The organism is Pseudoalteromonas sp. SR45-6 (assembly GCF_014163545.1).
GTDB classification, from domain to species: Bacteria; Pseudomonadota; Gammaproteobacteria; order Enterobacterales; family Alteromonadaceae; genus Pseudoalteromonas; species Pseudoalteromonas rhizosphaerae.
On the sequence record NZ_JACJDM010000016.1, the window covers coordinates 1 to 57,671 of the forward strand.

Annotated in this window: 49 protein-coding genes and 1 tRNA gene (1 of these 50 running past the window's edge); 12 read left to right on the plus strand and 38 right to left on the minus strand. The window is 40.6% G+C overall.

What is annotated here, in order from left to right:
* Positions 1–282: 282 nt before the first annotated feature.
* The 16 genes from H5158_RS09185 to rppH all read right to left on the minus strand — a co-directional run bounded on the left by H5158_RS09185 (position 283) and on the right by rppH (position 15,342).
* A tRNA-Arg gene (locus tag H5158_RS09185) sits at positions 283–357 on the minus strand.
* A 104-nt stretch (positions 358–461) separates the two neighbouring features.
* A complete protein-coding gene (locus H5158_RS09190) occupies positions 462–1,127 on the minus strand; it encodes a FlgO family outer membrane protein (protein ID WP_182739913.1) in 666 nt (221 codons plus the stop codon).
* A gap of 8 nt (positions 1,128–1,135) precedes the next feature.
* Positions 1,136–1,816 (minus strand): FlgO family outer membrane protein, encoded by a 681-nt coding sequence (locus tag H5158_RS09195; protein WP_149981648.1) that lies wholly within the window; start codon positions 1,814–1,816, stop codon positions 1,136–1,138.
* 12 nt (positions 1,817–1,828) lie between these two features.
* The gene (locus tag H5158_RS09200) at positions 1,829–2,422 is read right to left on the minus strand and encodes a FlgO family outer membrane protein (RefSeq protein ID WP_145240937.1); all 594 of its coding nucleotides are present in this window, start codon (positions 2,420–2,422) and stop codon (positions 1,829–1,831) included.
* A gap of 51 nt (positions 2,423–2,473) precedes the next feature.
* Complete coding sequence (locus tag H5158_RS09205) at positions 2,474–3,139, minus strand: SPOR domain-containing protein (RefSeq protein ID WP_182739889.1); 666 nt, start codon at positions 3,137–3,139, stop codon at positions 2,474–2,476.
* A 10-nt stretch (positions 3,140–3,149) separates the two neighbouring features.
* A complete protein-coding gene (locus tag H5158_RS09210) occupies positions 3,150–6,023 on the minus strand; it encodes a hypothetical protein (protein WP_182739914.1) in 2,874 nt (957 codons plus the stop codon).
* A 93-nt stretch (positions 6,024–6,116) separates the two neighbouring features.
* A complete protein-coding gene (locus H5158_RS09215) occupies positions 6,117–6,929 on the minus strand; it encodes a molecular chaperone (RefSeq protein ID WP_182739890.1) in 813 nt (270 codons plus the stop codon).
* Between the two features lie 8 nt (positions 6,930–6,937).
* Positions 6,938–7,405 (minus strand): DUF4402 domain-containing protein, encoded by a 468-nt coding sequence (locus tag H5158_RS09220; protein WP_182739891.1) that lies wholly within the window; start codon positions 7,403–7,405, stop codon positions 6,938–6,940.
* 7 nt (positions 7,406–7,412) lie between these two features.
* Complete coding sequence (locus H5158_RS09225) at positions 7,413–8,006, minus strand: DUF4402 domain-containing protein (protein ID WP_182739892.1); 594 nt, start codon at positions 8,004–8,006, stop codon at positions 7,413–7,415.
* A gap of 120 nt (positions 8,007–8,126) precedes the next feature.
* Complete coding sequence (locus H5158_RS09230) at positions 8,127–8,759, minus strand: SPOR domain-containing protein (protein ID WP_259398479.1); 633 nt, start codon at positions 8,757–8,759, stop codon at positions 8,127–8,129.
* 122 nt (positions 8,760–8,881) lie between these two features.
* Positions 8,882–9,760: a UTP--glucose-1-phosphate uridylyltransferase GalU gene (gene galU / locus H5158_RS09235; protein WP_182739893.1), complete on the minus strand. Its 879-nt coding sequence runs from the start codon at positions 9,758–9,760 to the stop codon at positions 8,882–8,884.
* A gap of 35 nt (positions 9,761–9,795) precedes the next feature.
* On the minus strand, positions 9,796–10,647 hold the full coding sequence (locus tag H5158_RS09240) for a thymidylate synthase (RefSeq protein WP_182718032.1): 852 nt from the start codon (positions 10,645–10,647) through the stop codon (positions 9,796–9,798).
* Positions 10,648–10,661: 14 nt separating this feature from the next.
* Positions 10,662–11,465 (minus strand): prolipoprotein diacylglyceryl transferase, encoded by an 804-nt coding sequence (lgt, locus tag H5158_RS09245; RefSeq protein ID WP_149981669.1) that lies wholly within the window; start codon positions 11,463–11,465, stop codon positions 10,662–10,664.
* Between the two features lie 11 nt (positions 11,466–11,476).
* Positions 11,477–12,286, minus strand: coding sequence for a sulfite exporter TauE/SafE family protein (locus H5158_RS09250; protein WP_149981671.1), 810 nt, complete (start codon positions 12,284–12,286; stop codon positions 11,477–11,479).
* Positions 12,287–12,529: 243 nt separating this feature from the next.
* Positions 12,530–14,803, minus strand: a complete 2,274-nt coding sequence (ptsP, locus tag H5158_RS09255; protein WP_182739894.1) for a phosphoenolpyruvate--protein phosphotransferase — start codon at positions 14,801–14,803, stop codon at positions 12,530–12,532.
* A gap of 17 nt (positions 14,804–14,820) precedes the next feature.
* Positions 14,821–15,342 carry an RNA pyrophosphohydrolase gene (rppH, locus tag H5158_RS09260; protein WP_145240920.1) on the minus strand — a complete coding sequence of 174 codons (522 nt, stop codon included), beginning with the start codon at positions 15,340–15,342 and terminating at the stop codon, positions 14,821–14,823.
* 427 nt (positions 15,343–15,769) lie between these two features.
* Between rppH and mutH the strand changes: the two genes are divergently transcribed.
* Complete coding sequence (mutH, locus tag H5158_RS09265; protein WP_149981676.1) at positions 15,770–16,441, plus strand: DNA mismatch repair endonuclease MutH; 672 nt, start codon at positions 15,770–15,772, stop codon at positions 16,439–16,441.
* 106 nt (positions 16,442–16,547) lie between these two features.
* On the opposite strand, the gene eno is transcribed toward mutH, so the two are convergent.
* From eno to rlmD, 5 genes are all read right to left on the minus strand, one after another.
* The gene (eno, locus tag H5158_RS09270) at positions 16,548–17,846 is read right to left on the minus strand and encodes a phosphopyruvate hydratase (protein WP_145240917.1); all 1,299 of its coding nucleotides are present in this window, start codon (positions 17,844–17,846) and stop codon (positions 16,548–16,550) included.
* Between the two features lie 111 nt (positions 17,847–17,957).
* A complete protein-coding gene (locus H5158_RS09275) occupies positions 17,958–19,592 on the minus strand; it encodes a CTP synthase (RefSeq protein WP_145240916.1) in 1,635 nt (544 codons plus the stop codon).
* 138 nt (positions 19,593–19,730) lie between these two features.
* Positions 19,731–20,543, minus strand: coding sequence for a nucleoside triphosphate pyrophosphohydrolase (gene mazG / locus H5158_RS09280; protein WP_145240915.1), 813 nt, complete (start codon positions 20,541–20,543; stop codon positions 19,731–19,733).
* 8 nt (positions 20,544–20,551) lie between these two features.
* A complete protein-coding gene (gene relA, locus H5158_RS09285; protein ID WP_145240914.1) occupies positions 20,552–22,708 on the minus strand; it encodes a GTP diphosphokinase in 2,157 nt (718 codons plus the stop codon).
* Between the two features lie 8 nt (positions 22,709–22,716).
* Complete coding sequence (rlmD, locus tag H5158_RS09290) at positions 22,717–24,042, minus strand: 23S rRNA (uracil(1939)-C(5))-methyltransferase RlmD (protein WP_182739895.1); 1,326 nt, start codon at positions 24,040–24,042, stop codon at positions 22,717–22,719.
* A gap of 98 nt (positions 24,043–24,140) precedes the next feature.
* Between rlmD and barA the strand changes: the two genes are divergently transcribed.
* The gene (barA, locus tag H5158_RS09295; protein WP_149981683.1) at positions 24,141–26,906 is read left to right on the plus strand and encodes a two-component sensor histidine kinase BarA; all 2,766 of its coding nucleotides are present in this window, start codon (positions 24,141–24,143) and stop codon (positions 26,904–26,906) included.
* Here the strand turns inward: barA and H5158_RS09300 are convergent.
* Positions 26,903–27,832 carry a hypothetical protein gene (locus tag H5158_RS09300; RefSeq protein WP_182718026.1) on the minus strand — a complete coding sequence of 310 codons (930 nt, stop codon included), beginning with the start codon at positions 27,830–27,832 and terminating at the stop codon, positions 26,903–26,905. The two genes, barA and H5158_RS09300, sit on opposite strands and share 4 nt — an antisense overlap.
* 127 nt (positions 27,833–27,959) lie before the next feature.
* Here H5158_RS09300 and H5158_RS09305 point away from each other — a divergent pair, with 127 nt between their 5' ends.
* Entirely contained in the window at positions 27,960–28,427 is a 468-nt protein-coding gene (locus tag H5158_RS09305; protein WP_145240906.1) for a YcxB family protein, read from the plus strand.
* Positions 28,428–28,453: 26 nt separating this feature from the next.
* On the opposite strand, the gene csrA is transcribed toward H5158_RS09305, so the two are convergent.
* The 5 genes from csrA to ribA all read right to left on the minus strand — a co-directional run bounded on the left by csrA (position 28,454) and on the right by ribA (position 33,909).
* A complete protein-coding gene (gene csrA, locus H5158_RS09310) occupies positions 28,454–28,645 on the minus strand; it encodes a carbon storage regulator CsrA (RefSeq protein ID WP_004587515.1) in 192 nt (63 codons plus the stop codon).
* 689 nt (positions 28,646–29,334) lie between these two features.
* A complete protein-coding gene (gene alaS / locus H5158_RS09315; protein ID WP_145240904.1) occupies positions 29,335–31,935 on the minus strand; it encodes an alanine--tRNA ligase in 2,601 nt (866 codons plus the stop codon).
* A gap of 19 nt (positions 31,936–31,954) precedes the next feature.
* Positions 31,955–32,407, minus strand: a complete 453-nt coding sequence (locus tag H5158_RS09320) for a regulatory protein RecX (RefSeq protein ID WP_182718042.1) — start codon at positions 32,405–32,407, stop codon at positions 31,955–31,957.
* Positions 32,408–32,418: 11 nt separating this feature from the next.
* Positions 32,419–33,207, minus strand: a complete 789-nt coding sequence (locus tag H5158_RS09325) for a BPSS1780 family membrane protein (RefSeq protein ID WP_149981689.1) — start codon at positions 33,205–33,207, stop codon at positions 32,419–32,421.
* 78 nt (positions 33,208–33,285) lie between these two features.
* Positions 33,286–33,909, minus strand: coding sequence for a GTP cyclohydrolase II (ribA, locus tag H5158_RS09330; RefSeq protein ID WP_145240900.1), 624 nt, complete (start codon positions 33,907–33,909; stop codon positions 33,286–33,288).
* Between the two features lie 255 nt (positions 33,910–34,164).
* On the opposite strand from ribA, the gene H5158_RS09335 reads away from it, so the two are divergent.
* Positions 34,165–35,247 (plus strand): energy transducer TonB, encoded by a 1,083-nt coding sequence (locus tag H5158_RS09335; protein ID WP_182739896.1) that lies wholly within the window; start codon positions 34,165–34,167, stop codon positions 35,245–35,247.
* Between the two features lie 74 nt (positions 35,248–35,321).
* Here the strand turns inward: H5158_RS09335 and H5158_RS09340 are convergent, their stop codons facing one another.
* From H5158_RS09340 to H5158_RS09355, 4 genes are all read right to left on the minus strand, one after another.
* On the minus strand, positions 35,322–35,774 hold the full coding sequence (locus tag H5158_RS09340) for a low molecular weight protein-tyrosine-phosphatase (RefSeq protein ID WP_145240896.1): 453 nt from the start codon (positions 35,772–35,774) through the stop codon (positions 35,322–35,324).
* A 72-nt stretch (positions 35,775–35,846) separates the two neighbouring features.
* On the minus strand, positions 35,847–36,062 hold the full coding sequence (locus H5158_RS09345) for a TIGR02450 family Trp-rich protein (protein WP_149981694.1): 216 nt from the start codon (positions 36,060–36,062) through the stop codon (positions 35,847–35,849).
* Positions 36,063–36,368: 306 nt separating this feature from the next.
* The gene (locus H5158_RS09350) at positions 36,369–36,887 is read right to left on the minus strand and encodes a hypothetical protein (protein ID WP_182718024.1); all 519 of its coding nucleotides are present in this window, start codon (positions 36,885–36,887) and stop codon (positions 36,369–36,371) included.
* 69 nt (positions 36,888–36,956) lie between these two features.
* Positions 36,957–37,463, minus strand: coding sequence for a DUF3087 domain-containing protein (locus H5158_RS09355; protein ID WP_182739897.1), 507 nt, complete (start codon positions 37,461–37,463; stop codon positions 36,957–36,959).
* A gap of 152 nt (positions 37,464–37,615) precedes the next feature.
* Between H5158_RS09355 and H5158_RS09360 the strand changes: the two genes are divergently transcribed.
* From H5158_RS09360 to H5158_RS09370, 3 genes are read left to right on the plus strand one after another with little or no spacing between them, the layout of a single operon-like run.
* Complete coding sequence (locus H5158_RS09360) at positions 37,616–38,254, plus strand: energy transducer TonB (RefSeq protein ID WP_145240888.1); 639 nt, start codon at positions 37,616–37,618, stop codon at positions 38,252–38,254.
* A 26-nt stretch (positions 38,255–38,280) separates the two neighbouring features.
* Positions 38,281–38,832: an RNA polymerase sigma factor gene (locus tag H5158_RS09365; protein ID WP_182739898.1), complete on the plus strand. Its 552-nt coding sequence runs from the start codon at positions 38,281–38,283 to the stop codon at positions 38,830–38,832.
* Positions 38,819–39,445 carry a hypothetical protein gene (locus tag H5158_RS09370; protein ID WP_182739899.1) on the plus strand — a complete coding sequence of 209 codons (627 nt, stop codon included), beginning with the start codon at positions 38,819–38,821 and terminating at the stop codon, positions 39,443–39,445. The genes H5158_RS09365 and H5158_RS09370 overlap by 14 nt, the downstream gene beginning before the upstream one ends.
* A gap of 61 nt (positions 39,446–39,506) precedes the next feature.
* On the opposite strand, the gene H5158_RS09375 is transcribed toward H5158_RS09370, so the two are convergent.
* The 3 genes from H5158_RS09375 to H5158_RS09385 all read right to left on the minus strand — a co-directional run bounded on the left by H5158_RS09375 (position 39,507) and on the right by H5158_RS09385 (position 42,996).
* Positions 39,507–41,306 (minus strand): P-loop NTPase fold protein, encoded by a 1,800-nt coding sequence (locus tag H5158_RS09375; RefSeq protein WP_310736697.1) that lies wholly within the window; start codon positions 41,304–41,306, stop codon positions 39,507–39,509.
* 392 nt (positions 41,307–41,698) lie between these two features.
* On the minus strand, positions 41,699–41,839 hold the full coding sequence (locus tag H5158_RS09380; protein WP_182739900.1) for a hypothetical protein: 141 nt from the start codon (positions 41,837–41,839) through the stop codon (positions 41,699–41,701).
* A gap of 74 nt (positions 41,840–41,913) precedes the next feature.
* Positions 41,914–42,996 carry a hypothetical protein gene (locus H5158_RS09385; RefSeq protein WP_182739901.1) on the minus strand — a complete coding sequence of 361 codons (1,083 nt, stop codon included), beginning with the start codon at positions 42,994–42,996 and terminating at the stop codon, positions 41,914–41,916.
* A gap of 222 nt (positions 42,997–43,218) precedes the next feature.
* Between H5158_RS09385 and H5158_RS09390 the strand changes: the two genes are divergently transcribed.
* Positions 43,219–44,364, plus strand: coding sequence for a PQQ-dependent sugar dehydrogenase (locus tag H5158_RS09390; RefSeq protein WP_182739902.1), 1,146 nt, complete (start codon positions 43,219–43,221; stop codon positions 44,362–44,364).
* A gap of 72 nt (positions 44,365–44,436) precedes the next feature.
* Here the strand turns inward: H5158_RS09390 and H5158_RS09395 are convergent, their stop codons facing one another.
* Complete coding sequence (locus tag H5158_RS09395) at positions 44,437–46,026, minus strand: RICIN domain-containing protein (RefSeq protein ID WP_259399433.1); 1,590 nt, start codon at positions 46,024–46,026, stop codon at positions 44,437–44,439.
* 404 nt (positions 46,027–46,430) lie between these two features.
* Between H5158_RS09395 and H5158_RS09400 the strand changes: the two genes are divergently transcribed.
* The gene (locus H5158_RS09400) at positions 46,431–46,880 is read left to right on the plus strand and encodes a carboxymuconolactone decarboxylase family protein (protein ID WP_145240875.1); all 450 of its coding nucleotides are present in this window, start codon (positions 46,431–46,433) and stop codon (positions 46,878–46,880) included.
* Between the two features lie 437 nt (positions 46,881–47,317).
* Positions 47,318–47,596: a helix-turn-helix domain-containing protein gene (locus tag H5158_RS23740; protein ID WP_404699684.1), complete on the plus strand. Its 279-nt coding sequence runs from the start codon at positions 47,318–47,320 to the stop codon at positions 47,594–47,596.
* An 82-nt stretch (positions 47,597–47,678) separates the two neighbouring features.
* Here H5158_RS23740 and H5158_RS09410 read toward each other — a convergent pair whose 3' ends face one another.
* Positions 47,679–49,055 carry a Na+/H+ antiporter NhaC family protein gene (locus H5158_RS09410; RefSeq protein WP_182718013.1) on the minus strand — a complete coding sequence of 459 codons (1,377 nt, stop codon included), beginning with the start codon at positions 49,053–49,055 and terminating at the stop codon, positions 47,679–47,681.
* 150 nt (positions 49,056–49,205) lie between these two features.
* Positions 49,206–51,653, minus strand: a complete 2,448-nt coding sequence (gene pbp4b, locus H5158_RS09415) for a penicillin binding protein PBP4B (RefSeq protein ID WP_182739904.1) — start codon at positions 51,651–51,653, stop codon at positions 49,206–49,208.
* Between the two features lie 486 nt (positions 51,654–52,139).
* Between pbp4b and H5158_RS09420 the strand changes: the two genes are divergently transcribed.
* Complete coding sequence (locus tag H5158_RS09420) at positions 52,140–52,985, plus strand: MurR/RpiR family transcriptional regulator (RefSeq protein WP_145240869.1); 846 nt, start codon at positions 52,140–52,142, stop codon at positions 52,983–52,985.
* A 511-nt stretch (positions 52,986–53,496) separates the two neighbouring features.
* Entirely contained in the window at positions 53,497–56,538 is a 3,042-nt protein-coding gene (locus tag H5158_RS09425; RefSeq protein ID WP_182739905.1) for a TonB-dependent receptor, read from the plus strand.
* Between the two features lie 381 nt (positions 56,539–56,919).
* Here H5158_RS09425 and H5158_RS09430 read toward each other — a convergent pair whose 3' ends face one another.
* Positions 56,920–57,671: the 3' portion of an exo-beta-N-acetylmuramidase NamZ domain-containing protein gene (locus tag H5158_RS09430; RefSeq protein WP_182739906.1), read on the minus strand. Its footprint extends 439 nt past the window's final position; the window shows 752 of its 1,191 coding nt (coding positions 440–1,191); its start codon lies beyond the right edge, outside the window — the gene reads right to left on this strand; the stop codon is at positions 56,920–56,922.

Sequence of the window (57,671 nt, forward strand, 5' to 3'; positions counted from 1 at the left end):
CAAGTCAATTCCACCATATAGTTTCATACCAAGCTCCTCGGATTCAGTTTATGTTTTGGTCAACACAACTGTATCGAAAAACTCGAGGAGCTTTCTATATGATTATCAAATCTTGACTTCAGACAACATATTACTTACCAACGAGCTATTAACACAAAATTGGCCGATAATTGCTATAGAAGAGATGCTTAAGTTGAATAGTGACAAATAGCTATTAAGGTTATAAAACTGCAATTTAACGTTCTATACAGAAATAAAAAATCAATAAATTGTTGATTTTATTGGTAGCCCCTACAGGAATCGAACCTGTAACTGCCCCTTAGGAGGGGGCCGTTATATCCATTTAACTAAGAGGCCACATTCGAGCTTCGAGCTTCGAGCTTCGAGCTTCGAGCTGATAGCAAAATTATAACGGTTTATCCTATTTACAATCAAGCAGTTAAATGAATTTTATAACGATACTAGTTAATACTTGCGCGTTGTAGGTGAATATCGGCGTTGTTGAGTACGTAATAAGGCAGTATTTTGTTGCTGCTGGCAACTACGCGTTTGCTGGTGATATCAATAATACGGGCGTTTACTTCAACACCGTTGCTGCGGTAGATCAAGGTGCCTGATAACACATGGCTGGCGATGCGTTGATCCGCTAACTGCTCTATATCGCGTGAAAATACAAAGTCACCACGTGGGTTCATAGTTATTTGGTCGGTGGTTTTAAAGTCAACAATACCATAACCAAATTTTTGCAGTTGATGAATAAAACTCTCTGATAACTGGTTGCCTAATTGGCTGCTGTTATTAAGGCTGGCATCTAAATCTACAAATGAAGTAACGGCAATCGAGGTATCAAGCTCTGTTTGCATTGTGTCGACTAAGTCTAACGCCATTTGCTCTACATAATTAACCAGTGTTTTATGATGCTTGTTAGGACTAAACTGCGCTGAGTTATCGAGTGGCTCGGCACTATTCATTTGTACTTGTTTTAGCATTTGAGTAAGGTCATATCGGCTAGTCGTGCTTTGGACTGGCTCAACTGGCGCTGCATCATTAGTCATACTGCATGCGCTGAGGATGCTGATCACACCCCCTACGGTTAATAACTTAGCGCTGTGGATTAGCTTACTCATCATTGGCCTCACTTACTCGCTTGTTTTAGCATTACGCCATCAGTGCGATAGCTGCTGTCGAGTGCATCAACAACGGATTGCGGAATAAACCCTTGTGCAGAGCCAACCACAGCCTTACTAGCTAAACCAATAATTCGGGCATTGACTAATACACCACCTTGGTGATTTACCATAGTGCCCGCCAGTACATAGTTAAAGTTTTGATCTTGGCTTAGCTCTAAATAGTCGCGACTAAATACAAAGTCGCCAGAAGGAGTAACACGCATGTAGTCGGTGGTTTTAAAGTCGATCACCGGTACACCAAAACTGTGTAGCTCGTGCATAAAACTTTCGGCGATTTGATTACCTAACAATGTGCCGTCGTTGTAATCATCATCTAAAAAGATAAAGCTTGATACGGCCAGCGGCGTTTTGGTATTTACGTATTGTAAATTTTCAGCCATATCTTGCATTATGCCACGTACATAATGATTAATATTTTTACGTGTTGGGACTGTGACTTGGCTGCTATCGTTCATCACTGGAATATTGTTTTGATAAAATGTATTATTTTGCCCAGGAGCAGCAACCATTCTTTGATCACCCTCTAACTGCGCAGAGTTATCAGTTTGTGCTGTTTTGCCCGGTTCCATCATTTGCGCGCAACCAAAACCCAGTGGCAAACATAAAGTTAATATTAAGCGTTTCATGAGAGCTCCTAATTAGTATTCGCTGCGGTAAATATAACCGTCGCGCTGTTGTATTTTTTCATCGCCCCACATCACATTTATGGGGATCTCTGTACTGGCGGCAGATACAACGCGGCTATCTTGCGTATTTACCATACGGGCGTTAACTATATAGGCATGTTGTTGCCGTGTTAAGGTACCCGTGATAACAAAGTCAATATTCTGACGTTGGCGTAATTTGCTAATGTCGCGACTTAATATACCATCTGCGTTGCTGGCTAAATTAAGGTGTTTTTCAAGGCGATATTCAATAGTGTTATAGCCAAGTTGGGTAAACTGAGTAAGTAAGCTTTCTTGAATTTGCTGACTCAACCCTGCGCCCTGCCCTTGTGCCAGCTCACTGTCTAGCGCGTTGGCTAAGTAAAAGCTAGTAACGGCAATCCGTGCAGAGCTTTTAAACGGCCCTTGCACATGGCTCAATTGACTACTCAAGTCGCTGACATACTGATGCACAGTATAAGGTGCCATTGTTGCTTTTGGGGCATTGGTACTTGGTGCTGGCGGTTTTTCTTGCGTTAAACTACACGCAGTTAGACTCAGCAATAATAAACATAACAAAAGGCGCATAATTGCCATCCTCACTAAACATGGCAATAACAAAGCAAGTATTATGCCTATTTATAATTTTATTGGGTTATCGGTGTAGTGAGTCACCATGCAGTTGAGCTGTTGTAGCTTTAATTTATCACAATCAGCTTGGGCGTTTTTTTGATATTGGTATGCCCCGATTTTTAAGCGGTAATAAGTCATGCCTTTTACCTGAGCAGTTTCGACATTGGTGGTAAATTTATCTGACAATAAACTCGGTACTTTTTGTTGAATTGTTTGCCAGCTTGGAGCTAATTGCGATTGTTGAGTGACCGCAATAATTTGCAGCGCAAAAAGCGCGTTGTTAGTTATGTTTGACTGTGTTGCTATAGATTGCGCAGGCCTATCTAACGGTACTTGCTGTGATGCCAAGGCAGCAGATGAATGGCTCTTATTACCTGTGTTCTCGTCATCATTTGCTATCGCGGTTAACTGTGCTATCAATAAATTCAAATCACTTTCAATCAGTAATAATCGTTCAAGATCGGGTTTAATTGCTTGCCACTGTGCAGAGCTAGTTTGTAACTGTTGTAGCTCTTGTTGCGTGATCTGCACATAGGTTTCATGATTAGTTTCAGCTGTGCTGCTGGTACTTTTTTGCGCGCTATCCGTCGTACTGGTACAGCCAGATAATATAATTAAACTCATTATTAATACGGCTGATTGCATTACACTAAACGATTGTTTGATATTCATTGCTATTCCTTTAATGAAGTATTGTTCGTTGTTCAATATCACACTTCAATCTTTGTTTTATTAATGACTGACAAAGATCCGTAAATTCAGGCTGTGCTTGCTTAGCGTATGCTAAGGCGAGTATGTACTTACTTTGCTGTTGATCATGAATATAAAACACGTCTTGCTGTTGTAATTTTAAGCGTGGGCTTATCAAACGTAAGTATGCCTTTAACATCATTAACGATGAAAAATTCCCCGCATTAACAATAGTCCCCGACACTTCTTCGAGTGATTTTAAAGTAAAATCAACCCCAACCAACACATCCCCTTTTGCTGATAAATCAACTGTTACTTGCTGGGTGTTTTTTAATGCTTTACGTTCTTTAAAGCTATCGTCAACCACAGCCCGATACTGCCCTGGCCGTAGGTCGGTAAACAAATAATAGCCATCATAAGCCGCTTGGGTGTTGGCAACTTCTTTATCATTTTGATCTAATAAGGTTATTTTTGCATAAGGCTGCACATAAGTGTGCTCCCCTTGCTGCTGATACACCACCCCTTCAATTTCGCTGGCGTTATTTAGCGGGTAATCCATGTATTCAATAAATCCTGCTCTTGGCGTGATTGAAAAGCCCTCATTGGCAGGCACAAAAAACGGATCGGGGAAGCTGTCTCTATCGAGCACAATATCTGTGGTGCGATTAGCTGGCATTGAGGTTAACAATGCAATGCCATTTTCATCAGTTATTGCTTGGCGATAATTTTGCAGCCCTTTTACTTTTATACCTGCAACACCTTGCTCGTCAGGATCCATAATGCCGTTGTTATTTTGATCTAAAAATACCCGTAACATTAATGTACCTGTCGTTGTTAAGCTTTGCTTAGACACAAAATAGTGATTGTTTTGTGTGTCATAACCAAGGCTGAATCTGCTATATACGCCAAGCTGCCAGTTATCTTCACTGTCGTAGTTTAGATTACTAGTGAGACTAAACTTATTGCTTTGCCAACTTAAGCCTAAATCAGCCGATTGAATATCATTAATACGAGAATCACGTAAGGTGACTTCTGCTTGCAGTTGACTGGTAATACTACGGTTAAACTCAGCCTCGTAGCTGGTGACTTCATTGATAGGAGATAATGTGTAATCAACACTAAAACGACTATAAATACGACCCAAACGCCCTTGCAAACGTGTTGAGCCATACACTGATTCAACATTATTACTTTGTTGCCATTGTAATTGGTTGCTCAAAGCTAGGCCTGCAATCGCATAATTCAAACGGTTCTGTGCTTGCTTATAGATGCCTCGGTTATCTGATGTTTGATACAATAAATTGTTTTGGTAGTTTAGCCGCCCGTAACTGTTTTGCATCAACTCGCCAGCCATATCAAACTGATAGCTGTCGTATTTTTGTTTTAATTCATCGGTTCGATTCGTTGCGCTAAAAAGTAAAGATTGATCAGCAAATTGCGTGCGTGCTGTAAGTTCAAGCTCTTGTTCATGTTGATTATTTTTCTGGTAGTCTAAGTTTAATAGCAGAGCGCTAAATAAGCTAAGGTTAGTCCCCAGTGACATGTGTTGTAGGTCGTCATGTGTTCTTTTTTGTGCCAATGCAGCGGTATATATCGAGAAGTCGTCTGTAATACCTTGCTCGTAGCGCCCTGCTATTTGCCAGCCCGTGCTGTCATTATTGAAGGCAGTATTGCCAAGCAATTTTTTACCCTGCTCAGAGACTGATAGTTCATAAAATCCTTCACCTTGTGCTAATTGGTTACTATCAATAAAATAATATTCGCTTTTTCGCTCGACCTGCCCTTGAGGACCATAAAAAATAAGCTCGAAGTTATTCTCACCATAAAACAAATCAACATTATCAAAAATATAACGACCATCTGATAAGCTTAATTGCTGCGCAATCAATACGCCGTTACGATAAAGCTCAACGTCCCAGCCTAACTGAATCGGACCACTTAAATTAATACGGTTACTATCAAATTGTTGAGTCAGTCCGCGGTTTGAAAACTTAATACCACGACCATACTGACTGTTGTAACGGCTGCCAACTTGTGTGGCCGTTACATCACCAAACTCAACTTCACTGGCTGCTAACACTCCCAGTAATGAGCTTTGCGGGTCTTGCTTAGTAAATGTTAAACGCGAATCGCTGAGTAAATCGCCCTCGCGACCAGATAAAAAGTATTCGGCAGATAAATAAGCAAAGTCTTGTGCACCTAATAATGAGTAACTTGTTCTATTTTGATTTTTATCAGCACTGTAGTTTAATTGTAAATCAGCAACAGGTGATGAAAGCGCTTGATACGGGCTGGCTTTCCAAGGCAAGGTGGGCTTGGCATTACGATTCGAGGGGTTAAGCCTTCTACCATGGCGTTCTCGCTGTTGTTCAATTGGTAATAAGATGGCCGAACTTAACTCTATTTCTAAATCACCATAATCGACTGTAAATTGCAGCCCAAAAACCTCTTTTAACTGCGCCATTTCAATATACATGTCATCATCAATGCTAATATCAGCAGCCGTTAGTTCAAGCATACCTGCGTCAGTTATCAGTGTTGCAGGCAGGGTGCTGGCATCTAAAATGAAAGGCTGTTGATCTCGATACCAGCCTTGAGCAGAACGAGTTACAAGATCAACATCTATTCCAAATTGCAATATATCAGCTAGGCTACTAAGGCCAAGTTGAATACCCTGATCACTTTTTAAAGCGAACACTTCGCCTAAGTAGTAATCATTTAAAGACAACGAAAATAATAAAAACTCACCGCTTGCGATCCGCGGTTGGTTTGACGCAACAGGGCTGTTAACGCTAGGCTGAGAAGCTGTTGGTAAGTCGGTTAATTTAGCTTCAATCTTGCGAAGTGTTTTTAATGCATCATTCACAGTTACGTTATTAGTCGCGAATGCATTGTTACTAAGGCATAAACTTAGCCATAGTGTAATGCACTTTAGCCCTGTATTCTTGGTCATGAAGAGTTAAAGTTGCAGCATTTTTGGACTAATCGCTAAAGCATACTCGGCAAAATTTATGTCTTGATATTCATCTGCACCGATATATTTAAAAATAACAGTACCAGGCTTATCTAGGGTTTTATCACTAAATAAACTCAACATTACCTCGGCATTTTTTACATCCGAGTAAATACTTAAATTGCCAATTTCAGCGATAGCTTCCAGCTTAGCATTAGCATTTTGTTGATAAAACGCGGTTAATTTACCATAACTGCTAAAGTGAGTTTCACGATTGAGTTTTAATTTAAATTGTAGTCGTTGGTTGCCCTGGTTTTTAATCACTTGCGCTTGCTCAATGAGTACTTTTGGTACTTCAGCATGTTCACGAAGGATGACTGGAATACTGTAGCTCATGATCATATTAATTTTTATTGAACTCGTACTATTTGGGTTTTCATTTGGCAACGCCTGAAATAATAAATGCGAACGATATTCACCATCTGCTAACTGTTTTGGTTTTCGAATTGCAATTTTAACGGTTTGCTTTTCACCAGGCGCCAAACGCATTTGCTTTGGTGATAAGCGCGTCATCGGGCTTAAACTTGTCGCCGTCGGCTCAAGTAAGGTTACATACCCTCCGGTTGATGTGGATTGCTTTTCGCTCCACTGCACTCGGTAAGTTTTGTACTCGTCACTGGTGTTGATCACTGTGACCTTTGCAGTACGTTGACGCTCGTCAAAACTAATACGAGTAGGAGAAATAAGTAAATTCGCCATTACCGCCTGGCTAAAAAAACAAAAGCTTAAAAGCAGTATCACGGTTAATTTATTAAACATTTAAATCCTTAATAATCCACTGAAATTTCTAAGTTTGTGGTTGTTGAATAGTCGCCGTCAACATATTGTTTGCCGCTTGTATTTATTTCTAATTTACCACCAATAAATACATGCACTTCGCTAAACTCATCGCTTGTTGCGTCTTTAGGAAAGCCATTTAAGGTCACTCTAAAGTCGGCACTACTACTTCCTTTAGTATTGTGTTGCATAGTTGCAGGAGCCACTAAATTCATGGAAACTCGAGTGCCAGGGGGGATGTCAGTGAGTATCAGCTCAGCTGGGCGACCATCTTTAAGGATATAGATTTCGCCAGAGGTGCTAATCGAACCATCATCCTTGATAATTACAGAACCTATTTGATCACTTTTAAGAATAACTAAGGTGCCAAAATCAAGCGCTTGTTGCTCTATACTCGCGGCTCTTGTTGACTGTGAATACAGTATTGAAAGCATCGCAAATAACAAGAAAAAACGCATGATTAAATTAATAAGCAACTTCTAATTGAAAAGTGCCTGTATACTCAGTATCTCGGTACGCTTCGCTAGAAATTGTTGATGCTGTAGAAAGAGTTGCACCAATATTAAACGATACACTGCCATCACCGTCAGCAGTTAAATTAGGCGTCACTGATGAATAATAAGCGTTTGCATTTGGACCGCTAGTGATAAAGTATGTCCAAGTACCAACCGTAAAGTTTGGCTCATTCAAACCTTGGCCATTAGAGCTCAGGGTTGTTGCTGTTGGGTTAGTAATTGATAAACGAGCATTTGGCACTACTTCCGATACTGTAAAAGATGCAGGCGAACCTTGCTCTATTATTGAAATAATCGCAGGTGCGTTATCAGTTCTAGACGATACAGGACTTGCTGTAGGCTCAGGGTTTATAACCAATGTAGCTTGGTTAACACCGTCTGGATCTGCAACCGCTCGAATTGTACCAAAATCTAAGTCATTTCCTTTGGTTAAAACGACAGTATTTTGCACTTTAACTTTCGCATCAAAGCTTTCGGTTGTTGCATAAGTCGCGAATGAGCTTGCTGTAACTGCTGCTGCCAGAAGAGTTAAAGATAATTTCATATTAAATCCTTATAAGTGATGGGACATTACCCTATGTTGCCCCTATCTTAGATATTATCGACACTCAGAACAATTACTTTAAGCTTAATTACTGAAAAATCAGAAAAATAGCTTATTTAATTACAAAGGCTGACCAACAAATGGGGCACTCAGGCATTTTTGGCCTAAATTTTGTGCTAATGAACAAAATAGATTGGCCTCGGTATAATTTTGAAATGGCCCAACTCGTAACCCATACAAGGTAACGCCTTTATTGTGACGCTCTGTCATTACAAAATCTAATTGGCTAAATGCCTGCGGATATTGTTGCTGCAACCTTGCTATTTGCGTTCTCACTCTTTGCGGTTTTAAATACAGCCCAAGTTGCGCGCCTGGCAGTGAGTTGCCATACAGTGGCAGAGGGCGGTTTTCGATAGTTTTTGAGGAGTTAGCAGTATCAGGGATCTGTATTTTTTCAGCATAATGAGCCACCGTAACATTATCTTCGCGAAGCACCGCTGGGTTTTCTGCAATATCAGTTTGAGAGGAAAGTGCCATTATTAATAGTTGCAAGTCTTCCTCCATCGCAGCTAAACGAGTAATACTCTCTTGTTGCGAGTGCCATTGCTGAACATACTCTTTGACTTGTTGATCAGAAATTAATGCAGGCTGCTGTTCCACCGGGTTAGCATTAATACTACTGCACCCACTAAGCCAGACAGTTGCTGTAACCAACACTGTGGTATACCAAGCTTGCTTTTTAAAACACATCATCTGTTAGCATCACAAAATAAATAATGCCATATTATAAGCAAAGTCAGTGCCAGTTTCAGGATTTTTAAGCAATAAAAAAGTGCCACTAAGGCACTTTTATAAGTTAGGCTCAATAAATGAGCTTAAACTAAGGTTTTAATAAAATCACTTAGCTCATCTTTAAATTCATCACGACGCAGTGCAAATTCAATAGTGGCTTTTAAATAGCCCAACTTACTACCGCAATCATGACTACGCCCTTTTATCGCATAAGCAGCAACAGATTCTTTTTCCATTAGCATCGCAATTGCATCTGTTAACTGAATTTCGTCGCCGGCGCCTGCGGGAGTTTTTGCAAGTAATGGCCAAATATTTTTACTTAGCACATAACGACCTACCACAGCCAAATTTGATGGTGCGCTATGCACAGGAGGTTTTTCAACCATATTAAGGATCGCTGCGCTTTGCCCTTGTTCAAGCTTTACGTCGCCTAAATCGACCACACCAAACTTATCAACATCCTGCATAGGCACAGGCTCAACCATAATTTGGCTCTCACCGTTTGTATTAAAGCGAGTAATCATTTCAGCTAAATTATCTTTTTTAAGATTACTTTCAACATCATCTATGATTACATCAGGTAAAATAACCACAAACGGTTCGTTACCAATAATTGGCGCTGCACAGTTGATTGCGTGCCCTAAGCCTTTTGCTTCACCTTGGCGAACGTGAATAATTGTCACATCTTTAGGGCAAATAGCTTGTACTTCAGCAAGTAACTGACGCTTTACCCGCTTCTCTAGCGTTGCTTCTAGCTCAAAACTGGTATCAAAATGGTTTTCAATCGAGTTTTTACTCGAGTGAGTCACTAATACAATTTCTTTAATACCCGCAGCAACCGCTTCATTAACTACATATTGAATCAAGGGTTTATCTACAACAGGTAACATCTCTTTTGGAATAGCTTTAGTAGCTGGCAACATTCGGGTGCCAAGTCCTGCGACTGGGATCACTGCTTTCATTATTCTCTCCTTAAAACTATGATGCTTATTAATTGTTACACTGAAAACGGGTATTTAATTGCTTCATGGCATTGATAGCCATTTACCTCAAAGTCATCACGGGTGACCCACGTTTCGATATCTTCGAGTGATTTAATATTTGGATTAATCGTCAACGTCGGTGATGCAAATGGCTCACGCTGTAACTGCACATCACGCATTAATTCCAGTTGGTTCTCATAAATATGGGCATTAACGATTTTATGGTATGCCTTACCTGCTTTGTGGCCAGTGATCTGCGCGACCAGTGCAAGCAATACAAAACATTGAATTTGATTGAAATTCAAACCAAGTGGCACATCACAGCTGCGCTGATACGAGGTTAAATAAAGCGTATCGCCAAGAAGCGAAAAAGTATGCGTGTGCATACATGGGCGCAAACACCCTAACTCAAACTCACCCGGATTATAAAAAGTGATGATCTCGCCTCTGTCATCTACACCATTTTTAAGATTATCAATGACCTTTTTTAGCTGATCTAACGGTGTGCCATCAGGGCGTCGCCAATCACGAGCTTGTACGCCATATACACGGCCCATATCATCTTCACCTTTACGGTTCGGATTATTTAACCATGCTTGGTTTTCATTAGCGTTAGCATCCCAAGTCATACAACCTATGTCGCGAAATTGCGCAGCACTGCTATAACCACGTAAATAACCCAACAGCTCTGCGATGGCCGCTTTATAATAACTTTTACGGGTGGTGATCATTGGGAACTTGTTGTTCGCAACGTCGTATTCAAGCTCCGCATTAATGACTGTTAAACAACGCGTTCCTGTACGTTTATTCTCAACCCAGATACCTTCATCAACAATGCGCTGACATAACTCTAAATATTGTTTCATTATTCGCTTCTTTTTTATGCTTTACTGGCAACAGCAGGCTGTGGCTTTTTGTATGCCCATATTATCAAACCAAGACCAGCAATGACCATTGGCAATGACAATATTTGACCCATTGATATAAAATCAGCAAACAATCCTAGTTGTGCATCTGGTTCGCGCACATATTCAACGCAGAATCTAAATACCCCATAGCATAGTAAAAATAATCCGCCGACACTACCCGCTGGACGTGGCTTTTTAGTAAACACATACAAAATAATAAACAGCACGAAACCTTCTAAAAAGGCTTCATACAACTGTGAAGGATGACGCGCCAATGGCCCACCATTTGGGAATACCATAGCCCAAGGCACATCGGTAGTTCTGCCCCATAATTCGCCGTTAATAAAGTTACCAATACGTCCAGCTAAAAGACCAACCGGCACTAGCGGTGCAACAAAATCACCCACTGCAAGTAACTGTTTTTTACGTGTCCAGGCAAACACACAAATAGCGGTTATCACCCCTAAAGTGCCACCGTGGAAAGACATACCACCTTGATCGATTCTAAATAAATACAGTGGATTTTCTAAAAAGTAACTAAATTGATAAAACAGTACATAGCCAATCCGACCACCCAGAATAACCCCTAACATACCGTAGAACAGTAAATCACTGACCTCTTCTTTCGTCCAACCCGAGCCTGGTTTAGTTGCTTGCCTATTTGCCCACCACATCGCAAAAGCAAAACCAATTAAATACATTAAACCGTACCAACGTACGCTAAGAGGACCGACAGTGAAAATGATCGGATCGATCTCTGGAAATTCAAGAGCCATAAAATTAAACCTTAACTAAAAACCATTTGAAGCGCGATGATAATCAGTAACACCGCGAACACTTTTTTTATCGTTGAAACGGGTAAATAATGCGTTGCTTTGGCTCCTATTGGTGCCATAAACCACGAGGTTATTACTATACCTAATAATGCCGGTAAATACACAAAACCTGCAAAGCCATGTTGTAAATCGGTTACTTGCCAACCGGCGCTGATATATCCCACAGAGCCAAATAGCGCAATCACAATGCCACATGCTGCCGCGCAGCCTATGGCTTTTTTAATATCAACTGAAAAATAATGCAGTAGCGGCACAATCAATGCGCCGCCGCCAATGCCTATTAAACCAGAAAGTCCGCCCATTATGGCGCTAACGGCTCCAATAATAGGACCGCTTGGCATAGGTTTAGTTGCTACAGGCTTATTACGAGCAGACAACACCATACGAGCAGCAATAAACACCACACTAACAGCAAATACAATACGTAATAACTGTTCTGGAATTAAGCTCGCGGCAAAACCACTGATCAGAGCACCAAGTCCAACGCCAGACATAACCCAAGGCGCAATTTCCCATGGCACATTTTGATTTTTATGGTGTGCTAATGCAGATGACGTTGAAGTGAATAAAATAGAGGCAAGCGAGGTAGCAATAGCAATAACCAGTACATGATCAACCGCAACAACATTAAAATGCACTAATAATGAACTCAGTACTGGCACAATAATCAACCCACCGCCAATGCCTAATAACCCAGCTAAAAATCCAACCACACAACCTAATAACGCGCAGCTGATAATCAGGATGACTAAATCATGCATCGTACACTCTTATAAATTGAATTTATTATATGCATATACTAATCGATTATATCGAATCTTTACAGCACTCGTTTTGGTAATACCAATCGTGTTAAGTTATTAGCCATTTATAGCGACAGATAAATAGAGTGATAACAAGGCATAAATTTCGACATGTAGTTGTTCTACTTGAGAAATTTATAACGCAGTTAGCGCTTTATTTGGCACGCTAGAATGGTTAAATATTTAAGTCGATTGGTATAACTAAGAAGCCTGATTTGGGGTATAAAATAATTCACCAAGTTGATGCTCAATCATAAAATTACGCGTTAACCTAAGCACTTGTTTTGCAGTAGATTGTGCTAAACACTCCGCCAGTAATGCTTCCATATCGCTGGCTTTTAAACGTCTTAATACCCATTTAACTTTACTTAATGATGAGTAGTTCATACTCAAGCGTCGATAACCCATCGCAATCAGCAGTATTGCACCTTCAGGATCGCCACCTAATTCACCACATAAACTAAAGGACATCTCATATTGCTGACACTCTTTTGCAACTTTTTGCAGTACTCTTAATACCGCAGGATGATAGGGATTAAATAAATCAGCAACACGCGCATTAGAACGATCGACGGCAAGTAAGTATTGCGTCAAATCGTTACTACCTACAGAACAAAAATCTACTTTCTTAGACCATTCAGGGAGCATAAATACACTTGAAGGGACTTCTAACATTACGCCAATCTCTGGGCGTTCAATGGCTTGCTTTGGGTATTGTTCTTCCAGTTCAAAATAGGCTTGCTCTAACAATGCTAAAGATTCATCAACCTCTTCGGTACCGCTTATCATTGGCAGCATAATTTTTAAATTACCTAAACCAATGTTTGCTTTAACCATGGCTTTGAGCTGGTCTAAAAAGATCTCTGGGTGGTCCAATGTGACACGAATACCCCGCCAACCTAAAAATGGGTTTTCTTCTGTAATATCAAAGTAATCAAGTGCTTTATCACCACCAATATCAAGCGTACGCATCACTACAGGTTCTGGATGATAACTGGCTAATACTTCGCGATACCAATTCTCTTGTTCTATTTGTGATGGAAACTGGCCTTTTTGCATAAACCAGGCTTCAGTTCGGTATAAGCCAACGCCATCACAGACTTTGGTGTTAGCTTTTTCAGTATTGAGTTCCAAACCAGCATTGAGCAACAAACTAATATGCTCGCCATCTAATGTCACTGCATCGCATTCTTGCTCAGCCACAAACTTGTCGTTTAATAGACTTTCTTGGTGCTGTAATTGTAAATATTCATCTTGTAGCATTTGCGAAGGCGAAATATATAATCGCCCTGCGTATGCATCTAAAATCATTGGTTTACCATCAAACTGCAATAGCGGTAAATCTTCAATACCCCAAATTGCAGGGATCCCCATAGCACGGGTTAAAATTGACGCATGACTATTTGCCGCACCGTTAACACTTACTACGCCAACTAAATGGCCTTTAGGCACTTCTGCAAGCATGGCTGGGGTTAAAGTATTAGCGATTAGTACTGTATCTTTAGGATAACTTTTTACTGCGTGTTCAGTATTGACGAGATGATGCAGTACGCGCAGGCCGATATCTTTAACATCAACCGCACGCTCTTTGATATAGGGATCCTGCATGGCATTGAATTGCGAGATCAATCGTTCGATCACAATTTTCAATGCACTTTTTGCACACCAGCCTTCTTGCAGTTGTGCTTCAACATTCTGCCCTAAACTTTTTGCATCCAGTAGTTGCTGATACACCTCAAACACTGCCAACGCTTCTTTAGGGATAGAATCGCTAAGAGTCATCGACAAGGTGTTAAATTCTTTGCGGGTTGCAGCAACAGCTTGAGTAAATAAGCGGCGTTGCTCAGTACAGTTATCGTCTTTTTTTAATTCTATCGATTTAAAGTCAAGTTTCGGCAGAATAACAAACGCCTGTCCTATCGCAATTCCTGGCGCGCTAGAAACCCCTTTTAGCACCGAGGTCTGATGAGAAAACTCATCTTGGCGTAGTACTTCTTTGATTTCTGCATGGGCTAATTGCGACGCTAGTTGCGCAGATAAGGTAATTAAAAAGGACTCTTCATCTTGACTAAATACACGGGCAATTTTCTGTTGTACAACAATAACGCCCAGTACTTTTTTTTGATGAACTACAGGTACAGACAAAAACGCGTTGAAGCCTTCTTCGTTCACTTCAGGAGAGAGTTTAAAACGCGGGTGAGACTTGGCAAAGGCAATATTAATAGGTTCTTCTCGTTGTGCTACTAAGCCAACTAAACCTTCGGTAAAACCGATTCTAAACTTACCCACGGCTGCGGGATTAAGCCCTCTGGTTGCCATTAATACAAAATTATCTTGACTGTAATCAGCAAAATAAATGGAGCAGCACTCAGTTTTCATGGCATCTTTCACCATTTCAACAAAACATGCTAGCGCACTATCCAAACTCGCTTGTTGCGAAACGGACTCGGCAATAGCTCTGAGTGTAGCCAGCATAATACTGCTCCTTTATATTATTTACCTTTATGGCGCCACGTATCTTTGGACTGTTCACGTTTATTAAAAGGCATCGCAAAGGGTGCGAATTCTTTCATAACACGGCGATAAACATCGCGTTTAAACGATACAACTTGCCTTACCGGATACCAATAACTTACCCACCGCCAATCATCAAATTCCGGATGATGTGTTTTTAGTAAGTTGACGTCTTCGTCTTTACAACGCAGTTTCAATAAAAACCATTTTTGCTTTTGCCCAATACACACCGGACTGGAGTCTCGGCGGATCAAACGCTTGGGCAATTTATAACGTAACCAATGTTTTGAACTTGCGACAATTTCTACATCTTCAGGGCGCAAGCCGACTTCTTCGTGTAATTCACGAAACATGGTCTGCTCTGCTGTTTCGCCACTATCAACACCACCTTGAGGAAACTGCCAAGAATGCTGACCATAACGTCTGGCCCAAAAGACCTGTCCCTGATTATTGCAAATTACAATTCCGACATTGGCACGAAAACCTTCGGCATCAATCACCTTAGTGCCTCATTTGTAAGTCGATTTTTAATGATTGTTCCACATTACCTGCAATACGGCAAACAATATTCAGAGTTTTACGCATCTTACTCACAGCTTGTGCATAACTTTAGTTTATACAGCTCATTTTGCAAACAAATCCACAATAACAGATCCAATAACTTGCCTTTTCCACAGTTTCTGTGGATAACATTGTTCATAGTTATGTATTTATCCCAACAAGTTTTCAACACAGCTTAAAGGCTTTACAAAATCAACAGTTAAAAACCATTAAATTCAATACATTAAGCTTAAAGTCAGCAAGTTTCACCTTGTCTAAAAACACAGCGAACTATCACTGGACAAAAAACACCCAAACGCAAAGATATCCACGGTTAAACTCTTTTGCTATCATGAGTAGTGAATTTATACAACCAAATAACTCGCTATGAAACCGATAAAACCACATTCAATCAATGAATTAATGCAACGTGTTAGCAACATTGCAGGACTGACATTAGGCCAATTAGCAAGTCATTATCAGTTTAAAACACCTGAGCATTTATTAAAGGAGAAAGGCTGGACGGGGCAATTGATTGAATATGCATTAGGTGCTACAGCAGGTTCCAAACCTACCCCTGATTTTGAAGAGCTCGGGATTGAACTTAAAACGCTACCAATCTCATATAAAGGCAAACCATTAGAGACCACTTTTGTGTCTGTGACACCGTTATTGAATGTCACAGGTATGACATGGCAGCAAAGTAATGTGCGTAAAAAACTCAATCATGTCTTGTGGCTACCCATACTAGGCGAGCGCGACATTGTGCCATTTGATAGAACCATTGGTAGTGGCTTTTTATGGCAACCCTCAGCAGAGCAAGATGCGCAGTTACAGCGAGACTGGGAAGAACAAATGGAGCTGATAGCACTGGGACGTGTTGATGAGATCTCAGGGCATTTAGGGGATGCGATGCAAATTCGCCCAAAAGCAGCTAATAGCAGAATAGTCACCGATGCCATCGGTCCAAACGGGCAAATTATTAAAACCCTACCCCGAGGTTTTTATTTAAAAACCAGCTTTACAGGGCAGATTTTGAAGCAGCAATTTCAGCTTTAACGCCTAAAAATGCGCGAGATAAACTCGCGCCTACAAGGCACTTAAATAAAAATCCCCGCATTTGCGAGGATTTTTCAAAAGTTTAAATCAGCTTCTTATAAAAGAATTACTGACCTTTAACTTCTTTAAGACCATTAAAAGGTGCTTTAGCGCCTAATTGCTCTTCAATACGTAGCAATTGGTTGTACTTCGCTACACGATCAGAACGGCTCAATGAACCTGTTTTGATTTGACCAGCTGCAGTACCCACTGCTAAATCAGCAATTGTTGAATCTTCAGTTTCGCCTGAGCGATGAGAAATAACAGCAGTGAAACCAGCGTCTTTAGCCATTTTGATTGCAGCTAACGTTTCAGTTAGTGAACCAATTTGGTTAAACTTGATTAAGATTGAGTTAGCAATACCGTTGTCGATACCACGCTTTAAGATCTTAGTGTTTGTCACGAATAAATCGTCACCAACTAATTGGATCTTATCGCCAAGTAGTTTTGTTTGGTGTGCAAAGCCGTCCCAATCAGACTCATCAAGGCCATCTTCGATAGACACGATTGGGTACTGTTCAGTTAGATCTTTTAAGAAGTAGTTAAACTCTTCTGAGGTGAATTTTTTACCTTCGCCTTTAAGGTCGTAGATATTTGCTTCTTTGTCATAAAACTCAGACGCAGCACAATCAAGTGCTAGAGTAATGTCTTTGCCTAACTCGTAGCCTGCATTAGCAACAGCAACTTTAATTGCTGCAAGTGCCGCTTCGTTAGAGGCAAGGTTTGGTGCAAAACCACCTTCATCACCCACTGCGGTTGAATGACCATCAGCTTTAAGTACTTTGGCAAGGCTGTGGAATATTTCTGCACCCATGCGAAGCGCTTCACGGAAGTTGGCAGCGCCAACTGGCTGGATCATGAATTCTTGAATATCAACTGAGTTATCAGCATGCTCACCACCATTGATGATGTTCATCATTGGTAACGGCATAGAATAAACACCTGGTGTACCGTTTAAGTCAGCAATGTGCTCATAAAGCTCTACTTTTTTAGATTGTGCAGCAGCTTTTGCAGTTGCTAATGACACTGCTAAGATTGCATTTGCACCTAATTTTTCTTTATTTTCGGTACCATCTAAATCTAGCATTACTTGGTCAACAGTGCTTTGCTCTAGTGCATTTTGGCCAGCTAAGGCTGTCGCGATTTCATTATTAATAAAACCAACCGCTTTTAATACACCTTTACCTAAGTAACGTGCTTTATCACCATCACGTAATTCTAGTGCTTCGCGAGTACCTGTTGATGCACCTGATGGTGCAGCAGCGCGGCCCCATGAACCGTCAGCTAAATGAACATCAGCTTCTACAGTTGGGTTACCACGCGAATCCATAATTTCGCGACCGATCACTTTTACGATATTTGACATCTTGATTCCTCTTTTCCCAAAATGGTGAGTCTACTCCGACTTTATTAATTTTCCTTAATGCCGTCGACTTTGAAAACAAATAAGCCGTGCATAGTGCACGGCTTATTCATATTACGATGACGCTTTTTGATGAATATGCGCAGCGGCAACAAACCCTTCAAATAGCGGATGACCATCACGCGGTGTTGAGGTGAATTCCGGGTGGAATTGAGCCGCAATAAACCACGGGTGATCTTTATTCTCGATGATTTCAACTAGCTTCTTATCTTCCGATAAACCAGTGAAACTCAAGCCAGCTTTTTCAAGCTGTTCAACAAAATTATTGTTTACTTCGTAACGATGACGATGACGTTCAACAATCTCATCACTACCATATACTTCACGTACTTTTGAGCCTGGTGTTAAATGACATTTTTGTGCGCCTAAACGCATAGTGCCACCTAAATCAGATTTTTCGCTACGTGTTTCAATATTGCCTTCAGCATCTAACCATTCAGTGATCAAACCAACCACAGGGCTTGACGAGTTAGCATTAAACTCGGTTGAGTTTGCATCTAATAAGCCTGCAACATTACGTGCATACTCAATTAGCGCAACTTGCATACCTAAACAGATACCAAGGTAAGGTACTTTATTTTCACGGGCATATTTTGCCGCTAAAATTTTACCTTCAACACCGCGCCCACCAAAACCACCAGGAACTAAAATAGCATCAAGGTTAGCTAGTAACTCAGTACCTTTACTTTCAACATCTTGTGAATCAACATATTGAATGTTTACTGTTAAACGATTTTTAAGACCTGCATGTTTAAGTGCTTCGTTTACAGATTTATAGGCATCAGGTAGTTCAATGTATTTACCAACCATACCTATAGTCACTTCACCCGTTGGGTTTGACTCTTGGTATAACACTTGTTCCCACTCAACTAAATCAGCTTCAGGGCAATCAAGATGGAAGCGACGACATACAAAGTTATCAAGCTCTTGCGATTTTAATAGCGCAGGAATTTTATAAATGCTGTCTACATCTGGTAATGAAATAACCGCTTTTTCTTCAACGTTAGTGAAAAGAGCAATCTTTGCACGTTCGTTATTTGGTAATTTACGATCTGAACGACAGATAAGAATATCTGGTTGAATACCAATCGAGCGTAACTCTTTAACAGAATGCTGTGTTGGTTTGGTTTTCACTTCACCCGCAGGGCCTAAGAATGGCACTAACGTTAAGTGAATAAACAATGCGCGCTCACGGCCAATCTCTGTGCCAAGCTGACGAATTGCTTCTAAGAATGGTTGTGACTCAATATCACCAACCGTTCCACCAATTTCAACGAGTGCCACATCATGGCCTTCAGCACCGTCATAAACACGTTGCTTAATATCGTTGGTAATATGTGGAATAACCTGAATTGTTGCACCAAGGTACTCACCACGACGCTCACGACGCAGCACATCTTCATATACACGACCTTGTGTGAAGTTGTTACGGCTTGTCATTTTGGTACGGATGAAACGTTCATAGTGACCTAAATCAAGATCGGTTTCAGCGCCGTCTTCGGTGACAAATACTTCACCATGTTGAATTGGGCTCATTGTGCCTGGGTCAACGTTGATATAAGGATCCAGCTTTAAAATGGTAACATTTAAACCACGGGCCTCTAAAATAGCTGCCAACGATGCTGCTGCAATACCTTTACCCAACGAGGAAACAACCCCGCCGGTAACGAAGATAAATTTTGTACTCATGCGAACCCTAGAATATCAGGAATTAAAAGGAAAAATATAGAATCAAGACGGGGCGAAATTATAGCAAAGGCACTGCCATCAATCCAGCGAAAGTTAGTAATTCTCTGCACAAAAAACGCACTCAGCGTTTCGCATTATTTACTGCTGCTTTTTTATCGCATCCCATGCGGCATCCATTTCAGCAAGGGTTGCTGTATCAAGCGATTGCCCACGCTCACATAAATAGGCTTGTACTTTTTCAAATCGCGCTGAAAACTTATCGTTGGCGCTACGTAATAATTGCTCTGGGTCACGTTTAATATGCCGTGCTACATTAACTGTAGCAAACAATAAATCGCCGATTTCTTCTGCGCTGTGTGCTGAAAATGGATCAACGGCTAACGCTTCTTTTACTTCATCAACTTCTTCAGCCACTTTATCTAATGCACCATGATAACTAGGCCAATCAAAGCCTAATCCTGCAACCCGCTGCTGAATTTTTTTGGCTTTACTCAAACTAGGCAGATTTGCAGGTATATCTTGCCATAATGTGTTGCTCTGCGGTTCAGCTTTTGCTGCCCGCTCCTGTGCTTTTATGGTTTGCCACTGCTCACTGAGTTGTTGTTCAGTCAGCCCTTGCTGATCGGCAAATACATGTGGATGGCGACGCACTAACTTATTATTTAGCCCAGCCATTACATCATTAAAATCAAATAACCCTTGCTCTTGTGCCAATTGCGCATAAAAAATCACTTGAAAGAGTAAATCACCCAGTTCATTTTTAAGCTCACCGAAATCACCTTTTTCAATGCAATCGGCTACCTCGTATGCTTCTTCTAAGGTATGCGGTACGATGGATGTAAAGTCTTGCTTTAAATCCCACGGGCAGCCTGTTGCTGGGTCACGTAATTTAGCCATAATGGCTAATAACTCAGTTAATGTATTCGTTGAGGTATTAGTTGTCTGGTTCATTTACATTCCTAGTGACTACGTTTTGCTTCATGCACGCCTTCGATTTGATCTAATTTTGATAGTAATCGATTGGTACTTGATAAATCATGTACTTCCACTTGCATGGTAAACAACGCTAATTGGCGGTCGTCCACGGTTTCCATATTCATATTCAGCACATTAACTTTTTCATTGGCCAGTACCGAACTAATATCACGTATAAGCCCAGCTCTGTCACTTGCTTCAATTTTAATACACAGAGCATAAGAGCCGTTAATTTCGTCTGACCAACTAACCGCAATAACACGCTCAGGATGTTGTGTTCTTAGATTATTAAAAGAATCACAATCAGTCCTATGCACACCTATGCCACGCCCTTGCGTGATATAACCGATTATTGACTCACCAGGAACTGGGCGGCAACATTTAGCCACATGGCTCATTAAACTACCAACCCCATCAACCACGATACCATTTTTATCACCGCTGATTTTAGTCGGGTTCTTAAAGCGGATGACGGGCTCGTCATCAGAGCGATCAGTGATAAAATTCAGCAACTGATTTAAACGCACATCGCCGGCGCCAATCGCAACCATTAAGTCATCTAACTCTTTAAAGTTATAGCGAGTAATAGCCGGCTCTAAGTTTTTGTAGGTCAGATCGAGCTTTTGCAATTCGTTATCTAGAATTTCTTTACCAGCACTGAGATTTTTATCGCGATCGAGTTGTTTAAACCAGTGGTGTATTTTCGCTCTCGCGCGGGATGATTTAATATATCCCAGTGATGGATTTAACCAATCGCGGCTAGGATTCGGTTGTTTTTGGGTTAAAATTTCAACCTGATCGCCGGTGTGTAATTGATGGGTAAAAGGCACAATTTTGCCAAATACTTTTGCACCAATACAACGATGACCGACATTTGAGTGAATATAATAAGCAAAATCCAGTGGTGTTGCGCCCAGCGGTAAATCAAAAATATCGCCACGGGGGGTAAAAATATACACCCGATCTTCGACCACTTGATTTTTTAGCTCTTCGGCTAAATCGCTGCCATCAACCACTTCTTCTTGCCATTGCAATAATTTACGCAACCAGCTAATTTTTTGCTCATACCCAGAACCACGCCCAGGTAACGCCCCTTCTTTATACATCCAGTGCGCAGCGACTCCGAGCTCAGCATCTTGGTGCATCGCGTGGGTACGAATTTGAATTTCAACCGTTTTGCCCTCGGGGCCAAACACCACAGTATGAATGGATTGATAACCATTTTGTTTAGGGGTGGCAATATAATCATCAAATTCTTTATTTAGATGACGCCAATTGGTGTGCACGATCCCCAGCGCACCGTAACAATCTTGCAATTCATCCACCACAATACGCATGGCGCGAATATCAAATAACTGGTCAAACTCGTAATTCTTTTGCGCCATTTTTTTGTAAATACTGTAGATATGTTTTGGCCGACCATATACCTCGCCTTTAATACCTGCTTGAGCCAGTTTAGTTTTAACTTGCTCAACCATGTCTACCATATAAGCTTCGCGACCTAGGCGCTTATCATCCAATTGCTTGGCAATATTTTTATACACATCAGGGTGCAAATAGCGAAACGATAGATCTTCCAGCTCCCACTTTAATTGCCCAATCCCTAACCGGTTAGCAAGTGGCGCAAAGATATCAGCGGTTTCTTTTGCAGCAATCACCCGCTCTTCTTCGTTGGCGTTTTTAACCTCTCGTAAATGACATACCTGCTCAGCAAGTTTAATAACCACAGCGCGCACATCTTCAACCATCGCCAATAACATACGGCGTATATTATCAACTTGAACGGTGCCAGTACCTTGATGAGCCAAAGTGCTAATAGTAGCCATTTGTGCAACACCCGTTAGCAGAGTTGCCACATGGCTCCCCATCACATCGCTTACTGTATCGATGTCGATTAGATTAGCCAAAAAACTCGGCGTAATATATGCGGTAGCGAGGGTGTCTGCATCGAGATTCATTTCCACCAAAATTTCGACCATTTCCATGGCAATATTTTGTTGCTGATGATTATGCAGTTCAGCGCAAAGGGTATTCGCTTTACTTAATAGTTCGCGCTTTTCTTGCGTTAAGTTAAGTAAACCAAGTCGTGTGCTAAAATCACCCGGTTTGTCGTGTTGGTGTGATTGCCGAGTAGCTACCATAATGCGCTCTACCTCCGTTGAAATAACGCCATCGTTTCGATATGCCCCGTGTGTGGAAACATATTCATTAGCCCTATTTTTTCAAGTGAAAATGCAGCTTGCGTAATAATTGCGCTGTCACGGGCTAAAGTAACAGGGTCGCAAGATACATATAAAATCGTTTTAAATTGCTTCAGAGGCAGTTGCTCTAAAATAGCTAAGGCACCGATACGTGAAGGGTCCAGTACTAATACATTCAACTCTTTACTAAACCACGGAGCTTGCTGCATTGTTTGTGTTAAATCAAAACAATGAAAATGAGCATTGGCTATATGGTTAGTTTGCGCATTTTGCGCCGCCATTGCAACCGCAGAAGCCACTCCTTCAACACCAATTACACTTTTTGCGTTGTTTGCCAGCGCTAAAGCGAAGTTACCAATCCCACAAAATAGGTCTAGTACCTGTTCGTCCCCTTTTAAATTCAGCCAGTCAACCGCTTGAGAAAGCATAGCTTGATTTACCTGCGCATTGACTTGAATAAAGTTTTCCAGCCCAAACGTAAATTTTAGTCCAAGTTCAGGTAAGCTATAAAACGGCATAGGTAAATGGCTGTGATTAATTTGCTGAGTATCTCCTTGCCATATTATTTGCCACTGATGGTCAAGCCCCTGCTGCTCAACAGTTGCTTTTAGCTTATCACTGATGCTTTTAGTGTGGCGGATCACCACAAAATTTTGCTCATCTGCTTGGCATAATTGTATATGGCTAACACTGCGAAGTTCGCCATATTGGTTTAATAGCTGATCAAAAACAGTAAAAATTGCGGCAAAATCGTCACTCAGTACTGCACACTGCTGCACACTGACAATTTGTTTAGAACCTTGCGCGCGATAACCAACCCGCATTTTTTTTGCGGTTTTATCAAACATCACCGCTAACCGCGCACTGCGACGGTAGTGCGTCGGCTCGCTCAATAACGGCGCTTGCCAGTTCATTGCATCAAGCTTGGCAAACTTTGAAAACAGCTGGCTAACCGCCACTTGCTTTTCAACTAATTGTTGATCAAGTCGCAAATGCTGTAATTGGCAACCACCACATTGTTGATAATGTTCGCAAAACGGTTTAACCCGTGCTTCACTGGCCTGCTCAACTTTTATCGTTTTAGCCGCGCTATAACGAGCTTTATCTTCGGTTAGTTTGGCCTTAACCGTTTCACCTGTCAGTGCACCGCTAACAAAGCACACTTTATTATTATGCTTGGCAATCCCCCGACCTTGATGATCCATTCCTGAAATGGCTAAAGTTAACGACTGCCCAGAAAGGGTTTTCTTTTTTGCTTGGAAAAACTGCGCCATCGGGCAACACCTTAAATATTGATTCTACGAGGGTGATTGATTACTAGCTTATAAGTATATACTCTTTAACTAACTAATAATGATAACAACGTTCACTTATGACTAAACTTGGTTTGCGCGACTCAGTTTTAACGCTAACACTTATTCCCACAGTGATTATCGGATTACTACTTGGCGGCTATTTTACAATAAATCGTTACATTGAGCTTGATGAAATTTTATATCAGCAAGGTGCGACTATCTCAGAGCCACTGTCGATTGCCATTGAGCAGCCATTATTAGCAAAAAATAAACAGCTACTAAACCGTTTGATCAGCCATGCGCATAATAAACACTCACCAGCAATTAAAACCATCGCCATTTTTGACGAGCATAATGAACTGGTATTAACCAGTAACTATCACCGTGACTTTGATGATCTACTGCACAGTGAGTACTTGCAAGCAGGAAAAAACACCAAAGTAGTGCCCAGCGACCACCTAATTACATTTTTTACGCCGATCATCAACCACTCAACGCCAGACGCACAGTGGAATAATGCAACGTTTCAAACATCCCTTGGCACTGTGGTTATTCAGCTCAACAAAGACCAAGCGATTATTGGTCAGCAACAGGCATTATTAGTCAGCGGTATTGTCATTATTTTAGCCTTAGTGTTGGCGGCTATTTTAGCCATCAGGCTTAGCCATATGTTTATGACCCCATTAAATAAGTTAGTACTGGCTACCGACAAATTAATCGAAGGGAAAAGAGAAACCGGCCTAACCGCTCCGATGATGGGCGAGTTTGAATTATTACGCCAAGGGCTAAACACCATTTCTGATACTATGGTGATGCAAAAAGATGAAATGCAAAAGCACATCGATCAGGCGACCAGTGACTTGCGCGAGTCGTTAGAATTATACGAAACACAGAATATTCAGCTCAGTATTGCTAAAACCGATGCCCAAGACGCCAACCGCGTAAAATCGGACTTTTTAGCGAAAATGAGTCACGAACTGCGCACACCACTCAATGGTGTAATTGGCTTTACTCGTCAATTACATAAAACACCGCTTAATAAACATCAAAAAGATTACCTCGATACCATCGAACTCTCAGCCAATAGTTTAATGACTATCATCAGCGATATTTTAGATTTTTCGAAGCTTGAAGCAGGCGCCATGGAACTTGAGTCCATTCAATTTCAACTACGTGACACAATAAACGAAGTACTTACGCTACTGGCCCCCAGTGCGCATGAAAAACAATTAGAGCTATCGATTTATATCAACTCACTGGTGCCTGATAACATTACTGGTGATCCGACCCGCTTTAAACAAATTCTGATCAACTTGATTAGTAATGCAATTAAGTTTACTGAAAAAGGCTCAATTAAAATTGATGTTGGCCATCGTTTACTTGATGAAGAACGGACCTCAGTATTAGTGTCGGTAACCGATACAGGCGTTGGCATTCCAATGGATAAACAAGATGCCTTGTTCACTCCTTTTGGCCAAGCTGATTCAAGCATTACCCGTAAATTTGGTGGCACAGGCCTTGGCTTAATTATTACCAAGCACATAGTTGAAACCATGGGTGGCCGCATTACCTTAAACTCAGCACCTGGTAACGGCACCTGCTTTACTTTTAATGGTGTATTTAGGCTTCCAAGCCATATTTATAACAGCGACTTACCAAGTAGATCTCTTGCAAATAAACGTATTTTATACCTAGAACCGCATGAACATACCCATAATGCGGTGCTCTCTTTACTCACCGAGTGGCAAACAAGGGTTACTGCGTGCTTTGACCAAGAAACCTTTTTACAAGAGTTAAACAAAGAGTTTAATTACGATATTTGTATTATTGGTCATGTTGCCGCAGTTGACGAAATGCAACGCTTAAAAAGCTATATCAAAGCAGTCCGTGAATCGACTGACTACCTGTATTTAATGCTTAATTCGGTATCGCATAATATGCGCGAAGCATATATTGGCTGTGGTGCAGATGCGTGTTTAAGTAAACCGCTGAACCACCGCAAGCTCTGTGAAGTGCTTGCAGCACCTTATCGACTCGATCATCCCGTACACAATATTGAAGAAAATGACGAAAAGTTATTACCGCTAAAAGTATTAGTCGTTGATGATAATGATGCCAATTTAAAGTTACTTTGTACTTTATTAGAAGAGCAAATTGAAACTATCGATACCGCTCATAATGGCTCACAAGCCTATAGTTTGAGCAAAAGCCATAAATACGACATTATTTTTATGGATATTCAAATGCCAATTATGGACGGTATTACCGCCTGTAAACTGATCCTAGAATCATCCTTAAACGAAGATACCCCTATTATTGCAGTCACAGCACACGCCTTAGCAGGCGAGAAAGAGCAACTTATTACCGATGGCTTTAAAGGGTATTTAACTAAACCTATTGATGAAGATATGCTGAAACAAATTATCAGTGATCATAGTCCACAATCACCGCTGCGACGAGACAAAAGCCGCAATGAGCTAGTTGCTATTGAGCCTCCTTTTGTAAGCTCTTCACTGGATTGGCCATTAGCACTGCAACGTGCCGGCGGTAAAAACGAACTGGCGCTTGAAATGCTTAATATGTTGTTACTCAGTGTGCCAGAAACCCTGCGACTACTTGAAGAAGCAACCGCCAGCCAAGATTGCGAACATGTGCTAAGTATTATTCATAAATTTCACGGTGCTTGTTGTTACACTGGCGTACCCAAGCTCAAGGCACTCGCTGAAGCACTGGAAACCGCGTTAAAAGGCGATTGTGATTTAAGTTATATTGAGCCTGAGCTTTTTGAGCTGCAAGACGAACTTGAAAACCTGATGACCGATGCCGGCTTAGCCGAACATTAACGGCAGATCCGCTTAAGTGATTTACCACTTTTTAAGCTACTGATCTGCCAAGTTACATCTGTATCTTGTTGCACCAGACTTACTTTGGCAATGTCACTAAACATAAAATCACCGGGTACATTAAGTCGCGTTAAATTTTGTGATAATGGTTGCTGACAATAAGGGCCTGTATCACCGTGGATCACTAATACCGGCTTTTTTACTGTGTTTACAAATTCCGCCAAAGCATCGCGATACACTTTAAAACCATCACACTGTTCTGGCTGAGTTTTACTGCATGCTGGTTGTGCTGTTTGATGGGTGTAAATATCCGCCTGAAAAGCAATCACATAACCTTTGGCTGCTGAGTTTGCTTGCGCTAACCAGTTAAGGTTGTTGCCGTCTCTTGTATCAGCTTGTTGATAAGCAAGTTGTTTATCACTTTTTAGCACCTCTCGACGGCCATTGTGGGTGCCTGCAATATGCAGCGTTATAAACTCTACATCAGCGAACCGCCAACGCGCATTTTCGTGCATGCTAGGCTGTTGCTGAAAATCAACTAAGGTATTGGCTTTTTCAAGGTATTTATCATCAAACATCAAGGTTTTTAAAAATACCAAGCGCTCTAATTCATCATAACGAGGAGTTAAATTTTTGCGGTCGCAATCAGTCCATTCATTGTCACCGGGGGTGTAAATAAATGGCTGCGTAGTTAAAGAGGTAAGTAACTGTTTATGCTTCTCAAGCAACTCATTGGTGCAAGGCTCAGAACCGGATTTCATATCGCCAACATGGATCAAAAAAGCATGCTCAGTCGTTTTTATTTTTTTACCCAAAGCTCCTATTGGCGCTAAATTCATTTCATCAATTGGAGTATATGGCATATCCCCCATCACCAAAAACGCATTACTGGACAGCGCCCAAGTCAAACCAATTAAACTAAACATCACCATCCCCTATCACGCAAATAGATCTTAAGCTCTCATAGTAACAAACAAATGAACAGTTAAAAGAACGGCTTTTTGCGACTAAGCTTGCTAAAATAACCGCACAGTAATCCTGAATTTATTAATCATGTCATTTAGCACCACTTATACATTAGATAAACCCTACTTTTACGAATGTTTTGATGAGTCTCTGCCTTACAGCGCACAAGCAAAGCCGAAATATGTTTTTTTAGTATTATTGGTTAGTTTAGGACTTACAGCTATTTATTGGTTAGAAAAACACTATTTAGGAAATTTCTTGATCATGGCCGCAGTACTTGAATGTGTTGCTTTTTATTATCGCAGGCCTTGGTGGGTAACGCGGCAAATGCTTAGTCGAGCATCAGGCTCTGAGGCAACGTTAACTATTGATGAAAGCGGTTTTAAAAGCGAAAACCCACATAAAAGCTATCAGCTAGCATGGCAAGATATTGATGAAGTAATTTTTACTGTTCGCGGTATTATTTTAAAAAGTCGTCGCGGCATGCAGTACGTTTCAAACAGCGTACTGAGTGATGAGATTATTGAATACATAAAAAAAAGAGCCACTAAATAGTGGCTCTTTCATATCAATTAAATTGATTAAGCATTGCCCGGATTCGGGTTAGACTTTTCAGCTTGAATACGCATGTAAATTTCTTCACGGTGTACCGAAACGTCTTTAGGTGCATTAACACCAATACGTACTTGATTTCCTTTAACACCTAGTACAGTGACAGTTACTTCGTCACCAATCATTAGGGTTTCACCTACTCGACGAGTTAGTATTAGCATTCTCTTGCTCCCGTATTCCAATAAATTAAAAGATTCCGCGTCTGTATATTAAAGAAAATAAGCCTTAATAGTAAGTAAAAACTCTAAATCGATTCATTTTCTGTTAAAAAAACTCTTTATAATGCGCCTATTGCCAATTCTAAGTATGTTTCATCTATTCAAACTAATATTTTAATATCAGATCTTGATACGTGTTTACGTTAATCTATAAAAACAAACTTACTACACTAGGATATGATTTCATAGTCACTGCCTCAATGGCGACTTTAGTAACTGAGCAACCAACAGAAATTTCTTTACTGTTAATATAATGGTGGCTGTCATTTAATACTTCAAGTAGTTACTAAAATCTTTTCTGTGCACTATAACGGTAGTCGATATAAGCATAGCCTATTTTTTCAAAGTTATGATTAATCTTAACTATTTGGACGCAGTTATCGAGAAAAAGTTTCAATAAAAATTAGTTTTATCATCGCTGTGGAGAGTTTATGGGGATAGTTCCGAGTTTTTTCGTAATTAAGGTAAATCCAGTGGCAATAAAAAATGCGGTAGTGTGTATTTAGTAAGGTATGCCGTTTTAGCTATAAATTTAGGACGTGGCTTAGCTGTTAAAGCAGATTTAGAGTAAACACCTTAAGAGACTCAATTGAGCCTCCTAAAGTGTTAAATCAACTTTACGTACTGAGCTATTAAGTACGCTCAGTTAACCAAGCGGTTACGCTATCAAGTGCTGCAGTTAAGTTTTGCGGCTCAGAGCCACCAGCTTGCGCCATATCAGGACGACCGCCGCCTTTACCACCAACTTGTGATGCCATGTGATTTACCAGCTCACCGGCTTTCACTTTGCCAGTTAAGTCTTTAGTCACACCAGCAATTAAGCTTACTTTGTCGCCATCAGCAACACCAAGTGCAATAACACCTGAGCCAATCTTGTTTTTAAGGTCATCAACCATGCCGCGTAAGGCTTTTGATTCAGTGCCTTCAACGTTTGCCACAAGTAATTTAACACCGTTAATTTCAACAATTGAATCAATTAATGATGCACCCGCAGCACTGGCTAGCTTGTCGCTTAGCTGTGCTATTTGTTTTTCAAGCCCTTTCGACTTTTCAAGCAAGGCAGTTACTTTTTCAAGTACTGATGCGCTGTCGCCTTTAACAAGAGCCGCTACGTCGTTTAGGTGTTGCTCTTGCTCACTTACATAAGCAATTGCATCAGCACCTGTTACCGCTTCAATACGGCGCACACCGGCAGCAATACCGCTCTCAGAAACTATTTTGAATAAACCGATATCACCAGCACGATTTACGTGAGTACCACCACACAGTTCTATAGAGTAATCACCAATAGTCACTACGCGAACTTCATCATCGTACTTCTCACCAAATAACGCCATTGCGCCTTTTTCTTTGGCGGCATCGATTGCCATCAGCTCAGTATTTAGTGCAAAGTTACGACGGATCTCGTCATTCACAACTCGCTCAATTTCACGTAGTTCAGCTTTCGTGACTGCTTCAAAATGCGAGAAGTCAAAACGTAAACGTTCAGGGTCTACGAGCGAACCTTTTTGCGACACATGATCGCCCAATAACTGACGTAGTGCTTCATGTAAAATATGCGTCGCTGTATGATTCTTTTTAACACGATCACGGCGCTTATCATCAATGTTAGCGTCAACTTTATCATTCACACCAATACGCCCCATCACTGTTCCGTGATGCGCGAATGCATTACCAAGTTTAGTAGTATTAGTTACTGTAAACTCACCGCCAGCTACCGTTAATGTGCCGGTGTCGCCAACTTGGCCACCAGATTCAGCGTAAAACGGTGTGCGATCTAGTACCACAATGCCTTGTTGGCCATCTTCAAGTACTGATACAGCTTCACCTTGCGCGAACATTTCAATCACAGTGCCACTATAGTGCGTTGCGTCATAGCCTTTAAAGTCAGTGTGTTTGTCAGACTTTAATTGCTGGTTATAGTCAGCACCAAATTTACCAGCTTGTTGTGCAGTTTTACGCTGTACAGCCATGCACTCTTGGAAGCCTTGCTCATCAATCGTCATAAAGCGCTCACGCGCTACATCTGCGGTTAAATCGGCAGGGAAACCATAGGTGTCATATAATTTGAATACCAATTCACCTGGGATCACATCGCCAGTTAAATCAGTCAGGCTTTCTTCTAAAATAGCTAAACCACGCTCAAGAGTTTTGCCAAACTGCTCTTCTTCAATACGCAGTACTTTTTCGATGATTTCTTGCTGTTTTGCAAGCTCTGGATACGCTTGACCCATTTGTTCGATTAGCGCAGCAACTAACTTATAGAAGAACGAACCTTGTGCGCCAAGCTTGTTACCATGGCGAACTGCACGACGAATGATACGGCGCAGTACATAACCACGGCCTTCGTTTGATGGCATAACCCCATCAGAAATTAAAAACGCACATGAACGAATATGATCCGCCACTACGCGCAGTGATTTATCATCCATATCTTGTGCATTGGTAACTTCTGCAGCAGCTTTAATTAAGCCTTGGAATAAATCGATTTCGTAGTTTGAATGCACGCCTTGTAAAATTGCAGCAATGCGCTCAAGACCCATACCTGTATCAACAGACTGCTTAGGAAGCGGCTCCATCGTACCGTCGCTTTGACGGTTATACTGCATAAATACCAGGTTCCAAATTTCAATGAAACGGTCGCCATCTTCTTCAGGTGAGCCAGGAGGTCCGCCCCAAATCTGTTCGCCATGATCATAAAAAATTTCAGAACATGGACCACACGGGCCAGTATCACCCATTGACCAGAAATTATCTGAAGTAGCAATACGAATAATGCGATCTTCAGGCAAACCAATTTCGTTAGCCCAATAACCAAATGCTTCTTCATCATCATGATAGATAGTAACGAGCAGTTTTTCTTTCGGCAGTTTTACAACGTCAGTCAAAAACTCCCACGCAAACTTAATCGCGTCTTGCTTAAAGTAATCACCAAAGCTGAAGTTACCTAACATTTCGAAAAATGTATGGTGGCGTGCTGTGTAGCCTACATTTTCTAAATCATTATGCTTACCACCGGCACGCACACAACGTTGTGAGCTAGTTGCGCGGTTATAAGGGCGGCTTTCGGCGCCTAAAAATACATCTTTAAATTGCACCATGCCGGCGTTATTAAATAATAACGTCGCATCGTTACCCGGAATAAGCGAGCTTGATGGAACAATTTGGTGTTGTTTAGAGGCAAAAAAATCTAAAAACTGTTGCCTGATCTGTGCGGTAGTCATGTGCTGCATGTGAACGTCTCACCCATTTTTACTGTGCTTGCATTGCAAAATCTATTTGTTCGTAACTGAACCCTCGATACATTAAGTAGCGCACGCGCTTAGCTTTTTCTTTGTGATCGAAGTCGTCCTGTGAATTTGAATACTTCTTTAAATACGCATCCTGCGCTAACCCAAACCAATCAATTTCGAATGATTCAATCACACTTTCTAACAGTGCTCGGTCAATCCTTTTGCCCATGGCTTCGCTTTGAATACGTTTTAAGCCATGTTTTTTAGCAATGTGGCGACGTACAAAACCTTCAACATAACGCTGCTCATTTATAAAATTGTGCTCTTCACACCAATCTAATAAAGCTTCGATAAATTCAGGCGTCGCCTCTTTTTGCTGTAATTTTTGGGTTAACTCTCGACGCGAATATTCTTGGCGCCCGAGTAACCAAAGTACATAATTTTTTAACTTCTTTTGTAATGCTTCATCCATTTCTTCAGCCATTATGCGTCAAAACGACCGCTTTGATCATTATGCTGCGGCGCAACAGGCTCTGCCTCTGCAGGCGGTACGATCGGCATAAAAATAGCTTGATAAGAAACAAAAAAGCTAATGTAGCAAATTGGCATTAAAACCAACAGCGGCAAGAATGATAAAAACATTGAAAGCATCATCAAGCCTGCAGTAATTGCCCCATATACACTCAATGGTGCCATGTTGTGGTAAAACACCATAAGTGAGCTTTTTAGCACCTCAAAAATACGTTTTTGTTGATTAAAATAAACCAACGGCACTGCATAAGAAAAAGCCGTTAAATACACCGATAACGCAATTAAAAACAGCGCCAAATTTGCCATCGAGATGCTATCAATTACTTGCTGCAAGGCAATGTTAGGATCGACATTCGGATTACTCATAATCTCAACAGCTTCAGCAAATAAGCCAGCAGCTAACAAAGCCATCAATACACCGGCCGCCATTTGATAAAGCGCTAAACGAAGCAGCCCCATGCGATTACCTTTGGCGGTAAACGGTTTTAGGATATCGGCCAACATAATTTTGCCGCCTTGCTGTTTGGTGATCACCGCTTGATAAAACCCCGCAGTTAAAAATGGCGTGGCAATGGCTGCTATAATTTGTAAAAAAGGTAAAAATAGCGATAGTAAACCAATAATACCTATAAATAAGTGCATAAAAATAAAGGTAAAAGGCTGAGTTTTAAAAATAAGCCAGCCTGCTTTAAACCATTTCAGCCCTGCATCGGCCTTAAATACTCGTAATTCAATTGACATACTTGCTCTTAAATTAACAACAAAACACGCCGAGTATAACTCGGCGTTGGATGGGATTACATAGACGACAGCTTAAAATTACGGTTTTTTAATCTTCTTTATATCTAACATATGCGCACCATGCTTAATTTTCGTCTCTAGGTATGCTTTATTGCCCGCTAAACCAGCTTTAATGTGTGCATGCGTGCCAACCACTGATTCAACTTCAATACCTGCATCTTTCAAGGCATTAAGCTTTTTAGGATTATTGGTCATCAGCTTTACGTGAGCCAACCCCATCGCTTCTAGCATTAATACCGCGTCAGAAAAGTCACGTAAGTCATCAGCAAAGCCCAAATGATTATTTGCTTCATAGGTATTCATACCTTGTGATTGCAATACATAGGCGTCAATTTTATTGTATAAACCAATACCACGCCCTTCTTGGCGTAAATAAAGTAAAATACCACCTTGTTGATGCATCATTTCAATACATTCGTTGAGTTGTTCACCACAATCACACCGTGATGAATGAAATACATCACCGGTTAAACATTCAGAATGCATACGAATAAGCGGCACAGACTGCTCGCTATCAGCACGATTAAACACCAAAGCAACATGCTCTTGGCCATCTTTTAAATCGCTAAATGACACGATTTCTGCGGGTATATCACTGTTTTTGCCAACATTTAGCTGGACTCTAGCTCTTACTTGCGCCACGACAAATCCAAAATTAAAAAGTAATGCGATAATGCAAACGTGATAATATCACAAAAATAAACTGCATTGAAAATAATACAACACCGCAATGAGTAATAACTATATTGAGGCAGTTACTCGCAATTCAAGCATTGCCCTGCGCTAAATCGACAATTCCACCCCACCAAAAACAAAATTCTTACCCGATACTCTAAATCAATGACATAGTTGTACCTATTTGGTAGAATTTAATTAAACATAATAATAAGGAACATTATGAAAGCATCCTCTTTACTACTTTGTCTTGCCATCACCTATTCTGGTTATAGTCACGCCGATGAATCTATACATAGTCAATTTAAAATAGTTTACCAGCAATACCTTAATGCACAGCAACAAGGCAAAGGCGCAGAAGATAAAGCTGAACAAGCCTATTTGCTAGGTAAGCAAATCTATGGAGATAAATCAGATAACACTGCAAATTTAGCCATAAACTATGCTAATGAGCTTCATCAATACCCTGCAGAAAACAAACAAAAACGTTTTACCTTGTTTGAGCAGGCTTACACTATTTTAGCGGCTAATCATCCAACAAGTAGCATTGAACTCATCGATGCATTGCTTGGTATGGCAACCAATACTGATTCGGTAAATAGAGCCGACGCCCTATACAAACAAGTTATTGAAATCGCTGCAGTCCAAAAAGTCCCAAAATTAGTAGCAGATATGAAACTGGCTGCTGCACAAGGATTAGCGTATGGCTTTCAAGGGAAGAAATACAACCAAGCCAAACGTTACCTACTTGAGGCAGACGAGTTTTACAGCCAAAACTTACCTGAGAACTCAGTAGAGCGGATCAAAGCTGACTTTTTAGTTGCCGCTTTTGCAGAAGGTAAAAGACAATATTCTAAAGCGATTGAGCGTTTAAATCGAGTTGTAAGTGTATTTGATGATGCGCTTAGCTTCGATCATGAAACAGAGCTTAGCGCTCACTCTAAATTAGTTCACCTTTATGAAAAAACAGGTAAAAGTGACGAAGCGACCAAACATTGTTTAGCTATAGCTAAAATGGTGCCGTGGCAAGAAAACCAGCAACAAACCCCACTTTATCGTCAAGAACCTAACTACCCAGATAGTAAAGCAAGGTTTAGGCAAGATGGTTCAGTGCAAATGGAGTTTGACGTTAACACCGCTGGCTTTGTAAAAAATATCACCATCATTAAATCTGAAGGTGGTGAAGCATTTGAACAAGAAGCTATTAAAGCAATGGAAAAGTGGCGTTATGCCCCTAAGTTTGAAGACGGAAAAGCAGTGGTTGCAAAAGCTCAAGTGCAGCTAGACTTTAAAATTGGCAGGTAAATACACGTAATTACTAATAACATCAGTGTTTGTAATACTGTTTATAAACACGTTTTAAGCCCAGCATGACTGGGCTATTTTTGTAAGGTATCGAGTATTTTGTCACTGGCATCCTCGATTAAATCAAGTACCTGTTCAAAACCATTTTCGCCACCATAATAAGGGTCGGGGATCTCATCAACGCAGGTTCCATAAGCTAAAAATAACGACAGCTTATACTGCAAATGCGCCGGACAAAGTGCAGTTAGATCAGCTAAATTGGCTTTATCTGCAGCGAGGATCAAATCAAAGTACTCAAAGTCATGAGCGTTAACTTGTCGTGAACGTATCCCCTCAAAGCTATAGCCACGTTTAAGTGCCGCCGCTTGCGAGCGTTTATCTGGAGGATTACCAATGTGGTAGCCTGCGGTACCTGCTGAGTCAATTTCAAACTGTGATCCACGCTGTAATGCTTTAGCCTTTAACACCGCCTCCGCAGTCGGTGAGCGGCAAATATTACCTAAACAAACGATCAGTATTTTTTTCATGATTAAATTTCATCCACTAGCATCAACATGCATTCATAAGATACCAATAAAATTAAAACCTGCATACCAAGGTTACTTCCAACCTTGTAACCAGCGCTGTTGATCTTTTAAATCATGCCAATTTATTTCCATCGAACGCTTTGACATCACCGCTTCAATAACACAGCTGATAACAACGCCCTCTTCATCAAACTCCATATCGGTAATCATAAAATGCTTTTCTTTATTGACGGGTGAAACGGCCGTCCATTTACTGTTTAATAGTTTTCTGTGGTTAATTTTATTCATATGATTCCTATCTAACATCATTAAGCATTGATCATCGTGATACGTAAACACCACCCACTGCGTTTACATTTAACTGAATGAAATGTGATTTTACAGCTAACTAATCACAGCTGCATAGAGGTATAAGTCTGGCTCGACCATCAAGTGGGTTGTCTATTTTCAGGTAGTATTTACCAAGCAGGGTTGGAATTTGCGGTGCTAGTAAGAGGAATTAAATAACCAGTTACATCAGATGACTCACTATGTATTACAAGGTAGAGGTAGGCTTTAATTTATCACTAAAGCCTATATAAGCTAATGCAATTATTAAAATTCGTAACTAATACTCACGCCACCATCAGCGCGTTTTTCATTACTGTTGCTGCCTTCACCGTAGCCTAATTCAAAACGAACGCGCCAACCGCCTTCATTTAAACCACTAAAAAGGTAACTATAACTCACGCCTACACCGTTGGTCGTTTCTGTATCAAACATACCTGATAGTGCACAGCCAAAAATATTACCAAATGTCTCACCAATGTCTTTATCATCAGTATCCGAACACTCACGACCATCATCTTGTGCACCAATGGCGCCAACAACTAAGCCTAAAGCATGCTTTTTATCGCTCGTTAGCGCATGTTCAAACCCGACAGAAAAACCATCATCTAAGCCTATTTTATAGTTAGCATACCAGCGCTGTGTACCTTGTGCTGCTGATAATGATACCTCTGGTATAACAAAGTAAGGGTAGCCGCCACCGATTGAAAAATTAACATCGTTTGCATTAGATGAAAAAGTACAAATCGTTAGCAAAGCACCTAGGCAAAGCTTGTTTAATGTCATTAAAGTTCCTTTTAAGTTTTTTATTATAAAGCGAACGCTACTTTACACATTTTAGAAACAAAAAGGCAACTAAAATTGCTTCAAAATAACATCATCATAATCATCAACGTTTAACGTCACATTAAACTTAGCCGCCACACTGTCAAGCTCAGCTTGCTTAATAGCTAATTCATCCATGGTGATAGTGTTATCGTCTAGTTGCCATAATAACCGCGAGCCAGCATAACTATAATGAATTGCTAACAATGCTTGAGGATTTCCCTCTCGCCCCGCCGCTTTTAATTTTGCCATTTTTCGGGTGATTTTATTCAATGCTTGTTTGAGATCCCACACATACACCACTTCGGTCATATATTCATGTGTGCGGTATTTATTCAGCGCCCAGCCAATTGTTAGGCTAGTAATAACTACACCTATTAAATTCCAATGAAAATGACTGCCACTTTCATCAGGGAATAACGCGATTAGTAGTTGTGAGATTGCTAAACTGCCAATAGCCAACGCCAAGCCGCAGCCGATAATAACGCGGTTTAAATGCTTACGATAACGAGCTTTATCAATTTGAATAAGTTGCATAACTGCCTAATAAAATAAAAACCAAAATTCACAGCCGCCATTGTAACCAATGCCCATAAGCAAACACGAAACTTTTTAAAAATATTTCACCCCTTTTTAATCTAGCGCACGTTTTAGTGATGAATACCACTTAACTTATCGAGGATTTGCTTATGCAAACAGTAGCTTTACCACACACTAATCATGCTTTAAAAACATCAACGGCCATTGTTGGCGGTGCAGCCATGACCTTTGCGGCATTTGCATTTATGCAGTACTTAATTAGTGGCGAGCAACGCGCGCCAAGCTTTATTGATGACGGCATCATTGTAGAAATATTCCAAGCACCAGAAGATTCTAAAGTGCAGCACAAGCAAACCTTGCCGCCGCCACCTAAAATGCAAACGCCGCCTAAAGTGCCGCCGCGTACACCGCCAAGTACTGATACTAATATAGTAACAACCGCAATAACGCCAGATATAAGTATTGATAAAATAGGTGGCGATATAAAAGCTAACTTACAGCGACCAACCGGTGATGCGACCCCCATAGTACGTATAAATCCTAAATACCCGCCCATTGCCGCACGAGAAGGCATTGAAGGCTGGGTACAATTAAGCTTTAATGTATCTCAAACCGGTGAAGTAATAGATGCACAAGTTACTGACGCAGAACCAAAACGCATTTTCGACCGTGAAGCACTACGGGCAATTAAACGCTGGAAATACCGCCCAAAAGTGATTGATGGCGTAGCACAAATGCAAACTGGGCAAAGTGTACAACTTGATTTTAAGTTAGACCAAACGCAATAAAAGCTCATTAACGGATAAGGGTGCCTATGCTTACAAGCTTAAAGTCATGGTTTATTAGTCAGCCCAGTAACGACTACTTGGCTGACTACGCAAAAAGTGGCGACAATCGCCACTTAACTAAACTCGTTACTTTGTTTGGCAACGATTTATATCATTACTTAGTCACGCAAAGTAATGAGCAACTCGCCTTTGATATAAGCCAACAAACATGGTTAAAAGTGATGGAAAAACGCCATTATTATCAACCGCAAGACAACCCGAAAGCCTGGTTGTTCCGCCTTGCCCGTAATGCGTTAATCGATGAGTTTCGCAAACAACAGCGTTTTGTAGAATTAGAAGACGATACTGCAATTGCAGCACCTAATACTCAGCAAAGCTTTGATTACGAAGTCTTTAACCACGCTTTAATGCAACTAAGCTTTGTACAACGCGAAGCGCTCAGCTTACAGCAAGAAGGCTTTTCGCTTGAAGACATACAACAGATCACCCAAAGCAATCATGAAACCGTAAAAACGCGGCTACGTTATGCAAAACAAAACTTAAAAACATTATTAGGAGGCTACCATGAACAAGCATAACGAACAGTTTGAGCAGCAACTTAACCAGCATTTTAGTGAGCGTAAAAAACGCCACACACTGACGCCAGAACAACAGGCATTATTTACGCAAATGCCGAATCAAAAAGCTAATAAAAAGCCGACTCGATTTTTATTACCCCTGCAAATGACCGGCCTCGCCTGCGCTTTAGTAGTACTGGGCTTTACCGTGTTTAATACCACAGATAACAACACAGAACAACAACACACACTTAACAACACCTTTGCCGTACAGCAAAGCAGTTACCACTTTATAGAAGTACACCAAGTAGATAATGCGGGCAGTTATTCAAGTGAGATAACCCGCCAAAAACAACAACTCGATGACAAACTCGCCGCCGACCTGCGCCTACACCAACAACGCTATATAGAATACGGGCAATTAGTAAAAGTGGATAACGACTGGTACATCGCCAGCTGCCACAGCGAAGTACTCATTCAAATAAAAGACTCGCTATTGAATAACTTAAAAACCAAACACGCTATAGAGAGCAATATAATGAAAGGCGACATGCTCGCCATGGCCCACAACAGCCAAGGCCAGATCATAGCGCTTAAACATGCGGGAGATGGGGTAAAGATGTGTAGGGGGTGATTTTTACCACTGAGGGCACAGAGGCGCTGCGCTACACAGAGATTGTCAATTATCATGCTTATTAACTATCTCCCATATAATCTAACGGCGAAGATAGCTCTACAAAATCACGATAATGTTCTTTAGTAATTTGATCATATTTGTCTTTGATATAAATATAGTTTACCCAGGGGATTGTTACTTTTTGAGAAATTCCAGAAAGAATGTTAGCTAATTCCCTTTCAGCTTTTTCTAATTCAGAAATTCTGTCTTCAAAACCCGCATATAAGAAGTCAAAATCACTTTCAAAGCCATTAAAAATTTTACAAAAAATCTTTTCTATAAACTCAGATAATAATACTGGGTAGTTTCCCTTACAGTAATCATTTCTTTGATAGGTCATATTGCTAATATAGAATCTAGTAGTGTAAATTTCAGGGTCTATAAAATATAAAAGTTCAGTAGAAGCATAAATATCTAAAATTTGTCCCTCTAGGAACTCACTTAGACTAATTTTTCTAGGCTCACCTTTGTCATTTTTCCCTTCTCGTTTAAATCGTCCACTTATGATCTCTTCGTACAATGGATGATCTTTTTCATAGATACAGAACAAAGTAGCTAAAACAAGAATATCAACTTTTTTGCCGCTTGGTAAATTAGCAATAATTGCTGTAATACGCTCCGTAATTTGAATCGCAGCTCTCGCAGATACTTGAAAAGCATCTAATACAACTGAAATATTAGCGAACGCAGTTTCAGCTTTTTCAGTCTGAGGCAAGATTTGAATATTTCTGCTCTTGAGATATTCTGGATCAAACTTTGTTCTGTCAGCATGCACATTTAAAAAATCACTTAGTGCAGGTCGTTTTAAACTATAGCGGCTGTTAAAAAATCGACCTAAATATACCTTAGCATCAAACCCTTCTCCATAAACTGACTTAATTGTATGTTGGAGTTGCTCAGTATCTGTTGCCACAACAAATACGATACCTTTAACATCAAATATATGCTTTATAGTTTCGAGCATTTCCACAGCATAACTTGGGCGACAACGATCTAACTCATCGATAAAGACAAAAATAGGTAATTCTTTACCTTCCTGCTGCTCAAATTTACTGACCCAATCTGCTAGCTTAGACTTTATTACCTCGATGCTTTTACTTTTCGCTTCATGCTCTTTAATAAGGTTCTGAGCAAGAGCTTTAACTGCGGGTGAAAAAGCTGAGCTATTTTGTTTGCTAGATTCTACATTCTCAGTTTCTCCACCTTCATCATCTGAAAATAATAATGTATTTAACTCATTTAAATCGATACCAGTTATTTTTTTCGTTAACCCCTGTGCAATGGCGGGTGCAACCGCTTTAAATATCGACGCAGCTTTATTCGGAATAGTAATAGCGAAATTTGCCTGCGCACTAAGCTGCTTAATAATGCCAGCAATAACTGTTAGAAAAGGATCGTCTGAGTAATCTTGTTGCCAAGCATCGATATAAACAACCGGAAAGTTTTTGAGTTCCTGCGACCAGCGCTTGAGAAAATATGTTTTACCTGCGCCCCACTCGGCATTTAAGTTTATTACGTAGTTTCTCTTTTGCTCTTCTTGCGGCCTATTTTCGTCAAAACCTTCTTGAATTAATAATCTTGTGAGAAATGTTGCGTATCTAGCTCTATCTAACTTATCAGCGGAAAAGTACTCATCTATCTTACGATTTGGCGGTGTGCTCCAATCAAAGCCATTTATATCGGCCATCAAATTCCCTCTTAAATATATATTTTTTATATAGTGCCATACAAAGTCAGGTAAATATAATTCTTCAATAGATCTCATAGAAATGTACTGAGGAAGACCTTTTGTCTTGCCTTGAGCAAACTCTAATCTCACGTTTAACAACCTTCCCCCGTCATCACGCCCTGAAAATAAGTAATTGATGAGTAATATCGCGCATGGCAGGATTTTGTTCCCGACAAATCCTAAGTACCTACATCCATGTAGGCAATGCGCGATAACGCGAAACTAGGCCATGGGTGAAAAGCGCAGCTTTGAACGAGAGGCCATGGATGGCCGAACTGGGGAGCGTACAAGGATGTGTAAGTTGGCGAATAAACGGCGTTTACGTTCACATCAATTACTTATTTGAAGGATTAAGCGTGATGCTCGGGTGGAAAATATTCGCGGCTAAAGCCAGCTCCTACAGAGAGTCCAAAGAGGGGTCAGCGGCAGCCGAATCTTGGTTGCCGCCAGCAATCTGGCAAAGAACCTTGAATAAGGTTTCTTTAAACAGTTAGCGAGTTTGAAAACGACAAGTTAGCAAGCAATGACCAAAAGTTACACGCGCCAGCAAGCTTAGCGCCTAAGGTGGTGAACTTATCACTGGTATTAAACCCTTCGTGGCTAAAGCCATCTCCTACAACCAATATTTAAGCTCTGTGTAGCGAAGCGCCTCTGTGCTTTCGGTGGTGATATTCACTTTTTCGCCCTAAAGGGCGACCTACTGTTTAAACTGGTAATCTTTTATATAACGATAATCAAATTCAGTGTCGTCTAACACTTGGCAGTGGTCGTTAAAATCATCGCTGAGCATGCCATAGATATCAATTTTTACTGATTGTTCTTCAATATTTTTAGCAAAGCTGGTGAGTAACTGCCTGCCTTTTTTAGCGTCCATATAACAACCAAATTCATAAATACTGTAAAGCCTTGCAAAGGTATCGCCGCCCTCTTCTGCTTGCGTGATAAGTGCGTCACCGGTTTTACTATCGAGTATTTTTCCTAGTATAAATTGAGCGCGCGGGTTGCTTTTTTGCTCTGCTAAATAACGCAGTATTAATTGCGCTTGATAGCTATCTTGCGGGTAATTACCTAAGTAGCGCCCTTGAACATCAAACTGCCTACCTGAATAGTAAGCAAAAGCATAAGTAAGTGCTTTATGCTGGCTTATTGCAGCGAGCGCTTCATCACTGGTATTAATGTGCTTATCGCGAAACTCGGCTGCGCGCGCTGCTTGCTGATTTTTTTCATTTTCCATGTACTGTACCTCTTGAAAAATGAGCACCGCAATGGCAACAATATAACCAACCACAAAAGTCAGCACTAGCAACAAAGGTAAAACAACAAACCACCTGTTTTTTAACTTTTTTTGTTGTATATAATCAGGGCACGCAAAATAAGCATCAAATGCTTTATAGTCATGCATTGAGATGTTGATACGCGATAGATAGGCAGCGCTCCAGGCGCCGAGTACATAAACGCCAATCAAAATAACGGACAGCACATTGCCGCCGACCACTATTTGAAAATCCCATGCGAGTAAAACAATACACGCATGAGACACAAAACCTATTACAGAGAATAATCGTTCATAGCCACGACCATGAAATCTAACAGCTAAACCTATTAACGCGCCGCTGAGCCATAGCATAACAGCTCCTGCTGCTGGCTTTAATTCATAAATAAAGACCCACAGCACTAAAATAGGTATACACCAAAAGACTGTGCCTAATGCGGCTGCCAATGCATTTTGTTTTGTTATTTTTTCTATTACATTGTTTTGAAAGTTGCTCTGAGCTGACACGGTAAATCCCTATACGATTGTAAAAATTGTTAATATATTCTATTTCTAACTTCAATACATCCCCAGTACAACGCAAAGCATAAGTAGCAACTTACTGAACCCTTCTATACTTCCTCCTATCTCATTTTTTCTGTTACTAATCGCACTTTAGTAAATGTTAATAACAATTAAACTATTAACACGCTACTCTATTTACATCGTGTTTAAAAAATTGGAGTCATCATGAAGACGTCTTTTTACACCAGTTTAGCTATTGCTATGGTCAGTTTATCTACCTTGCAGGCGTGTGTGCAGCAAGCGGAACAAGAAATCCCTGTCGCTAAAAGCGCTGATAAGTATCAGCTTGAATTAGTTGCTCAAGGGGTAAATATTCCTTGGGGAATGGCGTGGCTTAACGAGCAAGATTTATTAGTAACAGACCGCGCTGGTGAGCTTAGGCTAATTCGTAATGGCAAACTGCTAGAACAAAAAATTGCAGGGCTGCCTAACATGCATGCGGAAGGTCAAGGCGGCTTATTAGATATCGAGCTTGATCCTAACTTTAAAGACAATGGCTGGATCTACTTTTCTTACTCAGGTTATGAAGGCGATGAAGAAGGCTACAATACATCCATTATGCGTGCGCGCTTAAAAGATATGGCACTAGTCGACTCGCAGCTGCTGTTCGACGGCACGCCAAACACCACAACCAGCAAACATTACGGCTCGCGTATTGAATTTGATAAAGACGGTTACTTGTACTTTTCGATTGGTGATCGCGGCGCGCGTGATGTTCACCCACAAAGCTTAGAGTATGATGCAGGAAAAATTCACCGTATTAATAGCGATGGCTCAATCCCTAAGTCAAACCCGTTTGTTAATCAGCCAAATGCACGTAAGAGCATTTACTCTTACGGCCATAGAAACCCGCAAGGCATGGCTATGCATCCAGAAACGGGGGCAATTTGGAGTCATGAACACGGTCCTCGCGGTGGTGATGAAATCAATATTATTAAAGCGGGTGCTAACTACGGCTGGCCAGAAGTAACTCACGGCATCAATTACATTGGTACCAAAATTACTGATGAAACAAGCCGCGAAGGTATGCAACAACCCGATTGGGTGTGGGTGCCCTCTATCGCGCCTTCTGGGATGGAGTTTGTTACAAGCAGCAAATACCCGCAGTGGCAAGGTCATGTGCTTGTTGGCGCTATGAAGTTTGCACACTTAGTATTGGTTGAACTTGATGGTAATAAAGTAACGGGTCACAGCAAGCTATTTGAAGGTGCTGGCCGCGTGCGCAGTATTGCAACCCACCCTAATGGCGATTTATATCTGGGTATTGATGGTATGGGAATTTACCGCATCGTGCCTGATGGTAAAATCTAACGCGTAATACAAGCAATGTGATGAAGCCCTCTAAATTGAGGGCTTTTTGCATTTTTAGGTGGTTTGGGTGTATTACTGCGGCCCTGTACCGCCATCAACTTGACTGCCTAAGCTATTGGCATTGTCTAAACTGTATGGGTATAACTGAATATCGTTAAAGATGTTAGCGCCATTGTCGCGATATTGATCGGTTGCTGACACACCAGTATACACATTTCCTGACGCGCTAAAGTAGCCTGAGCCTTGGTTCCAATGTGGTTTTGCACTGTTTTCAAAGTAATTGTTTTCTACTAATACTTCAGCGCCATTACCTGCACTAATTGCAAAATAAGTAATGTTTTTCCAATAGTTATTAAACATATGAACGCGTGAATTGTAGCCGTCTACTTTAGGGTTGCGCCCTGCCGCTGTATCCCAAAAGTTATGATGTGCCGTTATTTGGGAGTTTTTGAATAAATGCGTATACCAATGCTGGTTAGCACACACTTGCGTATTATAACCATAAAAGCGGTTCCAGCTTAAAGTGATATTTTGGCTATTGCCAATATCAATATAACCGTCACTAATTTTATTAAACGCCATATGATCAATCCAGATGTGGCTACTGTCATCAACAGAAATAGCATCCCCCGCTTCAACTAATGCTGGGTTAATATCTTCAAGTAAAATATTACGTATGATGATATTACGATCATTACTGATCACTAAGCTTGCGCCGATGATTTTTGAGTTTCTCCCCAATCCTTCAAGGGTTTTATTTGAGCGAACACGAAGACGAGAGTCATTACGTGTAACGTTAACTGTATTATTTGAATTACTACCTAATTCACTACAGCTTTGACTACCAACCGGTAAGCGATACCAGGTTTTACCGTAATCGCCCCATGTGCCACAATCGAGTGGACATGCTGCAACAGTTCGGTTTGCCGTATGGCAGTTAATCGTTGTATTGTTAGGAACTTGAATAACCGCAGTTGATGTTGAGTTTAATGCGGCTGTTAAAGCACTGCAGCTAGTTACAATAGTAGGAGATACATTACCGCCGCCGGTTGTAGTTGCAAGGCCATCATTACCTGGTTGTGCTGCAAAACCAATTAAACCAGCTGTTGTTTGACCGCCACCACTACTGCTACCACAACTACCTGAAACAGGGTTGATATACCAGCGCTGTGAACTGCCACCCGCATCATCATTTTGATACACATTGGCACCGTTTTGCGAACCCGCCACAGTTAATGACTTTTGCGTAAGTTTATTAACAATATTAAAGCCACCCGATGAAGACACCTTCAGCTGCCAGCGCTGATTATCACCTTGCCAATCGTCATACACCACAATATTAGCGCCATTAGACTGTGACGAATTGAGTACATCAAGTACTTGGTTATTATGTTGCGAACGAATAGTCCAGTAACCATCACTGCCTTTAGTGAAAGCAAACTTCTGGTTTGCACCACCCCAATATTGATAGCTAATTACATCCGGTGCGCCACTAGTATCAGACGTATTTACATCTAATGCCAAGCTAGAGCCACGGTTAATTACAGAGTAAATCCCACCTGAGGTGGGCATAGTTGTACAATTTTCTGCCAATGTAGCAAAGCTACAAGTAGATAACAGAAGTAAAAACAAAGTCTTTTGCCGTTGTATCAGTGTTGTCATAACGCTCATTCTTTTGCTCCAATTTATGCCATTCCTTGAATGGTGTTGTGTAAAATGCAAATCCTGCACTTAGGTACAAACAGTTAATAATTATCGTTTGCGCACTTATATTAGGATTATTTATATTACAAATAAAGCTAATTGTTAAATAAAAGTAAACCACAGTCATTATCGACGTGAGATTTTTAAAGCTTAAGAGCCAAATTAGTATTGAAATTCGCTAATTTTAGGGTGTAAATTAATATATCAGCGACTTATACCGTTTTATTATTGTGTAATAGTATGACAAGTCTTTAGCGAGGTACGACTACACTAGAAACAAATCAAAAAGTCGTTTTTTTACAATTCTTTTTATTTATCCGTCAATAAACTAGCTAATAGTTATTTATCGATTTGGAACTATTATGAAAAGAGCGAATTACGTTAATATCGAACCCGAGTTAATGACCTACTTGATTGATCAAGAAGCACTGATCAAACAGAAAGTCGAGGCTACCTTTGGAGTGACAATTTGGGAGCTGCTAAAACTAAGAGCGTCACAGTTAAACCAATGCGCGTATTGTTTAGCCATGCATAGCAAACAAGCACTGGAGTATGGCGAGAGCATTAACCGCATTATTGCCCTCAATGCGTGGCAAGACACGCCACTTTATAACGATAAAGAACGTGCTGCATTAGCGCTTTGCGAGAAGTTGACTTTGTCACAGAACATTGATGATGACTTTTACCAAACACTTTCAGCATTATTTGATCAACCAAGTTTAGTTACCCTCACCGTAGCAATTAATGCTATAAATAGCTGGAATCGTATGGTGAAAATGTTTAAACCGACAGTCGAGTTTAATGAACGATAAACTATTTACAGCCCAACGGGCGATATCGCTGATTATGTACAAGCAGTTTGGTTTGCAAGCGCCCAATCTTCAGGGGAGAGTTGGCTCCCCTGCGATGGCGCAAAAGGCGTTATATTTTTGCTATCTGGGCGTCTTAATTTAGCTGGAAAACCATTAAATTCCCCTATTTCATGCAAACCATATCAACACAGTCAGCAAAAATAACGTTTACTGCTGACTCCGTTTTTTGTGGGATCCGGTTTAAACCCACTGGACTTGCCCATTTACAAAAGGTAAATCATTCGCTTGTGGCGCCTGCAACCTTAACAGGTTTAGCACAGGCGCTTGACCAATATGCTAACTTAGATTCGTTTATTGATTTGTTGTCGGCGCACCTCAATGCACCAAAAATACACCATTAGGCTATTGAGCACACACAAAAACTGATCCATAAAATAATCAATCTTACCCCACTAAGTACTGCTTACGAGCACACTCCTAAAGGTAAGCGGCAATTAGAGTGCTACGTTAAAAACACCTGTGGCATCACAGCCAAACACCTAGCACGTATTTACAGAGTCAGGCAAGCCAGACAACTTATAAAAGCAAACCCACAGCTAAGCTTGGCACAACTCGCCCTTGAGTGCGGGTTTTCCGATCAATCTCACCTAAACAATGAGTTCAACGCTATTTTACAAATACCCCCAGCTAAGTATAAAAAGTTAATTCAGCAATAAAAAAGCCTGCAAAATTGCAGGCTTTCTCGTTAACTTTACTCTCGCTAGCTTTACTCTCGCTAGCTTTACTCTCGCTAACTCTTTACAACACAATAATGCTCGTAACTAGGTAAGCTACAAACGTTAAGCCACCCGCGAATAATGCATACGGCATTTGCGTTTTAACGTGAGTAAGCAAGTCACAGCCTGAGGCAATTGCCGACACCGCACTGGTATCTGATATTGGCGAGCAATGGTCGCCAAATACGCCGCCACCTAAAATTGCCGCAATCACTAATGACGGCGGTAAACCAAGCGCTTGAATTAATGGCACACCAATCGGGATAAGTATTGCAAATGTACCCCATGAGGTGCCTGTTGTGAAAGAGATCACCGCACCGGTTACAAACAACACTGGTACGACTAAGTAAATAGGTAAGTAATCACCCACTAAACCCGCAACAAAAGTGCCAGTACCTAAATCTTTTAAACTGGCGCCGAGAGTCAATGATAGTAATACAATCGCGACTAAGGGTAATAACTCACCCATGCCTTTAAAGCCAATATCAACCAGTTTATGGTGAGTAAATTGACGAGAGCTTACCATTAATAAGTAGGCGACAACGCAAGCTAAAATAGTTGCATACAATACCGACTTAGAGCCACTGCCGCTGGCAATATCACCATTACCTGACCAATACATAAAGCCGACCATGCTACCAATTAATGTAATTAGTGGTACTAACATGTAACGTGCTTTAGTCCCTTTGACTTCTTCTTGCAGCTCAGTTTTTTGATATTCCACTTGCTCTTCAGCCTTTTTAAGCGGGCCGTGTACTTTATCAAACGAGATTGTGTAAAACACAATGAGTAAGGTGATGATGGCGTAAAAGTTATAGCCTATGCTGCCCCATAACACCGAGACTGCCGATTCTGACAGTTCATAATTACCAAGCAAGCCAAGTATGTATGCCCCCCAACCATTAAGTAAAATCAAAATACACACAGGAGCACTGGTACTATCAATAATGTATGCTAAGCGAGCACGGCTCATTTTAAATTTATCGAATAAACCCCGCGATAAAATACCCGCAGTCAGTACACTTAAGTTAGATTCTATAAATACCGCAATGCCTGAAAACATGGTTAAATAACCCACTTGGCGTTTACTCTTTGCCACACCTTTGTTCATCAACACATTTACTGTTGCAGCCACACCGCCCGATTCGCGTATGTAAGCAAGTAATGCACCGATTAAGATACTAAAAATTAGGATACGACTATTACCTGGCGAACTTGCTACGCTCACCACGCGCTCTATGGTATTTATAAATGTATTAAAAAGTGTATTACCGTTACCTTGCAAGGCCAGCAAAAACTCTGAAGAAGCAACAGCGACAAGTAGCGCCATAATGACTTCTTTGCGCCAAAATACGATCAAAATCGCAATTAGTGGCGGTAAAATTGAATACCAAGACATACTGTAACCTTTTTTGTGGTGAGTCTATGACTCACTCTAATTATTATCAGGCCTTTGTTATAAAGGCTGGAACAAACTCATTAGCTTAATCTGTTCGTCAATAAACACAACTTAAATCGATTAGCGATAAGCTGAACACTGCCATTTAGATCAATGCTTATTTAATATTGCTTCATAAATTAGCGAAACAATTGAGCCATATTTACCGGTTTCAAACTTTCTCCCCATAAATTCATAATCTGTTTCATTCCCTTCAATCGGGGTATGGCGAGCATTGGTAAGCAAAATTATCGCCAAGTCATAAGCGGGATCAATCACAGTAACCGTGCCCGTCCAGCCAGTGTGACCATACGCTTGTGGGCTCGCGTACGGGCCAAAATGCCATTGTAAAGCACCGTTACCGGCACGACGCCAACCTAAACCATAACTTTCATCGCTGGCTTGCGGGGCAATGAATTGCTCTAATACTTGCGGGGTAAATATTTGCTTATCACCATAGCCACCGCGATTCAGCAATAACTGCGCAAGCACAGCTAAGTCTTGACCTGTACTAAAAAGTCCTGCGTGACCTGCGACCCCACCTAAGGCATAAAATGCTTTTTCGTCATGTACTTGTCCTTGTAAAACGTCGGTACGAACATTATCAAAGCTGATCCGTCCGTCACGAGTGTTTCCCATTAACTCAGTGGCAGCTATTTGGTTTTTTATAAAGCCCTTTTGCAATGGATTATAAACGGTGTGGGTTAAACCAAGCGGTTGATAAATTTGCCCTTCAACATAATTATCCAGCGACTGCCCGGAAAGTCGCTCCACTAATACACCGAGTAACATGTAATCAATATCTGAATATAAATGTTTAACGCTACGACCCGCAACAAATGGCACGCCTGTCAGTAATAAGTTTTTAGTACGTAAGCTATTTTGTGAAAAGAATCGCTCACCAAACTTATTATCTTTACGATGAAAATCAACTACCGCTGGATAACCTGCACTGTGGGTCAGTAAATCTTTGACTAACCGCTGCTCACGGCCCGCCCCACGAAACTCAGGTAAGTAATAAAATAGCGGTTTTTCTACATCAACTTTACCTTCACTGGCTAATTTCATTAACGCTAAATTTGTGGCAAACATTTTTGAATTAGAGGCAATATCAAATAATGTATCGCTTTTCATCTGCTGTGGCTGCTCTAATAATGAGCCATCAGCAAGGTATTTTTTAGCATCTCCATAGTGGCTTAATTTAATTAACTTACCATCTTTGATCACTGCCAGTACGGCACCGGGAAACCCTGCCGCGACTTCTTCGTTGATCAATTTATCCACGTTATTAAACTGCACTGACTTTACGGGCTTAGTTACTAAAGTTGGGTAAGAAAAACGTAATGTTAAACTTGCCCCTTCAGGCTGCACATTTTCAACCTTGAACGTATTTGTGCCGTTGTGAGTCCGTTTAGATAAGCTGTATTTGTAGCTATTATTTGCCATAAGTGGCTGAGCAATATTTATTTTTTCACCATTGATAAAAATATCCGCGCTCGTTGCGGTGTTATTTTCAATGATAATTTCGCCTCGGCCTTTATAAGCTTTAAATGTACCACGGTCATTAACAAGTGCCCGAGAACTTGGATTAGGATTTGGTACCTGCAACACAACCTGCGCATTTGCTAAAGGCTTAATAATCGGTTCTGGGGCAAGTTGCTGTTGTTGATATTGCAACATTAACTTAGCTGCTTTTTTCGGAAAGTACTTCTGCATCAAAGCAAACAATACCGCAGCGCTGCGCGCATCTGCATTACCGCTTACATGCCAAGGTAAAAAGTGCATTTGAAAGGCACTTAATGTATCAAGGGTTTGTGGATCAAGTTGATTAGTCACGTGTACATCATAACCATAACCACGTAACGCTTTTTGCATTAAACTAATGGATGGTTTAACTAAATTAAATTGCTGCCAATATTTATCAACCGTGTCACTGTCATACCATGCACCAATACCAGCTTGGTACAATTGATACCATGGAAAGCGCGGACCTGGATCGTTTTTTCGTGTAGGCGCTATATCGGAGTGCCCTACAACTTGAGTTGGGCCAATATCAGGGTTACGGGCTAAAATACCTTTACTGAGCTCAATCAATAACGCTATTTGTTTAGCGTCAAAATCGGGGAAAATACACAGTTTTGAGGCGTCATTTTCCATTTGCTCATCAGGTTTAACTTCGGGATAGTGACAGCTTGGTACGTTAACAATTTCGATACCAATTGATTGATCATTTAAATCTTCACGGCCTTGCCAAAAGCTTGTCCCGGCATGCCACGCCCTATCATGTTCATCAACTAGTTGAATTACTTTTAATTCATCCTCAGGGTAGCTAGGATCATTTAACTCTGGTAATAAATAATGAGCACTTAAACCACCTTCATCGACTAAAGCACGCATCGATTTTTCAAAATCAATAGCGGTGTAATGCATGACTAAAAACTTAACACGATGACTGTAATTGGCAGATTGTGTAAACTCGTAAGGTGTTGAAGCGCAACTAGTCAAAAGTGCGGCAGTTGTAACTAAACAAAGTTTTTTAAACCAAGATAAAAACGTCATAGCCTTCTCATTGCTGATCAAAGTAAATAAGCGCAATCCCAAAACCACGATTAGCGGTATGTGCTTTTAGTAAACAATACATTAAATAAACCCAGTTCTCATATTGTTATTATAGTTTGGACAACTCAATTTGAGTTGTATAAACCAAACCCTATCACAGTAAAATGATTTGTAAATAATTTATTTCAACAAGTAAATTAAATAAAGATATTTTATCTCACCATAAAAACAGTGCCCAAGCGACTAGCAAATAAATCTGTTAGTTCGCGCTATTGGTGTTGTAAAATTAGATAATTAAAACTATATTATTCCAATTATTCTTAAACAATATTCCAAAACTTAATTGCGGCTATTGGGAATAATTTATTTTTTGTACGCACAGGAACAAGAGTAAAAACTAAGATGGTTACATTTGAACCTAGAATAAGTACAAATTTATTTCGATTAATGCTATAAATACGCCAAATATAAAAATAAGCGGGTAGTATGTCTACATTTGTAAAAATTAAAGCCTTACGTCAGTCCCTATCGAGCAGCGAAGCTAAGCTAGCCGACTTCACATTGAACTCAGCTAATGCTATTCGTAATCTTTCGTCTGTAGAGCTGGCTAAAGTTGTCGGCGTGAGCCAGTCAAGCGTTGTAAAATTTTCGCAAAAACTGGGCTACAAAGGCTTTCCAGCATTTAAGCTGGCTGTCATTGATGCACTCAATGATGAAACATCAGAACCAAAACTGCATGGTAAAATCACCTTAAGTGATTCACTAGAGCAAATAGCAGAAAAGCTACTCAGTAGTAAACTTGCTGTGCTTACTGAAACAAAAAACCTCAATGAAGCGCTAGCCATTGAACAGGCTGTTAGCTTGTTAAAATCAGCTAAGCGAATTTTAATTTGTGGTTTAGGGGGCTCTGCCCTGGTGGCTAAAGACTTCTCTTATAAGCTGCAAAAGTTAGGTATGCCAGCAATAGCTGAACCTGATGGTCATGCGCAGCTCGCCTATGTATCAACCTTTGCAAAAGGCGACTTAGTTATTGCGATCAGTGAATCGGGTGTTACCAGAGAAATTGCTGAAGTGGTAAAGCAGGCTAAGAAGAACGACAGTTACGTGATCTCTGTCACTAAATTTGGTAGTAATCCTGTTGCTGATCAAGCCAATGTTAGGCTTTACTCTGTGGCAGAAGAAGAGTCAGTCCGTTTATCATCGATACTTGCCCGTACTGCGCAAGACTTTGTTATTGATATTCTATTTATCGCTTTAACGCAATCGAGTCGTCAAGGTCGTAAATTACTAGAGCATTCAAATGACGTTGTTGGTGAATTTAGAAATCACTAACCAACGACATCCTAAAGAATTAAGGCCACTATTGTGGCCTTTCTTATTATAAAAACCACTTTAACAACAGCCGTGCAATAATAACCTATCTCTCGTTTGCTAATTTATAAATTATTTCTTTATTCCATGCCAACCAAAATTTTTTAGTTCATAAACAATAATTATTATTGTAACTCCAACAGTATTGTTCCAACTCAATAAAAAATCCTCCTTCTTTAGAATGAAAAACACAAAAACATGTTATTTCAATACATTAAATATGAGTAACTGCGCTAAAAATCGCGAAAACACTCCCCCAGCCTTACGCTTATATTGACAATAAATATAACGAAACCAGTTTTTATATATTTTATTTATAGATGCAAACAAAATAAGGAAGAATTTATTCTTGACCATTAATGGCAACGCATGTTTAATGGAATAGCAACAATTGATCAAAGTTTATAACTCTGTTTGGGGAATCAACAAAGTTCAGAGCGATAAGCTAATTATAATAAGGACGGGGAAAACAATGAAAAAACATGTACCAACCTTCACTATAAGCTCGTTAGCGCAGGCCACACATCGCGCTCTGCGAGTGCCAAAAACTGCAATAACCACCGCTATAATAGCTGCCTCGCTAGCAAGTGCTCCTGCATTCGCGAATTTAAACGGTAGCATTAAAGGTAAGGTAAAAACCGAGCAAGCAAACCAATCACTAGCGGGTATAACCATTACTGCACGTAGTAACGTCATGCCAAAAGCGCGTACGGTGGTAACCCGTGAAGATGGCAGTTATGATCTCCCGCAACTAAAACCAGGCACTTATGAGCTGACCTTTGAAGACAGCAGCGGCGTTACACAAACAATAACTGTTGATGTACTGCTAGAGCAAACCTCAAGTGCTAATGTTGTTCTTGGCGGTAAAAAAGATAATGTTGAAGTAATTACAGTGACAGGCAGTAAACTATTTCGCCAAGGTAAATCAGCACTCACAAACTCATTAGGTGAAGACGGAATTAATAATGTCCCTGTAGGTCAAGATTACCGAGACCTTTTAAAGCTTGTCCCTGGTATAGAACTTTCGGCAAATTCAACGTTGGGCCCATCAGCTGGTGGATCAGGTGTTGATAACTCATATGGCTTTGATGGTGTTAATGTGTCATTGCCGATGTATGGCAACTTAGCTTCAGAGCCATCAACACACGATGTTGCCTTTGTTACTATGGACAGAGGTGGTGCAAAAGCGGTTGGCTTTAACCGTTCTGGTGGCTTTTCAATTGACACAGTATCAAAATCTGGTACGGATGAGTTTCACGGTAATATAGAATACAAAATACAACCAAAAACCTTTGTTGCAACGCCAGTAGGTGAAGAGAGCTTTGAGCTTGATAAAAACTGGTTAACCGCAAGTTTAAGCGGTCCACTGATTGAAGATACATTATATTTTTATACCTCTTATTACCGTCCTGAAGAGACCAAAGCAAACAAAAACACAGCCTATGGCGAAGTAAAAGATTATGAGAGTATCCGCGACGAATACTTTGGTAAATTAACCTGGGCACCAACTGATGATATTTTGATAAATATCTCACAACGTACCTCAGATAAAGAAGTGAAAGGCGATTCGATTGGTGCTTACGAGATGGACACTGTATCTGTCGGCAGTAAAGCTGATCAAGATATCTTTACTTTAGATGGTTCATGGATCTTAGGATCAGCAACCACACTTTCGTTCCAATATAGTAAGTTTGAATTAGAAACAGGCTCACAACCTGATACACCATTGAGTGTAATCCCTTCTTTATCAAGCCAACTTGGTATTGATGACTTAGCTCAAATGGGTTATTTCTCTGTCCCAAGCTTAAGAAGTTATGACCCAGATGAAGGATTTAGCGAAGCACAAATCGCCGCATATAATGCTGGCGCAAATGCATTAATTAATACCTATGGCTATCTTGAAGACGCAGTGATGAAAGGCGGTGGTGGTGTTGGTGCATACGCAACTTATGACAATCAAAACTTTTATCGTGATTCCTTTGAAGTTAGTTTAGAACATGAACTTAGCTGGGGCGATGCATACCACATACTCCATTTTGGTGCAAAATGGGAAGAAGGCGAAGAGCAACTAACCAGACTCTCTAACGGTTGGGGTTCAATTGCATACATTGGTGGCTTAGTTGATGCTGATGCAAACACTGATGGTTTTGACCCTGCAAATGCTATCTACCGTGCTCGAGTCCAACAAATGAGTTTAGCAACGGCTGATGGCGCGCCTGTATCAGGCATTAACTCTGAAACACGCAGCCTAAACTTTGAAATTAACGATACTATAGAATTGGGTGATTGGACTTATAACTTAGGATTATTGGTCAGCCAAGACACGTGGTATGGTCAAGGCTTAAAAGCTAAATCTGGTACTATTTCTGGCTATGAAGTTGCTCCTGGTCACAAGTACCAAATGTACCAAACCAACTGGAAAGATATGCTGCAACCTCGTTTAGGTGCAACATGGACTTATTCTGACGAAGATTCCGTATTTGCAAACTTTGCGATTTATAATCCTGAAGCGAGTTCATTATCTCGCGCAGCATCATGGGATCGAAACACTCGTGCCGAAATTGAGTTATTACTAGATGAAGCTGGTAATATTTTATCATCTTCACCTAGAAATGGTTCATCTGGTAAAGTATTCCAAGATGATATGAAACCACGTCGTATTAACGAATTTACTATCGGAACCACTAAGTATGTTGGTTCTGACTTAGTATTACGTGCCCATGTTCGTCACCGTAAAGGCATGCACTTTTGGGAGGATATGCCAAACAATGCGCGTCTAACTGATTACTCAGGTGTTGATGCCGAAGGTGTACCGCAACACATTGCAGATAAAGGCTTATATGTAGCTAACTTAGCTGATATTCGCGACGAAATTGGTGGTTCATCGTATGTAATTGCAGAGGTTGATGGCGGCGAAACCAAATACTGGGAAGCGAGTATTGAAGCCGAATACTTGGGTGAGAATAGCTACGTAAACGCTTCATATGTGTGGAGTCACTACTATGGCAACTTTGACCAAGATAACACCACAACAAGCAATGATGCGAATAACTTTATTGGTTCATCTTATTATGGTGATGGTCGCGGTCGTTACCCTTGGGATAATCGCTATGGCACACTCTCAGGTGATAAACCTCACCTGTTAAAAGTATACGGTTACTATACTCTTCCTTGGGAAGCTAACTTAGGGGCGTACTTCGTATTCCAATCAGGTAAAGCATGGGAAGCATGGGATGGAACAACATACGGATACCCTACAAGCCATATTAGCCGCTATGCAGAGTCTGCTGGTAGTCGTCGCACTGCTAGCCATTGGCAACTAGACTTAAACTATACGCAAGACTTTAAGTTCTCTGGTGATATGGAACTACAATTTCGTGCTGATCTCTTCAACGTATTTAATCGTCAAACAGGTTATAACAAAAACCCGTATGTACTTGAAGAGAAATTTGGTGAATCGCGTAGCTACTACAATCCACGTAGCTTGCAGTTATCAGTTAACTTTAAGTTTTAATCTTATGGATTAAAGTAAGCGCTTAATGGGCGCTTATTTCCCCATCCATGGTAAGGCCACAATTGTGGCCTTTTTTAATGCCCTTTTTAATGACTAATAACTCAAATCATCCCAATACAAAACAAATACCTTATTTGCTTTTAACCCACCTTGTGGCAAAGTTAAAATGCAGGTCGCGGTTTATCCCAACATGTAGGCAAAGGTTTAACGTTATTGTCGCGAGGTAAACTCGCTGCTACAAATACCCCCACTAATTGTAGTGGTTCATTTATGGAGACTATTTTTACTGTTTTGAGATTGACGCTAAAACAAGACAACATTAATTGAAAACTAAAAACGCAGCCTAAGCTGCGTTTTAAAGTTTTATAAATAAAAATAGTCTTATTGATATAACAAATATGCTGCGCGTTGCTGTTTAAAGCGAGCTAGATCTTGTTGCCAGCTTTGTTTGATTTGCTGCTCTGTTTGGCCGGCTTCGATAGCTAAGCGCAGCTTATCAGTGCCTGCAAGTTTATCCATAAAGCCAGCACGTTCAAAGAACGTTTGCTCGTTTTGCGTAAAAGTTTTGTAGGCTGTAATAAATAAACTTAAATCTAGTCCTTTGATTGTACTGTCGCGTAAATCAAGACCTTGCACCTCTATCCCTTTAAATTTAGGGTTCATTGATGCTCCCTCAATAGCGCGCGGAGTAAAACTAAACTCCCCTAACGCAATCGGTGAATAACCTATCACTTGAAATGGAAAGTCTGTACCACGGCCAATTGTAATTGGTGTTGCTTCAAAAAAGCATAATGATGGATACAACGCAATTGACTGATCATTTGGTAAATTAGGGCTTGGCTGAACAGGTAAACTATACGTCATATCGCGGCGATAATGCGCCACAGGAACAACCGTCAAGTTTAGTGACGAAGCTTTATTTATCCACCCTTCACCTTTGATCATTTTTGCCAGCTCACCCACTGTCATACCATGTAATACAGGAATTTCATGCATGCCAACGAAAGACTGAAATTTTAAATCTAAAACTGGCCCATCAACATAAGCAATATTCGGGTTTGGCCTATCAAGTACAATAAAACCAATGTTATTCTCAGCAGCAGCTTCCATCATGTAATGCATTGAGCTGATAT

Coding starts and splice junctions, on each gene's coding strand:
- H5158_RS09200 (WP_145240937.1), bottom strand. CDS start 2,422: ATGCGCCTTTTGTTATGTTTATTATTGCTGAGTCTAACTGCGTGTAGT.
- relA (WP_145240914.1), bottom strand. CDS start 22,708: ATGGTAGCTACTCGGCAATCACACCAACACGACAAACCGGGTGATTTT.
- H5158_RS09360 (WP_145240888.1), top strand. CDS start 37,616: ATGCAAACAGTAGCTTTACCACACACTAATCATGCTTTAAAAACATCA.
- H5158_RS09230 (WP_259398479.1), bottom strand. CDS start 8,759: ATGATGTGTTTTAAAAAGCAAGCTTGGTATACCACAGTGTTGGTTACA.
- mazG (WP_145240915.1), bottom strand. CDS start 20,543: ATGAACCAGACAACTAATACCTCAACGAATACATTAACTGAGTTATTA.
- H5158_RS09370 (WP_182739899.1), top strand. CDS start 38,819: ATGAACAAGCATAACGAACAGTTTGAGCAGCAACTTAACCAGCATTTT.
- H5158_RS09335 (WP_182739896.1), top strand. CDS start 34,165: ATGAAAGCATCCTCTTTACTACTTTGTCTTGCCATCACCTATTCTGGT.
- pbp4b (WP_182739904.1), bottom strand. CDS start 51,653: ATGACGTTTTTATCTTGGTTTAAAAAACTTTGTTTAGTTACAACTGCC.
- H5158_RS09305 (WP_145240906.1), top strand. CDS start 27,960: ATGTCATTTAGCACCACTTATACATTAGATAAACCCTACTTTTACGAA.
- H5158_RS09350 (WP_182718024.1), bottom strand. CDS start 36,887: ATGACATTAAACAAGCTTTGCCTAGGTGCTTTGCTAACGATTTGTACT.
- barA (WP_149981683.1), top strand. CDS start 24,141: ATGACTAAACTTGGTTTGCGCGACTCAGTTTTAACGCTAACACTTATT.
- ptsP (WP_182739894.1), bottom strand. CDS start 14,803: ATGCTGGCTACACTCAGAGCTATTGCCGAGTCCGTTTCGCAACAAGCG.
- H5158_RS09300 (WP_182718026.1), bottom strand. CDS start 27,832: ATGTTTAGTTTAATTGGTTTGACTTGGGCGCTGTCCAGTAATGCGTTT.
- csrA (WP_004587515.1), bottom strand. CDS start 28,645: ATGCTAATACTAACTCGTCGAGTAGGTGAAACCCTAATGATTGGTGAC.
- H5158_RS09190 (WP_182739913.1), bottom strand. CDS start 1,127: ATGAGTAAGCTAATCCACAGCGCTAAGTTATTAACCGTAGGGGGTGTG.
- H5158_RS09325 (WP_149981689.1), bottom strand. CDS start 33,207: ATGTCAATTGAATTACGAGTATTTAAGGCCGATGCAGGGCTGAAATGG.
- H5158_RS09355 (WP_182739897.1), bottom strand. CDS start 37,463: ATGCAACTTATTCAAATTGATAAAGCTCGTTATCGTAAGCATTTAAAC.
- H5158_RS09420 (WP_145240869.1), top strand. CDS start 52,140: ATGTCTACATTTGTAAAAATTAAAGCCTTACGTCAGTCCCTATCGAGC.
- lgt (WP_149981669.1), bottom strand. CDS start 11,465: ATGGCTCTTGAATTTCCAGAGATCGATCCGATCATTTTCACTGTCGGT.
- H5158_RS09205 (WP_182739889.1), bottom strand. CDS start 3,139: ATGAATATCAAACAATCGTTTAGTGTAATGCAATCAGCCGTATTAATA.
- H5158_RS09240 (WP_182718032.1), bottom strand. CDS start 10,647: ATGAAACAATATTTAGAGTTATGTCAGCGCATTGTTGATGAAGGTATC.
- H5158_RS09345 (WP_149981694.1), bottom strand. CDS start 36,062: ATGAATAAAATTAACCACAGAAAACTATTAAACAGTAAATGGACGGCC.
- rlmD (WP_182739895.1), bottom strand. CDS start 24,042: ATGGCGCAGTTTTTCCAAGCAAAAAAGAAAACCCTTTCTGGGCAGTCG.
- galU (WP_182739893.1), bottom strand. CDS start 9,760: ATGAAAGCAGTGATCCCAGTCGCAGGACTTGGCACCCGAATGTTGCCA.
- H5158_RS09395 (WP_259399433.1), bottom strand. CDS start 46,026: ATGACAACACTGATACAACGGCAAAAGACTTTGTTTTTACTTCTGTTA.
- H5158_RS09220 (WP_182739891.1), bottom strand. CDS start 7,405: ATGCGTTTTTTCTTGTTATTTGCGATGCTTTCAATACTGTATTCACAG.
- H5158_RS09390 (WP_182739902.1), top strand. CDS start 43,219: ATGAAGACGTCTTTTTACACCAGTTTAGCTATTGCTATGGTCAGTTTA.
- eno (WP_145240917.1), bottom strand. CDS start 17,846: ATGTCAAATATCGTAAAAGTGATCGGTCGCGAAATTATGGATTCGCGT.
- alaS (WP_145240904.1), bottom strand. CDS start 31,935: ATGCAGCACATGACTACCGCACAGATCAGGCAACAGTTTTTAGATTTT.
- mutH (WP_149981676.1), top strand. CDS start 15,770: ATGAAACCGATAAAACCACATTCAATCAATGAATTAATGCAACGTGTT.
- H5158_RS09425 (WP_182739905.1), top strand. CDS start 53,497: ATGAAAAAACATGTACCAACCTTCACTATAAGCTCGTTAGCGCAGGCC.
- H5158_RS09275 (WP_145240916.1), bottom strand. CDS start 19,592: ATGAGTACAAAATTTATCTTCGTTACCGGCGGGGTTGTTTCCTCGTTG.
- H5158_RS09340 (WP_145240896.1), bottom strand. CDS start 35,774: ATGAAAAAAATACTGATCGTTTGTTTAGGTAATATTTGCCGCTCACCG.
- H5158_RS09365 (WP_182739898.1), top strand. CDS start 38,281: ATGCTTACAAGCTTAAAGTCATGGTTTATTAGTCAGCCCAGTAACGAC.
- H5158_RS09400 (WP_145240875.1), top strand. CDS start 46,431: ATGAAAAGAGCGAATTACGTTAATATCGAACCCGAGTTAATGACCTAC.
- H5158_RS09195 (WP_149981648.1), bottom strand. CDS start 1,816: ATGAAACGCTTAATATTAACTTTATGTTTGCCACTGGGTTTTGGTTGC.
- H5158_RS09215 (WP_182739890.1), bottom strand. CDS start 6,929: ATGTTTAATAAATTAACCGTGATACTGCTTTTAAGCTTTTGTTTTTTT.
- H5158_RS09410 (WP_182718013.1), bottom strand. CDS start 49,055: ATGTCTTGGTATTCAATTTTACCGCCACTAATTGCGATTTTGATCGTA.
- H5158_RS09320 (WP_182718042.1), bottom strand. CDS start 32,407: ATGGATGAAGCATTACAAAAGAAGTTAAAAAATTATGTACTTTGGTTA.
- H5158_RS09250 (WP_149981671.1), bottom strand. CDS start 12,286: ATGCATGATTTAGTCATCCTGATTATCAGCTGCGCGTTATTAGGTTGT.
- H5158_RS09225 (WP_182739892.1), bottom strand. CDS start 8,006: ATGAAATTATCTTTAACTCTTCTGGCAGCAGCAGTTACAGCAAGCTCA.